The sequence below is a fragment of the Nocardia acididurans genome, assembly GCF_016741815.1.
GTDB classification, from domain to species: Bacteria; Actinomycetota; Actinomycetes; order Mycobacteriales; family Mycobacteriaceae; genus Nocardia; species Nocardia acididurans.
The window spans coordinates 1-55,015 of record NZ_JAERRJ010000024.1; the positions used below are offsets into that span (position 1 = coordinate 1).

At 66.1% G+C, this 55,015-nt stretch carries 57 protein-coding genes and 3 pseudogenes; 24 read left to right on the forward strand and 36 right to left on the reverse strand.

Annotation, left to right across the window (positions count from 1 at the left end; translation table 11 throughout):
* Positions 1–31: 31 nt before the first annotated feature.
* The 17 genes from JK358_RS37305 to JK358_RS37385 all read right to left on the reverse strand — a co-directional run bounded on the left by JK358_RS37305 (position 32) and on the right by JK358_RS37385 (position 17,321).
* On the reverse strand, positions 32–589 hold the full coding sequence (locus JK358_RS37305) for a hypothetical protein (RefSeq protein ID WP_201958210.1): 558 nt from the start codon (positions 587–589) through the stop codon (positions 32–34).
* Between the two features lie 16 nt (positions 590–605).
* The gene (locus JK358_RS37310) at positions 606–1,805 is read right to left on the reverse strand and encodes a peptidoglycan DD-metalloendopeptidase family protein (RefSeq protein ID WP_307817917.1); all 1,200 of its coding nucleotides are present in this window, start codon (positions 1,803–1,805) and stop codon (positions 606–608) included.
* Positions 1,806–1,808: 3 nt separating this feature from the next.
* Complete coding sequence (locus JK358_RS37315; RefSeq protein WP_201958212.1) at positions 1,809–2,117, reverse strand: hypothetical protein; 309 nt, start codon at positions 2,115–2,117, stop codon at positions 1,809–1,811.
* Complete coding sequence (locus JK358_RS37320) at positions 2,114–3,961, reverse strand: putative type IV secretion/conjugal transfer ATPase (protein WP_201958215.1); 1,848 nt, start codon at positions 3,959–3,961, stop codon at positions 2,114–2,116. Before JK358_RS37320 ends, JK358_RS37315 begins: the two co-directional genes overlap by 4 nt.
* Positions 3,958–5,442: an SCO6880 family protein gene (locus tag JK358_RS37325; protein ID WP_201958217.1), complete on the reverse strand. Its 1,485-nt coding sequence runs from the start codon at positions 5,440–5,442 to the stop codon at positions 3,958–3,960. Before JK358_RS37325 ends, JK358_RS37320 begins: the two co-directional genes overlap by 4 nt.
* Positions 5,439–6,974, reverse strand: coding sequence for a TrbL/VirB6 family protein (locus JK358_RS37330; protein ID WP_201958224.1), 1,536 nt, complete (start codon positions 6,972–6,974; stop codon positions 5,439–5,441). The genes JK358_RS37325 and JK358_RS37330 overlap by 4 nt, the downstream gene beginning before the upstream one ends.
* On the reverse strand, positions 6,968–7,792 hold the full coding sequence (locus JK358_RS37335) for a DUF8175 domain-containg protein (RefSeq protein ID WP_201958227.1): 825 nt from the start codon (positions 7,790–7,792) through the stop codon (positions 6,968–6,970). The genes JK358_RS37330 and JK358_RS37335 overlap by 7 nt, the downstream gene beginning before the upstream one ends.
* Entirely contained in the window at positions 7,789–8,415 is a 627-nt protein-coding gene (locus JK358_RS37340) for a DUF8175 domain-containg protein (protein WP_232852558.1), read from the reverse strand. Before JK358_RS37340 ends, JK358_RS37335 begins: the two co-directional genes overlap by 4 nt.
* A gap of 36 nt (positions 8,416–8,451) precedes the next feature.
* Entirely contained in the window at positions 8,452–8,715 is a 264-nt protein-coding gene (locus JK358_RS37345) for a hypothetical protein (RefSeq protein ID WP_201958229.1), read from the reverse strand.
* Positions 8,716–8,729: 14 nt separating this feature from the next.
* The gene (locus tag JK358_RS37350) at positions 8,730–8,999 is read right to left on the reverse strand and encodes a hypothetical protein (protein WP_201958232.1); all 270 of its coding nucleotides are present in this window, start codon (positions 8,997–8,999) and stop codon (positions 8,730–8,732) included.
* 12 nt (positions 9,000–9,011) lie between these two features.
* Positions 9,012–9,725 carry a hypothetical protein gene (locus tag JK358_RS37355; RefSeq protein WP_232852559.1) on the reverse strand — a complete coding sequence of 238 codons (714 nt, stop codon included), beginning with the start codon at positions 9,723–9,725 and terminating at the stop codon, positions 9,012–9,014.
* A 38-nt stretch (positions 9,726–9,763) separates the two neighbouring features.
* Positions 9,764–11,314, reverse strand: a complete 1,551-nt coding sequence (locus tag JK358_RS37360; protein ID WP_201958234.1) for a cutinase family protein — start codon at positions 11,312–11,314, stop codon at positions 9,764–9,766.
* Positions 11,311–12,177 (reverse strand): hypothetical protein, encoded by an 867-nt coding sequence (locus tag JK358_RS37365; RefSeq protein ID WP_201958236.1) that lies wholly within the window; start codon positions 12,175–12,177, stop codon positions 11,311–11,313. Before JK358_RS37365 ends, JK358_RS37360 begins: the two co-directional genes overlap by 4 nt.
* Positions 12,177–12,863, reverse strand: a complete 687-nt coding sequence (locus JK358_RS37370) for a DUF8176 domain-containing protein (protein WP_201958238.1) — start codon at positions 12,861–12,863, stop codon at positions 12,177–12,179. Before JK358_RS37370 ends, JK358_RS37365 begins: the two co-directional genes overlap by 1 nt.
* 35 nt (positions 12,864–12,898) lie before the next feature.
* A complete protein-coding gene (locus tag JK358_RS37375) occupies positions 12,899–14,092 on the reverse strand; it encodes a hypothetical protein (RefSeq protein WP_201958240.1) in 1,194 nt (397 codons plus the stop codon).
* Positions 14,093–15,406: 1,314 nt separating this feature from the next.
* Positions 15,407–16,162, reverse strand: coding sequence for a class I SAM-dependent methyltransferase (locus JK358_RS37380; RefSeq protein WP_201958242.1), 756 nt, complete (start codon positions 16,160–16,162; stop codon positions 15,407–15,409).
* A gap of 43 nt (positions 16,163–16,205) precedes the next feature.
* The gene (locus JK358_RS37385; protein WP_201958244.1) at positions 16,206–17,321 is read right to left on the reverse strand and encodes a hypothetical protein; all 1,116 of its coding nucleotides are present in this window, start codon (positions 17,319–17,321) and stop codon (positions 16,206–16,208) included.
* Positions 17,322–17,471: 150 nt separating this feature from the next.
* On the opposite strand from JK358_RS37385, the gene JK358_RS37390 reads away from it, so the two are divergent.
* The gene (locus JK358_RS37390) at positions 17,472–18,623 is read left to right on the forward strand and encodes a GAF domain-containing protein (protein ID WP_201958246.1); all 1,152 of its coding nucleotides are present in this window, start codon (positions 17,472–17,474) and stop codon (positions 18,621–18,623) included.
* A 16-nt stretch (positions 18,624–18,639) separates the two neighbouring features.
* On the opposite strand, the gene JK358_RS37395 is transcribed toward JK358_RS37390, so the two are convergent.
* Positions 18,640–19,554 carry an alpha/beta fold hydrolase gene (locus tag JK358_RS37395; RefSeq protein ID WP_307817918.1) on the reverse strand — a complete coding sequence of 305 codons (915 nt, stop codon included), beginning with the start codon at positions 19,552–19,554 and terminating at the stop codon, positions 18,640–18,642.
* Between the two features lie 317 nt (positions 19,555–19,871).
* Here JK358_RS37395 and JK358_RS40555 point away from each other — a divergent pair, with 317 nt between their 5' ends.
* Positions 19,872–20,177 (forward strand): transposase, encoded by a 306-nt coding sequence (locus tag JK358_RS40555; RefSeq protein ID WP_201958251.1) that lies wholly within the window; start codon positions 19,872–19,874, stop codon positions 20,175–20,177.
* Positions 20,123–21,085 carry an IS3 family transposase gene (locus tag JK358_RS37405; RefSeq protein WP_307817920.1) on the forward strand — a complete coding sequence of 321 codons (963 nt, stop codon included), beginning with the start codon at positions 20,123–20,125 and terminating at the stop codon, positions 21,083–21,085. The genes JK358_RS40555 and JK358_RS37405 overlap by 55 nt, the downstream gene beginning before the upstream one ends.
* A 322-nt stretch (positions 21,086–21,407) precedes the next feature.
* Here JK358_RS37405 and JK358_RS37410 read toward each other — a convergent pair.
* From JK358_RS37410 to JK358_RS37420, 3 genes and pseudogenes are all read right to left on the reverse strand, one after another.
* A pseudogene (locus tag JK358_RS37410) lies at positions 21,408–22,436 on the reverse strand (gamma-glutamyltransferase); the annotation flags it as partial.
* Positions 22,437–22,496: 60 nt separating this feature from the next.
* Complete coding sequence (locus JK358_RS37415) at positions 22,497–23,063, reverse strand: hypothetical protein (RefSeq protein WP_201958255.1); 567 nt, start codon at positions 23,061–23,063, stop codon at positions 22,497–22,499.
* Positions 23,064–23,085: 22 nt separating this feature from the next.
* Positions 23,086–23,373: a hypothetical protein gene (locus tag JK358_RS37420; protein ID WP_201958257.1), complete on the reverse strand. Its 288-nt coding sequence runs from the start codon at positions 23,371–23,373 to the stop codon at positions 23,086–23,088.
* 405 nt (positions 23,374–23,778) lie between these two features.
* On the opposite strand from JK358_RS37420, the gene JK358_RS37425 reads away from it, so the two are divergent.
* Entirely contained in the window at positions 23,779–24,006 is a 228-nt protein-coding gene (locus tag JK358_RS37425) for a DUF397 domain-containing protein (RefSeq protein WP_201958260.1), read from the forward strand.
* The gene (locus JK358_RS37430) at positions 24,003–24,242 is read left to right on the forward strand and encodes a DUF397 domain-containing protein (RefSeq protein WP_201958262.1); all 240 of its coding nucleotides are present in this window, start codon (positions 24,003–24,005) and stop codon (positions 24,240–24,242) included. Before JK358_RS37425 ends, JK358_RS37430 begins: the two co-directional genes overlap by 4 nt.
* Before the next feature lie 596 nt (positions 24,243–24,838).
* Here JK358_RS37430 and JK358_RS37435 read toward each other — a convergent pair.
* A complete protein-coding gene (locus JK358_RS37435) occupies positions 24,839–26,092 on the reverse strand; it encodes an MFS transporter (RefSeq protein ID WP_201958264.1) in 1,254 nt (417 codons plus the stop codon).
* Between the two features lie 352 nt (positions 26,093–26,444).
* Between JK358_RS37435 and JK358_RS37440 the strand changes: the two genes are divergently transcribed.
* The 7 genes and pseudogenes from JK358_RS37440 to JK358_RS39725 form a co-directional block, all read left to right on the forward strand.
* Positions 26,445–26,723 (forward strand): hypothetical protein, encoded by a 279-nt coding sequence (locus JK358_RS37440; RefSeq protein WP_307817919.1) that lies wholly within the window; start codon positions 26,445–26,447, stop codon positions 26,721–26,723.
* Positions 26,720–27,079 (forward strand): regulator, encoded by a 360-nt coding sequence (locus JK358_RS37445; RefSeq protein WP_201958266.1) that lies wholly within the window; start codon positions 26,720–26,722, stop codon positions 27,077–27,079. Before JK358_RS37440 ends, JK358_RS37445 begins: the two co-directional genes overlap by 4 nt.
* Positions 27,080–27,596: 517 nt before the next feature.
* Positions 27,597–28,523, forward strand: coding sequence for a hypothetical protein (locus JK358_RS37450; RefSeq protein ID WP_201958267.1), 927 nt, complete (start codon positions 27,597–27,599; stop codon positions 28,521–28,523).
* Between the two features lie 495 nt (positions 28,524–29,018).
* Complete coding sequence (locus JK358_RS37455; protein ID WP_201958268.1) at positions 29,019–30,011, forward strand: hypothetical protein; 993 nt, start codon at positions 29,019–29,021, stop codon at positions 30,009–30,011.
* Positions 30,012–30,312: 301 nt separating this feature from the next.
* The gene (locus JK358_RS37460) at positions 30,313–30,651 is read left to right on the forward strand and encodes a hypothetical protein (protein ID WP_201958269.1); all 339 of its coding nucleotides are present in this window, start codon (positions 30,313–30,315) and stop codon (positions 30,649–30,651) included.
* A gap of 55 nt (positions 30,652–30,706) precedes the next feature.
* A complete protein-coding gene (locus JK358_RS37465; RefSeq protein ID WP_201958270.1) occupies positions 30,707–31,261 on the forward strand; it encodes a hypothetical protein in 555 nt (184 codons plus the stop codon).
* Between the two features lie 158 nt (positions 31,262–31,419).
* Positions 31,420–31,689: pseudogene (locus JK358_RS39725) on the forward strand (transposase); the annotation flags it as partial.
* A gap of 16 nt (positions 31,690–31,705) precedes the next feature.
* Here JK358_RS39725 and JK358_RS37475 read toward each other — a convergent pair.
* On the reverse strand, positions 31,706–32,707 hold the full coding sequence (locus JK358_RS37475) for a transposase (protein WP_201958272.1): 1,002 nt from the start codon (positions 32,705–32,707) through the stop codon (positions 31,706–31,708).
* Between the two features lie 367 nt (positions 32,708–33,074).
* On the opposite strand from JK358_RS37475, the gene JK358_RS37480 reads away from it, so the two are divergent.
* Positions 33,075–33,971: an IS3 family transposase gene (locus tag JK358_RS37480; RefSeq protein WP_372440807.1), complete on the forward strand. Its 897-nt coding sequence runs from the start codon at positions 33,075–33,077 to the stop codon at positions 33,969–33,971.
* A 615-nt stretch (positions 33,972–34,586) separates the two neighbouring features.
* A pseudogene (locus JK358_RS39730) lies at positions 34,587–35,099 on the forward strand (DUF397 domain-containing protein).
* Between the two features lie 45 nt (positions 35,100–35,144).
* Here JK358_RS39730 and JK358_RS37495 read toward each other — a convergent pair.
* The 4 genes from JK358_RS37495 to JK358_RS37505 all read right to left on the reverse strand — a co-directional run bounded on the left by JK358_RS37495 (position 35,145) and on the right by JK358_RS37505 (position 37,376).
* On the reverse strand, positions 35,145–35,894 hold the full coding sequence (locus tag JK358_RS37495) for a hypothetical protein (protein ID WP_201958281.1): 750 nt from the start codon (positions 35,892–35,894) through the stop codon (positions 35,145–35,147).
* Positions 35,895–36,034: 140 nt separating this feature from the next.
* The gene (locus tag JK358_RS37500) at positions 36,035–36,862 is read right to left on the reverse strand and encodes a nitrilase-related carbon-nitrogen hydrolase (RefSeq protein ID WP_307817921.1); all 828 of its coding nucleotides are present in this window, start codon (positions 36,860–36,862) and stop codon (positions 36,035–36,037) included.
* Between the two features lie 6 nt (positions 36,863–36,868).
* Complete coding sequence (locus tag JK358_RS39735; protein ID WP_232852561.1) at positions 36,869–37,018, reverse strand: hypothetical protein; 150 nt, start codon at positions 37,016–37,018, stop codon at positions 36,869–36,871.
* A 136-nt stretch (positions 37,019–37,154) separates the two neighbouring features.
* Positions 37,155–37,376, reverse strand: a complete 222-nt coding sequence (locus JK358_RS37505; RefSeq protein WP_201958283.1) for a DUF397 domain-containing protein — start codon at positions 37,374–37,376, stop codon at positions 37,155–37,157.
* 371 nt (positions 37,377–37,747) lie between these two features.
* Between JK358_RS37505 and JK358_RS37510 the strand changes: the two genes are divergently transcribed.
* The 4 genes from JK358_RS37510 to JK358_RS37525 all read left to right on the forward strand — a co-directional run bounded on the left by JK358_RS37510 (position 37,748) and on the right by JK358_RS37525 (position 42,357).
* Positions 37,748–40,426: a Tn3 family transposase gene (locus JK358_RS37510; protein WP_201958284.1), complete on the forward strand. Its 2,679-nt coding sequence runs from the start codon at positions 37,748–37,750 to the stop codon at positions 40,424–40,426.
* Positions 40,427–40,466: 40 nt separating this feature from the next.
* Positions 40,467–41,000, forward strand: coding sequence for a helix-turn-helix domain-containing protein (locus JK358_RS37515; RefSeq protein ID WP_201958286.1), 534 nt, complete (start codon positions 40,467–40,469; stop codon positions 40,998–41,000).
* A 124-nt stretch (positions 41,001–41,124) separates the two neighbouring features.
* The gene (locus JK358_RS37520; protein ID WP_232852562.1) at positions 41,125–42,039 is read left to right on the forward strand and encodes an IS5 family transposase; all 915 of its coding nucleotides are present in this window, start codon (positions 41,125–41,127) and stop codon (positions 42,037–42,039) included.
* Positions 42,040–42,057: 18 nt separating this feature from the next.
* Positions 42,058–42,357 (forward strand): Tn3 family transposase, encoded by a 300-nt coding sequence (locus tag JK358_RS37525; RefSeq protein WP_232852571.1) that lies wholly within the window; start codon positions 42,058–42,060, stop codon positions 42,355–42,357.
* 222 nt (positions 42,358–42,579) lie between these two features.
* Here the strand turns inward: JK358_RS37525 and JK358_RS37530 are convergent, their stop codons facing one another.
* Positions 42,580–43,539 (reverse strand): DUF1152 domain-containing protein, encoded by a 960-nt coding sequence (locus tag JK358_RS37530; RefSeq protein ID WP_201958300.1) that lies wholly within the window; start codon positions 43,537–43,539, stop codon positions 42,580–42,582.
* A gap of 406 nt (positions 43,540–43,945) precedes the next feature.
* Between JK358_RS37530 and JK358_RS37535 the strand changes: the two genes are divergently transcribed.
* Positions 43,946–44,530, forward strand: a complete 585-nt coding sequence (locus tag JK358_RS37535) for a recombinase family protein (RefSeq protein WP_201958301.1) — start codon at positions 43,946–43,948, stop codon at positions 44,528–44,530.
* A gap of 401 nt (positions 44,531–44,931) precedes the next feature.
* Positions 44,932–45,396 carry a transglycosylase SLT domain-containing protein gene (locus tag JK358_RS37540; RefSeq protein ID WP_372440808.1) on the forward strand — a complete coding sequence of 155 codons (465 nt, stop codon included), beginning with the start codon at positions 44,932–44,934 and terminating at the stop codon, positions 45,394–45,396.
* A 100-nt stretch (positions 45,397–45,496) separates the two neighbouring features.
* On the opposite strand, the gene JK358_RS37545 is transcribed toward JK358_RS37540, so the two are convergent.
* Positions 45,497–45,730 carry a hypothetical protein gene (locus JK358_RS37545; protein WP_201958303.1) on the reverse strand — a complete coding sequence of 78 codons (234 nt, stop codon included), beginning with the start codon at positions 45,728–45,730 and terminating at the stop codon, positions 45,497–45,499.
* 662 nt (positions 45,731–46,392) lie between these two features.
* On the opposite strand from JK358_RS37545, the gene JK358_RS37550 reads away from it, so the two are divergent.
* Entirely contained in the window at positions 46,393–46,782 is a 390-nt protein-coding gene (locus tag JK358_RS37550; protein ID WP_201958304.1) for a hypothetical protein, read from the forward strand.
* A 27-nt stretch (positions 46,783–46,809) separates the two neighbouring features.
* On the opposite strand, the gene JK358_RS37555 is transcribed toward JK358_RS37550, so the two are convergent.
* Positions 46,810–47,310, reverse strand: coding sequence for an ankyrin repeat domain-containing protein (locus JK358_RS37555; RefSeq protein WP_201958305.1), 501 nt, complete (start codon positions 47,308–47,310; stop codon positions 46,810–46,812).
* A 373-nt stretch (positions 47,311–47,683) separates the two neighbouring features.
* Here JK358_RS37555 and JK358_RS37560 point away from each other — a divergent pair, with 373 nt between their 5' ends.
* Positions 47,684–47,995, forward strand: coding sequence for a hypothetical protein (locus JK358_RS37560; protein ID WP_201958306.1), 312 nt, complete (start codon positions 47,684–47,686; stop codon positions 47,993–47,995).
* Between the two features lie 449 nt (positions 47,996–48,444).
* Here the strand turns inward: JK358_RS37560 and JK358_RS39740 are convergent, their stop codons facing one another.
* The 6 genes from JK358_RS39740 to JK358_RS37590 form a co-directional block, all read right to left on the reverse strand.
* A complete protein-coding gene (locus JK358_RS39740) occupies positions 48,445–48,816 on the reverse strand; it encodes an alpha/beta hydrolase-fold protein (RefSeq protein ID WP_232852564.1) in 372 nt (123 codons plus the stop codon).
* 413 nt (positions 48,817–49,229) lie between these two features.
* Positions 49,230–51,206 (reverse strand): gamma-glutamyltransferase family protein, encoded by a 1,977-nt coding sequence (locus JK358_RS37570; RefSeq protein WP_201958307.1) that lies wholly within the window; start codon positions 51,204–51,206, stop codon positions 49,230–49,232.
* Between the two features lie 157 nt (positions 51,207–51,363).
* Positions 51,364–51,930: a hypothetical protein gene (locus JK358_RS37575; protein WP_201958308.1), complete on the reverse strand. Its 567-nt coding sequence runs from the start codon at positions 51,928–51,930 to the stop codon at positions 51,364–51,366.
* On the reverse strand, positions 51,930–52,235 hold the full coding sequence (locus JK358_RS37580) for a hypothetical protein (protein WP_201958309.1): 306 nt from the start codon (positions 52,233–52,235) through the stop codon (positions 51,930–51,932). Before JK358_RS37580 ends, JK358_RS37575 begins: the two co-directional genes overlap by 1 nt.
* Positions 52,236–52,273: 38 nt before the next feature.
* The gene (locus JK358_RS37585; protein ID WP_201958310.1) at positions 52,274–52,687 is read right to left on the reverse strand and encodes a hypothetical protein; all 414 of its coding nucleotides are present in this window, start codon (positions 52,685–52,687) and stop codon (positions 52,274–52,276) included.
* Between the two features lie 184 nt (positions 52,688–52,871).
* Positions 52,872–53,183 carry a hypothetical protein gene (locus tag JK358_RS37590; protein WP_201958313.1) on the reverse strand — a complete coding sequence of 104 codons (312 nt, stop codon included), beginning with the start codon at positions 53,181–53,183 and terminating at the stop codon, positions 52,872–52,874.
* A 230-nt stretch (positions 53,184–53,413) separates the two neighbouring features.
* Between JK358_RS37590 and JK358_RS37595 the strand changes: the two genes are divergently transcribed.
* Positions 53,414–53,614, forward strand: coding sequence for a hypothetical protein (locus tag JK358_RS37595; RefSeq protein WP_201958315.1), 201 nt, complete (start codon positions 53,414–53,416; stop codon positions 53,612–53,614).
* A gap of 307 nt (positions 53,615–53,921) precedes the next feature.
* Positions 53,922–54,623 (forward strand): hypothetical protein, encoded by a 702-nt coding sequence (locus tag JK358_RS37600; RefSeq protein ID WP_201958317.1) that lies wholly within the window; start codon positions 53,922–53,924, stop codon positions 54,621–54,623.
* Positions 54,624–55,015 lie beyond the last annotated feature (392 nt).

Here is a 55,015-nt window from a genome sequence, read left to right on the forward strand (position 1 = left end):
GTCCGGCAGCGGGATCGGGCGGTTCGGGTGGTCATCGCGTCACCCGGTAGTCGGTCAGTCGCCACCCGTGCGGGGTGGAGACGGTGGCGGCGGTGATTGTCAGTACCCGGTAGGGGCTGGTGGATTGGTCGGTGTGCTGGACGGTTTGGGTGAGTCGCACGCTCACCGCGCAGGTGCGGGCGTCGCAGTCGCGGGTGCCGGTGGCGGTGGCGGAGGCGACGACGATATCGGCGGCGTCGCGCCACCGCGCCCACTCGGGCAGCGTCCGGACCTCCGGTGCGGGCCCACCGCCGGCGGCCGCGGCCAAGGTGCCGGTCAGCCAGGGCAGCGCGCGTGTGACCGCCGCGCCGGGTGAGGCGTCGGTGACCGGCTGCCAGGTGAACAGCGCGGCGAGCCCGTGTTCGGCCGCCAGTGTCGGGCCCGCACCGTCGGGGACGGGGCCGTGCACGTCGAAGGAGCTGTCGGAGCCGGTGTGCGGGTCGTCCTCGTGCCCGGATCCGCGCAGTGCACCCGACCACAGCAGCGCGGTCACGGCCAGGACCAGCGCGGCCGTACCGAGGATCGCGGCGAGCAGGCGGGTTCGGGTCATAGCGCGAATCTCCTTGTCAGGACAGGGTGTTGGAGTACTGCTGGGCGGTGGCCAAGATGATGTCGGCGTACGGGCGGGTCTGGACGATGTAGTCCTCGTGGTCGACGGGGAACCCGCCATTGCGCAGGACCGCGCCCTCACCGGCGTTGTAGGCGGCCAGATACAGTTCGCGGACATCGCCGTCGTGATGGACGCGCCCCTGCGCGATCCAGCCGTCGACGGTGGCCGCGATGGCACACATGTAGCGGGCTTGGCCGTTGATCGCGTCGGCGTCGTCCCACACGCTGGCCGTGCCGTTGCCGTCGGCGTCGATCACATACGGCTGCCCGTCGGGGGCGAGCGAGGCGGCGGTGCCGGGTAGGAACTGCGCCAGACCCTGCGCACCCGACGGTGAGGTCAGCCCGCGCCGGAAGCCCGATTCCTGTTTGCCCTGGGCAGCCAGCAGCGAGGAGGAGATCTGCGGGCATTGGGTTCCGGCTTTGCGGTAGAGGGGTTCGAGTTCGGCCGGAATTTCCATGCCCGGGGCCAGGTCGTCGACTCCCCCACCGGGCTTGTCGCACTCGCGGGCCGTGTTCGGCGTGGTTGTGGGGGGTGTGGTGGTCGGATTCGCTGCTGCCGCTGCGGGATCGACCGTCGAGGGCGCTTGGCCGGAGTCCGGTGCGGGTTCGGCACCCAGCCACGGGATGGGGTCGATCGCGGTGCCGCCGCCGAGCCGACCGCCGCCGGTCCAGACCTCGAAATGCAGGTGGGGGCCGGACGATTGGCCGTTGGAGCCGACGGCGGCGATCTGCTGGCCTGCGCTGACCTGATCTCCGGTTTCGACGAAGACCTCCGAGGCGTACATGTGCCCGTAGACCGTGGAGGTGGTGTGCCCGCCCTCGTTGTGGTCCACCACGATCCAGATCCCGAAACCGGAAGCGGGTCCGGCTTCGTGGACGGTCCCGGCCATCGCGGCGTAGATCGGCGTCCCCGCGCTCGCGGCGAGGTCGGTGCCCTGGTGAGCGCCACCGCGGGAGCCGAAAACGTCACTGATGGTGTAGGTTCCGGCCGCCAGCGGCCACGTGCGCGCCCCTCCCCCGGCGGCGGCCGCCGCTTTGCCCGCACTGGTGTCCGGGCCGCAGGTGCCGGTGTCGTCGCCGAGCAGGAACACCAGCACCACGGTGGCGGTGAGCATCCACACCGTGGCGAGGGCGGCCAGCACGACGGACCCCTTCACGATTCACGCCCCGCCGGCGCGGTTGTGCAGTGCCTGGGTCAGGTCGAGGTTGAGCGACTGCGCGCATGCCAGTTCGCGTTTGAGGTGTTCGACGAGTGCTTCCAGACGGGGCACGCTGCGCGAGGGTGCGCGGCCGTCGTCGGCCTGGACCCACAGCAGCACGGTGTTGAAGTGCACGCCGATGTCGCGGGCGACCGCTTTCGCGGCGGCGGTGCGTGACATCTGCGCCGGTGCGAGGTGGCGCACTCGGGCGATGGCGGTTTGGCGGATACGGTCGTCGATGCGGCCGTAGCGGCGTTCGGGTGCGCTCATGATGCCAACCTCCCGTCGGCTCCGGCGGGGTCGCCGAAGCTGCTGAAAATCGCGCTGGTGTCGTGGATTCCGGACTCGCGTTCGATGTCGGTGAGTTCCATCAGGAACGGGATCCCGGGCGAGCGATCCTCGCTGACCTTGAGCAGGAACTTGCCGACACCGGCCGCGATCGGTGGGGCCTGTCCGGCGCGGATCGGTTCCCCGGTCAGTGCCTGCGGCGCCGACCAGGAGGTGACCATGGCGGTTTCCTCGCCGGTGAGTTTGACCGTGCCGTCGAGAGCGGCCAGCTCGTCGGCGGGCAACGGGCCCAGAATCTTGGCGCGGGCCCGTTCGAGGAATCCGACAGCGCGGTCCTTGCTGGCACCGAGGGCTTGCAGGTCGCGAATGGAGTGGCTGATCATGATCAACGCGACGCCCAGCGAGCGTTGCAGCCGGGTCAGCTCGTCGACGCGGGCGATCATGAATTCGCCCAAACCCAGGACCTGCCACAGCTCGTCCATGACGACCTGGAAGTAGCGCTGTTTCTCCAGTCCGAGCTCGGCGAGCAGATTCAGCGCCTCGACCGCGCCGAATCCGGCCGACCAGCAGACCAGCATGGCGGCGGCCTTGAGTTTCTTGTCCCCCTTGGGGATATGGGAGACGTCGATACACACCCCCACCGAGTCGACGTCGATCGGAACGGTGGTGGGACCGTTGAACACGGTGCCGAACGGGCCTTGAGTCAGCGCGCGCAGGCTGCGGCGCAGGTCGATGATTGCGGCCTGGTACTGGTCGGGGTTGGCTGCGGCGGCATCGAGCATCAGCTCCGCTCCCCCGGCGGCGATGACCTCGGCCAGGTCGTCCAGGATCGGCGGGGCGTCGATGGTGTGCCCGCGCCCGCCCTCTGTGCTGGGGGTGAACAGGATCCGTAGGGCGGTGGAGATGAGGGTGTCCTCGAAATCGCGGATCCTCTCTCCGCGTACGAGTTCGACCAGGCCGGCCACGAGAGTGGTGTGCCGGGCCCGGATTTCGGCGTCGAGACTGGCTGCGGCCGCTGTGTGCCCGCCCGCGCGCAGTCGGGCCAGTGCGTTGCCCATGACGCCGGGGTCGAGGGGGTTGATCCGGCCGTGGCCGTAGCCCAGGTCGATGACCTGGCCGCCACACATGGCGATGGTGTCGCGGTAGTCGGGTTTGACGTCGGCCAACACCAGCGGGGTGATGCCTTGGGCGATGCCGCCGAGGACGATGCGCCGCACCAGCGACGATTTGCCGAATCCGTTGAGCCCCAACACGAACAGAGAGGGCGCGGTGATGAACCGACCCCGGCTGAACCAGTTCATCGGGTCGAAGCACACCGGCTCACCCGAATCCAAATGCCTGCCCAAGGGGGTGCCGATCACCGGTGCGCCCGCGCCGACGCACCACGGCCACAACCCGGCGACCTGCGCGGTGGTGGCCCGGAATTCCGGATGCCGACCGACCGAGCGCGAGAGGCCACCTCCAGGGCCTTCGACCCCGCGATGGGTCACCCGCACGCGCGCCTTCCCGCTCTTGCTCTTGGCCTGTTTGGTGGCTTTGCCGGTGCGCGGGTCCTGGCCGGTCGCGCGGGCCACCGCGGCGTGACGGCGGGAATCGTCGGTCCACAACCGGAATCGCGCCCACCCCGCCGCGACCACATTGCCCGTGCAGGCGGCCTGTTCGGCGCGGGACCGTTCGGCCTGCGACAGCAACCGGGTACCGAACCCCTGCGAGGACTTTCGCGCCGACTTCGCCTGCGGTGCTGCGCTTTTCGCGGGAACCCTGGACGTGACGGCCGCGGTCTTGCGGCGCGCCGTCTTTGCCAGGTGGCGGCGGGGGCGTTTCATGATTCGCTCACCACCCGGGGTAGGGACGCCATTTGGGGCAGCAGGGCTCCGGCGCCGAGGCAGGCGGAGAATGCGGCGGCCTGGTAGCGGTAGCAGCGCCTGATCCGCAGGCGCGCTTGCGAACTCAGGTCCTTGGTGATCGCCTCGAGCGCGGGCAGGTCCGCGCCGGCCGGTTCGGTCACCGTGATCAGCGCCCCGAACCGGGTCACGCCGTGCCCGCGTGCTTGTTCTTCGCGGGCGGCTTCGGTGGCGCGCACCCGCATGACCGCGGTCGCGGAGCCGACACCGCGCTCGGTCTGCTCGGCGACCAGCGCGTCCTTGTAGTCACCGTCCACGATCTGGGCGGCGTCACCAGCCGAGTGCGGCCGGTACACGATCGCGACGCGCTTGCGGATGAGCTGGTCGGAGGGGGCGAGCAGGCGCTGCAGGACCTTTTCGCGCACCACGCCTTCGGGTGGCAGGTCCATCTCCCACGACACCGACACGACCCCGTCATGGAGCAGGCGATCGTATTTCTCGTCATGGAAGATCGGGCCCGCGTCGTCCCAGGACAGCTCATGGGATTCGCCGTTCTCGGCGACCGCCTCGAGGTCGGCCTCGCTGGCAGGATCCCAGGCACGGCGCAGCAGCGCGATGGCTTCCTCGCCGGTCATCGGCCGGGCCCGCACCCCGGCTTCGGCCAGGGCGGCGGTGATCAGCGGCAGCCGCCGCGCGACTTCCTCGGCCTGCTCGGCGGGGTCCTTGCGGCGGGCGGGTGTGGTGGCTTTGAACGTGACCGACAGCCACGACTCCATGCGCACGGTCTCCACCGGCAGTTGCGCGGCCAGCTGGGCCATCATCACCCGCGCCGGCTCCGGCGCGTCCGCCCGGGTGAGAGCGTTGACCTCGGCCGCGAGGCGATTGCCGGTCTCGGGCAGCGTGTCCACGACCACGGTGAGGGCTTCGACGTCGGGTTTCTCCCCGACGGTGACCAGTAGCCCGCTCCAGGCGGCCACCCACGCGTCGATGCGGTCCTGGTCGACTGCCCGCGCGCCCTGGGGCCAGCAGCGCAGCAACACCGTGTAGGCGTGATGGCCGGGCATGTGGATCATCGCGAACCGGTATCCGGCGGCGTCGGTGGACTCGTACAGCTTCGAGGTCGCCATCAGGCCTGGCAGTTTGCAGGTGCCGAGTCGGCTGAAAATGCCTGCGAGGTAAATGTTTTCGCGTCGCAGCAGGGTGCGCCACCAGTTGGTCATGAGCAATGCCCTTTCGTATCCGGTGCGCCCGCCCCGGCTGTGCGCCAGGGGCGCCAGCACCGCCAGCTCGATCACCACCACCACCGCGGCCGCTTTCAGCCCGACCACCATCACCACCAGCAGCGCGATCACCACGGCCGCGAACGCCGCGATGGACACGGTCCAGCCCATGCCCCACATGCCTTCTCGGCGCGGGCGGGTCCAGCCGCCGTAGGTGCGCTCGTCGACGGTCTGCGCGCTCATCGCGGCACCGCCCCGCGACCGGCGCCGGTCGGGCGGGCGACCGGAGCGGCAGCGGACTCGACCATCGACGCGCCCCCGCGCATCACCGAGCCCGAGGACTGCACCGCCACCGCGGCGGCAGCGCCGACCGGGCCTGCGCCCTTCACCGCGGTCATCGCCCGCCCGGTCGACGCGGTCTTCGCCGACGTCGCACCGGACGCCCCGCGCCCGCCTCCACCGCCGGACGCGCCTGCGCTACTTCCCCCGCGCGGTGCCGGAGGCGGCGGGGCCGGACGCGCCCCGGTGGCCGAATTACCGCCCCCACCACCGCCATTGCCGCCACTGCGGCTGGTGTTGACGCTGGTCGGTCCGCCCCGGACGCCGGTGCCGCGCGAGACCATGGCTGAGGCGGCGGCCCCGAGGACACCGCCGGCCGCGACCGCTCCGGAGATCCCTCCGCCGATATTGGCCAGTGGCGTGACCAGGCGCATCAAGGCGGGCAGGACCAGGGCGGCGCTGCACAGCAGCACCACCCCGACCAGCACCTGCTGTGCCTGCTCGGTCGTGGGAGCCTGCCCGGATTCCACCGTGGCGGTGAAGTCACGACCCGAGCGTCCGGCGGTGGTGAACGCGATCATGTAGATCAGGGCGGCGACGGGCTTGTAGAGCACGAACGCGATCGACCACGCCAACAGCCGATCATGGAAACCGCGCCCGATATGGGTTCCGCTGCTCGCCGCCGCCAGCGGCAGCACGCCGACGACCACGACCAGCAGCGCCTCACGGACCAGCGCGAATACCGCCTGCATGACCGCGCCAAGCAAACCGAGTAGCGCGACGATGAACACCAGACCGGGTGAGAACGCGGTCAGCACGCTGGTGTGCAGCATGGCTTCGGCGACACCGCGGGCGTTGTGGCCGGTGGATTCGTCGATCACCCATTCGGCGAAGCGGTCACCGCCCTGAGTGCCCAGGGTCAGGATGGTCGAGAACATCGCCGAAGCGAAGATCGCCCTGCCCAGGGTGCGGGTGGTTTCGGTGGCCTGTTCGGCCGCGCCGGAGCGGTGCGCCATCGCCAGCCGGATCGCGCACGCGATCAGCGATCCGGTCAGGCAGATGATCTGCAGTTGGAATGTGTAGGAGCGGATTTCGGAGAACAGGTCGGTGCTGGCGATGGTGGTGGGAATGCGCGTCCACCAGGTCAGCGACAGGATCAGCGCGTCACCGAGGCCCTCCAGCAGTGACTCGACGGCCTTGCCGAAGGTGCTCGACCACGCCTTGTTCTGGATCGCGTCCACCGCGTCGGCCGGGTGGGTGACCGCATGGCCGATCTTGCAGGCGGTGCCGAGGACATCACCGAGGCTGGGCAGCCCGGGAATGCCGACACTGTCGAGTGCGTCGTTGGCCTGCTCGCACGCCTCGTGGAAACCGTATGTGCCGCCGCCATTCTCCTCGGGCGCGGCACCTGCGGGTGCGGCCGTGAGGACCACAGCGGTCAGGACGACCGCCAGCCCGGTCAGCAGCGTCCGCAGTAGTCGCACGGGGGTCACCATGTCGACCACCCGCTCAGAGAGTCGATCTCGGATTTGGGCAGTTCCTGATCGGCGGCCAACTGCAACCGCCACTGTCCGTCCCACACCATGACGACCTGGGAGGCCAGCCAGCGTGGTGCGCCGTTGACGGCGCTGGCTTTGGTCGCCAGCCGCAGCACGCACAGATCCCCTGTGGCAGACCAGGAGTCGATCCGGAACGCGTCCGGAGCAACGAGCCACTTCGTGGCCGATTCGGCAGCGAAGTCGGGGATCTTGCCTGCGGCATCGAGGCGGAAGAAGGTGTCGCGGTCCTGTTCGGTCATGACCTGCATGCGCTCGCGCAGCGGCCAATCCCCCGGCCGCGCATACGATTGCCAGGTCACATACACCGCAGCCAACGCTGCACCCTGCGGGGTGTGGGAGTAGCCGGTGGGGATGCCGTCGACGATCGCGGTGGGCCCATCGGAGGTGGAGAACGGCACGCTCGCGCCGTAGACCCGCTGCCAGCCCCCGGTTTCCGGCAGCACCGGCGCGGCGGTCAGCCAGCCCGGATCGGTGGCGGTCAGTGGCGCGCGGGTCTGGGCGAGCGGCTGGCCGGCCGGATTGTTCGGGATGTCGACGCGCCGGCCGAAGGCGTCCACGTCTGGTGCGGCGAACCCTTGCGGGGTCGCTGTATTCGGGGCGGTCACCGAGGTGGACGGTGCGGTCGCGGTGTTCTCGCCGCTGTCGCGGGTGGTGAGCCAGGCGACCAGGGAGCCGATGAGGATCAGTACGAGCAGCGCGATGGCCGCGATCAGTGAGACGCTGCCGCGCCCGTTGTCCGGTTCGGGGGTGGTCATGAGTGTGCCTCCAATGTCACGAGGTCGGCCGGGATGACCGAGATGGCCTCGACTGGAGCTGTATTCGATTCAGACGGGGCGGACAGGTCGAGTCGCCAGTCCCCGCCGACCCACGCCACCGTCTGGTGGAAGGCGGCAAGCGAGTCGTCCGGGTAGCGGGCGTAGACCGTCACGGCCACTCGTTCGGGCTGGTAGGAGGTGATGCGGTAGCCCAGCAGTGTCGGGACCAGGGCGGCGGTGGCCGGGCCGGTGATCGAGATCCGGGCGCGCGCGAGCACCCAGGCGTCCTTGCCGGGCCCGGAGACCACCGACGCGGCCGCAACCGCCGCCCACGATCCGTCCGGGGCCAGCGACAACCGCGTGGAATGCTGGATCGCCGCCAGCGCCGCGCCTTGCGGTGTGTGGCTGTAGCCGGTGGCCGCGGCCGCGATCTTCGCCGGGCCGTCGACGCTGCTGACCGGCAGTTCCACGCCTTGGTAGGGCTCCCACCGCAGTTCGGCCGGAGCACGCTGCGGATCCGGGGCTGCGTCGACGGTGGCGGTGGCGGGTTCGTTGTGGCCGCCGCAGGCCACGGTCAGCATCAGCAGTCCCGCGACGAGCACGGTAGACAGATGGTGGCGCATCTCGGTTCCCTTTCCCGGACACCGCAAGAGTGCGGCTTAGTGCAGGAGCAGCACGGCGTTGGCGATGGTCAACGAGCTGGTGGCCAGCACCGCGGCCGCGAGGGTGCGCAGCAGGCCGTTGTGGGCTTCGGCGTAGGTTTCGACGGTGCTGTGGCGCAGCGCCATGTAGCGGCCGGCCGAGACCAGAAGCCATGCGACGCAGATGAGTTCGGCGGCCCATAGTCCGTAGGACAGCAGCGTGTACAGCGGCGTGGTCACCGTGTCGGGCAGTTGCCGGTAGTCCTGAGCGAGTGTGGTCATGGCCGTCACCGCGCTCAGACTGCGGAGACGACGGTGTTGAGCAGCGTGGTGGAGACTGCGACGATGATGCCGCCGATGATGGAGGCGGCCACCACTTTCGGGGACTCGCACGCGCCACCGGACCATTTCTCGACCGCGAACCGGCCGCCGCCGTAGACGATGCCGCACAAAGCGACCAGGTAGGCCAGCCATTTGCCGTACTGGGCCAGCATCAGCAGACCTTTGGATCCGGGCGGGGCGACCGGGACGAGATCCTCCACGGCCAACACGACTTCGGTGATCATGACGGTGCTCCTTCAAGGTGTCGGGGAATGCGGTCCGCCCAGCAGGGCGGTGATGGCGGCGAGCAGTTGCTCGCCGAGCTCGCGCACGGCTTCGAGCCGGTCGCGGCCTTTGGCCGGGGGGTGATCGCCCGGCGTCCACACCGGCAGTTCGCCGAGCGAGGTCAGATTCGCGGTGCGGTCCCAGCCGAGGCGCCACAGCCCGCCGCCGTCGGGGATCAGGTCGGAGATGACGTTGCGGTAGCGGCGCACCGGGGCGGGCATGGACCCGGGCTGGGCGGCCACGGTGATCAGCCCGAGCAGCAGCACCCGGCCCGGACCTGCTTGCCCGCAGTGGTATTGGCGCAGCAGGTCGTGCGCGCGTTCGAGACCGGGGATGGTTTCGCGGGCGACCAGCACCACGAACGGGCTCTCATCGCCCAGGACGGCGGGCCATTCGCGCTGGCAGTCGCCGGCGGGGGCGAGCTGGTGGGCCAGGGTGGACACTCCCGCACCGCCGTGGCAGCCCAGCAGCCACCACAACGGTGCCCGGGAACCGCTGTGCGAGACCGGCTTACACCACACACCCGCCCGCCGGGCCGGGTCAGGTGCCACGGTCGCGAAAGCGAGCGAGCGTGTGCGTGCGATGCTCAGCCGATCCGATTCGGCGCGTTTGCGGCGGGCCTTGCCTACCGGCACCGCCGGTTCGGTGGCCTGATCGGTGTCGAGAGTGTTGGGTGCCACCATCATGTTCACCTCCCCGAGGTCGGGGTCGTTTCGGTTGGGGGTTATCGGGAGTTGGCGGTTGCGCCGAAGTCGGGCAGGACCGCAGCCGGCGAGGTGGGTGCGCTCGCCTCGGTAGGTGTGCCGTCGTCGGGGATCTGCGCGGTGGCACCGGAATCGGTGGCGGCCGTGCCCGGGGCGGGGGCGAACGCTGCGGCGACGCCACTGATATCGGCCGCGGCGGCGGCGAACCAGTCCGCCACCCACCGCACCGCGGACTTGCCGCTGCCGCTGATCGGGTCGCTCTGGTAGCTGCCGTGGCGCATGATCGCGTCGCTGTATTTCGTCCACGTGCTGGCGTTGAGCAGGTCTTGGTTGTCGCTGATGTTGTTGACCACTTCGGTGAACGCGGACTGGATCAGCTTGGAGGCGGTGGCCGGGGGGATCAGCTCGGGTATCGCCGCGGCCAGCTTGCTGCCGAACACGGCCAGTCCGGCAACGGGATTGGCCAGCCCGGCGGCGGCGATCTCGGTGATGCTGGCGGGCGTGAACACCGTTTTGACCACGGTGGATATCGCGTTGATCGCGATGGTGCCCACTTTCAGCAGGGCTTTGAGCGCGTCGTCGATGTCGAGTTCGGTGCGCGGGTCCGACGCTTCGGCCAGCGTGGCGGAGATGGACTTTTTGCTGTTGAGGCTCAGGCTCGCCAGCGAGGTGCCCTGGATGTTGTCGTTGACGATGCTGGTAGCGGCCTTGATACCGGTCAACGCGAGCGCTTGGGTGATCGAGGCGATGGCTTTGATCGGGTCGTTGCCGATCTCGACCTGGCCAGCGACGTTGGCGACCGTGCGCAGCAACGCCGCGTTATCCGGTGCGTCACAGGACAAGTCGCCCGAGGAGCAGAAGCTTGCGACCCGGCCGGTGAGCGCGCCGTAGCTGGTCGCGATATCGCGCTCAGGCCCGATGCCGCTGCCCGGCGCGGCCGCGGTGGTGACCGCGTCGATCACCGACACCGCGGTACCGGAGGTGCCCGGGACCGCATCCGGGGTGGTGTCGGAGGTGCCGGGGAACACCGAAGCCGACCGTCCGCGGGTCGGGTCGCCGAACAGCGCGACCGCCGCGACCCGGTCCGCGGGAATGGCGGTGGATCCGGCGCCGATCTTCTGCGCCAGCATCGAGACCGCGTGCGCCCCTTGCGAATACCCCGCCAACGCCAGATAGGTGGAGGCACAGCCGGAGATGATCTGCTCGGCTTTGCTGGTCAGCGCCGCCAGGCCGTCGGTGATGGAGGTTTGGTAGGCGGTGGTGTCGGTGGAGGGCCCCATTCCGCCGAACGAGGCTTCATACGGGATGTATTCGCGCGCGACCGAGACCTTGGCGGCGTCGGCCGAGGCTTGGAACGGTATGAAGATCTCCGAGAGCATGCCGGTGTCGGTGGTCGGTGCGGCATCGACGGAGGACTGCCCGGTGCCCTGCACGCCGAGGGCGTACACCGCCGGGCACCCGCCGCCCGGTTCGGCAGAGGCCAGCGACGCGGTCGCGGTGAGCAGCGAGGTGGACACCACGGCCGCCGACGCGATCGTGGTGGCGCGCGACGGGATTCGTTTCGTGGTCATTGCAGTCCTCCGAGCGTGGTGCGGTATGCCTGACGGGTGGATTCGGACAATCGGCCCCAGTCGAGGCGGGCACGGCTTGCCAGGTGGGGGTCATAGGGGATGTCCACGACCGCCCGCACCGCGCTGCCGAGGTGGGTGCGGACGTGTTCGACCGCGCCGCAACCGAATCCGCCCGGCAGTTGGTAGGTGACCGCGATGACGACTTCTCGGATCAACCACTCGCCGTAGTGTTCGCACAGCCACACCAGCGAGTCGTTGAGCGCGTTGAGCGAATCCGCGCGTGCCGCGGCCACGAGCACCAAACCCACGCGGGGGTCGTCGATCAGCGACGCGACATCGCGGGAGGCGACCTGCCCGCCACCGTCGAAGATCGGCAGCATGCCGGCGGTTTCCAGATGGCGGCGCACCGACAGGAACGACTGCCCACGTGGCAACGGGGCGGAATCACGGGCCAGGATCCGCACACCGGTGGAGCTGCGTCCAGAGCACGCGGTAACTGCGGTGGGACGATCCGGATGCGGAGTGCGCAGCCAGGTCTGCAGCGTGGACACCGGCACCTGTACGTCCGCGCCCCGACGGCCCAGGTCTCCGCCCCACGCGGTCGCGTCGACTGCGACGGCTGCGACCGTGCGCCCGGATCGGGTGGTGGCGGCGGCCGCGAGTCCGAGAGCGACGGTGGTCGTACCCGCGCCGCCGGTGGATCCGAGCACGAGGGACGCCGGGATGCCGAGCCGCCGTAGTGATTTCGTCCGTTTGCCGCCCGGAACGGCGTCGGCCGGTATACCTGCCGGTGCCGGGGCCAGCAGCGCCAGCGCGTGGGATGCCGTGTGCTCGGGCAGGGCGGGAACCTTCAAGCGGGGCATCACAGCTCACCTCCTGCGGTGATGGCGGTGATGACCAGTTGCCCGGCCGGGGCGGCGGTGGTTACCGTCTGCTGCCACTGCGCCGTCGACCCATCGGGGTGCTTCTCCTCGATTTGGACATCGAAGCGGCCCGCTCCCAGGGTGGTGATGGTGACGCAGTGCCGGGTGCCCGCCGGCACCGCGGCCACCGCCGCCCGCGCGGCGTCCGCGTCTGCGGCATGCGCATCAGCCGACAGCACCGAGCGGGCAGCGTCGGCGTTGCGGGCCACATACCATTGCCATTGCTGGAACAAGATCAGCTCCGGGCCCGAAACCCCCGGGGTGCCAGGCGCTTTGCCCTGGCCCGATCCGACCACGACCGAGCCGCTGCGCGAGTCGGCGCACCACGGCGAGGGCGAGGGGGCAGCGGCTTCGGAGACGGTGGGCGCGGCTGCGGCCGGGGAGTCGTTGCGGCCGCCCGCGAGCAGCACCACCGCCGCCGTGCCCGCGACCGCGGCAGTGGCGATCCTGGCGATTCTCGCCGCTCGCCGGCGTGCGGAGGCGGCGTCGATGCGCTCACGCATTCCCGCTTTGATCGCGGCCATCGGGTCGTCGTCGACGAACTCGGCCTCGAATTCGGTGGTGCCGTCGTCGATCTCGGTATCACCGGCCTGGTCGGGTAGCCAGCCGCGCCACGACTCGTTCATCCTCGGCTCCTCTCCACTGCTGGGCGATCGAGCGCTCAGAACCCGGCCTGGACCGCGCCGAGCGCGTCGTTGACCGCCGGAGCGAAACCCGCCAGCGGCCCGAGCTGCTCCGGGGCCACCGGCGGCACCGCAGCCAACGCGTCACGCAGCGAATCGACCGGGGCAGCCAAGCCCGGATCGGCGACCACGACCTGCTCGGCGACGTGCACCACCTGCTCCGCGGCTTGCTCGACCACCTCGACAGCCGCCTGCACCGGCGCCACCCACTCCACCGGCACCGGTGCGGAAACGGGGGCGGGGGCGGCCTCTTCGACGATCGGCATCGGTTCGGGAATCGGTTGCGCGGCAGGGGCATCCATCAACGGCGGAACCTCCGCCGGCAGGGCGACGTCACGATCGGCCGAGCCGATCACCGCGCCGGTGCCCGCTCCGGCCAGCCCGCCCGCGATCCCGCCGGCGGTGGCGAAGGTCAACCCTCCGGACACGCCGCCGACCGCACACCCGATCGCACCACCGATCAACGCGCCCGGCACGGCCATCGCTCCGGCGGTGGGGATGCCGCCGATCAGGCCACCGGCGACCGCACCCACGAGCGCACCGACCCCGCAACCACCGACCGCGCCGACCGGCGCCGCCACCAGCGCGGCGACCGGCGCGCCGATCACGGCACCGCCGACCGCCCCCGCGGCGAGCCGATCGGATTCGTTGCGTGGCAACCCGAGTCCGTCACCGGCCGCGGCCACGTTCCATTCGGCCAGATCGACATATGCCTGGATCTTGTCGCGGGTGCGGACGTCGATCGGGTCGGGCAGCACGATCGTGCCGTTGCCCAGACGCAGGGTGTGCGGATCCACCGGCACCGCCACCGGTTGCTCCGCCGCCGGCTCGGATTCGTCGGCGACCGGCGCGGGCCCGGAATCCTCGACCACCCGGGGCTGGTACTGGCGCTGCGGCTGGACCTGCTGCTGCGGGCGGGGCCGCCACTGCGGCACGGGCATCACCGTCTCGGGTTCGGGCACCCAATCGGCCAGCGTCGCGGTCGAGGGGCCAGGATCGGCGACCACCGGCGCCGCCGGCTGCGGGACATAGCTCGCGCCCGGCTGCCCCGCGCCCGGTGCGGCCATCCCGGGCTGGCCAGGTGCGGCATCGGCCACCCCGGCGGCCACCGCGATCAACGCGGGCCAGGCGGCCACGGTCAGTAACGCTTTGCGACCAAACCTCGTGCTCATCGCATTTCCCTTTCTGAGAGGGCCGCGCAAGGCCGCGACCGGACCGATCGAAGAAGTTCGTCTTCGCGGGCGGACAGGTGCCGGGCTCCGTAGGCCCACAGCAGCTGCGCCACCCAGCCGTCCTCGGCCGCCACCAGCCACCACCGCATCGGCGCGCTCATCGCCGGCCCCTACGGTGCGGTGGCGACATTGCTGGTGGCGCATCACATTTGCCCGCTGACCGCACCTGCGCCGGGGTCACGACGACCACTAGAAAGGCCCGCAGCCACGACACCGCGTCCACTACGGCGAGAGCGACCACCCGGCACAGCACCGCGCGCCGGTGGTGCATCGGAATTCGCGTGGCGGCCCGCACCGGTGCCGAGGTTTCACCGATGCGGACCGACCAACGCCCCCGTACCCGCGAGCAGTCAGCGAGCCGGGTGACCAGCACGCGCCGTAACGACGCGAACAACATCAGAGCAAGCCGGTGGCGCCGAGCGGCCAGGGCGGGAGCGGTGCGCCCCCGCCCGGCCGTCGTGGGCACCAGTGGTGCCCGGACCCCGCACCACACACGCACCCGCCCGGTCCACGGCAACGCCTCTGCGGGAACGGGGTGTGTAGTACGGGGAGCTTGGACGCGCTGCCGCGCAAAGGGTTTCACCGCCGGTGCGGTCCCCTGTGAGGCCGGGGAAAGGAAGGACCCGGCCTCACAGGGCCGTGTAGACGCCGCAGTGTCGGCGTGAGAATCGAGGTGGTGACGCGCGCGGGGCATGCCGTAGCGGTCCAGCGCGGCCGCAGTGGTCAGGCATTCCATGCACGCGGCGCCGGCCCGCATGGACTCACGATCGAGAAGGTCGTCCAATTGCCGTGTCAGCACCGCGATTTCGGCATCACGCGCCGCCAACCGGGTCCGCAATCGCAGGACCACGGGCGATAACGGGGTGTGCCGGGCGCGGGGGGACCGGGATGCGGGCGGGCAGGAATGGGCAGTCATGGCAGCTCCTTCGGGGCTGTACGCCCATGGGCAGCTGCTGGCGAAAGAATGTCCGATCGACGAGAAACCGGTGAGGGTCAGCGGAATCGGATGCCGCGACTGCGCCGAAGGCGCAACGGTGAGATGAAGGAATGCGCGGCGAAGAGGTCTTCGATCACGCCATCAGGGCTGCCATCACAGTCCCCGGAGGGGGCACTTCGACAACTCTCCAACTAGCTGAGATGTTGCTGTCGTGCTGAGTGCTCAGCGTAGGCCCAGAATGTGACCCGCGCAACACTCAAGGTGAAAATGGGCTTCCACGCTGGGGATTCTCGATACACCGCCACGTGTCTCGGTGGTCAACGCCGTGGAGTGCACTGCAGCAGCAGGAACAGTGGGCGCGTGAAATTCTCGCTCCACCACGGGTTTTGCTGACGTTGCGTTGCCGAGGGATGCGGCTCGGATAGGCCGGTGATGGCGAATCCAGCGGCCAGGACCATGCCGACGTAGTGCTCGAGGGAGTAGAAACTTTGCACCGAGGCCGCCGGCGAGACCCGTCCCGCGACGGTGAACGGCTGCTCGACGGTACGCACCCCGAAATACGCGTCGAGCGAGAAGTCCCCGGTGGCGCCGCGTTCGGCGCGCGCGGCGTAGAAGCAGGGGTGCATCCCCAGCAGAATCGCCCGCCCGGTGGGGCGTAACACCCGCGCGAATTCGCTGAAGCGCTGCGCAGGGCTGGTGATGCCGTTGGGCAGCCGGTTGGCCACCACCAAGTCCACGCTGTCATCCGGCAGCGGCAATGCGGCGACGTCGGCGTGATGGAAGCTCACCACCTCCGGGCGGTGCCCGGGGTGAGCGCGGGCGGCGTCGACGAATTCGGCGCAGGTGTCCACGCCGTGGACATGGCGTGCTCCTCGCGCGGCCAGCTCGCGCGCGAGGTAGCCCTCCCCGCAGCCGGCGTCGAGGATGTCGAGCCCGGCAGGGTCGCCGATCGCCGCGTACAGGGCCGGGTCGGTGAGTTCGCGCTGATAGGGGTCCAGGCCCTCACGGATGACCCCGATCCAGAATTCCGCGTTGCGGGTGTATGCGTCGGTGACACGCTCATCGCCCAGCACAGCCTGCTCCCCTTCACCCGGTGGATATCGGCGTCTTCGCTTGCTACTGCACAGTTTTGAGCAACCGCGCCCCGGCCTCACGGGTATGCGGCTCGTCGATCCCGGCCTCGAGCCGCCCGGCGAGGGCGTGTCCGAGTTCGGTGCGTGCGCCGCCGAAGCTCGCATCATGAGCCAGCAGCACCGGGATGGCGGTGGTCAAAAGATAGTGCAGGTAGGCGTCATTGAGCGAGACCACGTCGCCGATCACCTCGGTCGCGGTGCGCCGCAACCCGTCTCGGGTGCTGGTGGTCATCTGCGCGGTCAGCGGGATATCGGTGCAGAAACTGGCCAGCGACCACAGTTCGTTGCGAGCCAGCAGCGCACTCGCGGCCACCTGCCGCGCATAGGATTCGGCGGCATCGTGATCCCCGGCGCCCAGCAGCACACCGATCACACCACTGCGGTAGGCGAACGCCGCACACCGATCCCCCGCCGGCGACCCCCCGTCACCGGGAATCGTCCCGGTCAGCCGCGTCAGCTTGTGGACCAGGATGCCGTAGCCGACCGTGGCCGCCATCGAGTTGCCACGCGTATCCACCAGATCCAGCAGCTGGGTCGCCCGCCCCGCCAGCAGATCCGGGTCCGCCAGCACCCCGCCGGGGGTGAACACCGCGTCCAGGGCGGCGCTGGGGCCCGCGCTCCAGCACCGCGACAGCGCCGCCACGGTGTCGCGGGCGTCCAGGCGTGCCACCGCGGCCGCGGCTTCCAGGACCGTGGCCAGGTATTGCGGGGACTGCCCGGCCCGCACCAGCTCCACCACCCGCGCGCCGTGGACTTCGAGGCCGGATTCGGTGCATTGGTGCACAGCGGTTTCCAGGCGGGCGGCGTGACTGCGGCAGGCCACATACCGGGCCAGGCCGGGGACCGCGGTGATCAGCCGTTGCAGCGTCGCCCCCGACACCTTGTCCAACCAGGCCGGATCCGACCACAACCGCCCCAAGGTGCTGGTGGGGATTTTGGCGAAGACCGCGAGATCGGCCAGGGACACCAGATCCGCTTCGGCCAGCACCTGCAACGGCAACGCCCGCGCCAGGCCCGACGTCGTGACCTGCGGGGACGGTGTCGTGAGGCCGTGCGCTGCGTCTTCTGGACGCAGACCGCTCGGTATCCTCGGTTCCATAGCACGATGCTATGACCTTGCGCAAGGTTTGTCCCACAGACGGGAACACCCTGGCACGCTGCGTCGGTCCGGGTCACGATCCGAACCAGACAAAACAAACCAGGTAACCAGACCGGACAGTCGGCCGATCTTGCCTTCGAGGAGGTCACCATGCGTTCTGTCAGCACACGACGAAACGACGGACCCGCCGACGACGACCACAACATCCCTACCGACACCGGCATCAGCCGCTGGCACTGGGCCGTCTTCGAAACCCTCGCAGGACCCGACCACGCGTCCCTGATCCTTGACGGCGACAGCCCCAGAAACTTCTCCCGCCCCAACCGCGCCTCTCTGGCCCGCTACGCCGCCGCCGCACACATGATCGACCCGCTCCTCCACGAGGTCACCGCCAGCCGCGAAACCAAGAGCAAATACTTCCCCGTATGCCGCGACGAACGAATGCAGAACCTCATCGCCGTGCCCATGTTCGGCCCCAGCGGCGCCATCCACGCCGTAGCCATGTGGCTCGGCGACATCAATGAACCCCTACCGCGCATGCCGATCATCGGCGCGGCCGAATGGACCGCCTCCGGTCTGGTCAGCGCCAGCCCCGCCGCGATGTTCCTGCTGCGCACCGCCCACGGCGACGCGCTCACCAACCACACCATCCCGGAAATGCTCGCCGCGCTCGACAGCCTCGACGACCGTGCCGGCTTCCTGGAAATGTTCAACCTCACCAATCTCGGCAGGCCCGCCGACCAGTGGTCCGGAATCGCTTCCACCACCGACGAATCCGGCCAACCCCACAAAATCCACCTCGCCCTGCGCGCGGTCCTGGTCAACGGCGAACGTGTCGTCCGCGCCGTCATCGCCGATGTCTCGGGCATCCCCACCGCCGACCGCCCCGACCTCACCCTGGCCGCGGTCCGCCACATGCCCGTCCCACCCGGCCAAGCACTCGCCCTGTGCGACCTCAAAACCGGATTCGTCCACGAATGGATGTGCCCGGTCGGCAGCCCGCTGAGCAGCTTCCGCCACCACAACCCGATCTTCGACGACGACTCCAAGCTCCAAGTCGTCAACGCCTGCTTTTCCCTGGCCGCCGGCGTCGCCGACACCGCCACGATCCGCGCCCGGATGCGGTTTTCCGCCGACGAGGAATGGATCGAACTCGACGCCTGCTGGACCAGGATCTGCGGCGGCGAACGGCCCCAGGCCCTGATCACCATCCGGCCGCTGTCCCCCATCCCCACCCCGGTCGTCCGCAGCTGCCGCGCCTGCCAGGAACTGGCCGACCACACCATCCACCTCCGTCCCTGACAGGCCCTAGGCGACCTCAGTCCCGCAGCACGCCACCGCTGTTGCGGGATTGGTCTTGCCGACTGCCCCGCAGCGACGCCAACACCGCCGCCGCGTGGTCGACGAACAGAAGATGCCCCACGCCCTCGACGATTTCGAGTTCGGCGTTCGGCAGAGCCGCGGCCAGCCGCCGCGCATCCCCCGCGGGCACGTTCGCGTCGCTGTCGCCGTGCCACGACACCGTCGGTGTAGAGACCTCGTACAGCTCGAATCCCCACGGGCGCACCAGAACCCGCTGCAGATCCGCCGCCACACCCCGGCTGCCCGCCTCGAAACACACGCGAATGTTGTCCCCGATGTTGGCCAGCAGCTGATCATCGCGGGCAATACGTGCCTGATCCGCCGGCGACATTTGCTTGATCAGCGCCGCCAGCCCCTGCGGAGTCCGCACCACCTGCGCCATCCGCGCCGCTGCCGGGCGCGCCAGGAACGGCAACTTCCGCAGGATCATCAACCCACCGGCCCGCTTCCCCTTCCCTGGTACGGGCTTGTCCCCGTCCACCACCGGCGCGAACGCACTGACCAGCACCACCTGCGACACCCGATCGGGCATGCGATACGCGGCAGCCAACGCGTACGGACCACCACCCGAGGCACCGAGCACCGCGAACTCGTCCAAGCCCATCTGGTCGGCCACCGCCTCGACTGTGCCCATCCAATCCACGACCTGGCGGCACGGCGTCATCTCCGATACCCCCATCCCGGGACGGTCCACCGCGATCAGCCGTAACCCGGCGGCGGCCGCAGCCGCATGCGCGAAGCGAACAGCTTCCACGTGGCAACCCGGTGCGCCGTGGAATGCCAGCACGGGATAACCAGTCAGATCTCCGCACTCCATCCCACCTACCACCACCCCTTGCGCAACCATCGACCATGGCATCGGAGAAGTCATGCCCGAACCCTATGGTCTAGCGAACATCTAGCGTCCCGAACCGCCGGGCAGATTTCCAACCTGCCCGCTTTACCCGGTTCAATACCCCGCGTTCAGGCATTCCGCGGCGCGACCGATCTCGCCCAGATCCCCCACCCTGCCCGAAATCGGTGGCGCGCAACAGCTGAGTGTCCACCTCGAAGACGCCAGGGCGAGCACCACACCGATCTTCGTCAAACCAGCCGACGGCCGCAAAGGTTTCGCCGGCGCCGTTTGAGGTTCCCCCGCTTTCTCGGAGGGCTCTGACTGTGGTCCGATAGGGCCGGAAGGAGTCATTCGTGGCAGCACCAAAGAAGTACCCAGATGAGTTGAAGGCGCGGGCCGTGCGGCTGTATCGGGAGTCCGATCCCAAGCCTGCGATCCGCAAGCTCGCCGCCCAGCTCGGGGTGCATCACGAGGCGTTGCGGAACTGGATCCGCCAAGCCGAGGCCGATGCCGGCGAACGCGCCGACAGGCCGAGCACCGACATGCTCGCCGAGAACCGCGCGTTGAAGAAACGAGTCGCGGAGTTGGAGCGGGTCAACGAGATATTGCGTTCTGCGAGTGCGTATTTCGCCTCGGAGCTCGGCCCGACCCGGCGGTGATCATGCGGTTCATTCAACAGAACAGCCAGCACCCGGTCGAGCTCCTGCTACGGGTCCTGGGCATCGCGTCCTCGACCTATTACGACTGGAAGAAACGCGCCGTGCAGCCCTCGGATCGTCACGTCGAAGACGAGAGGCTGCTGGCCGAGATCATCGACATTCACACCAGTTCCGGCGGCACCTATGGGTCGCCGAGAGTGCATGCGATGTTGCGGCGCAGAGAGATTCGCGTCGGCCGTAAGCGTGTGGAGCGGTTGATGCGGGCCTCGCAGTTGCAGGGCGCGTTCCTGCGCAAGAAGTGGAGACTCGGCTCGACGCGGCAGGATCCACGGGCCCGGCCCGCGCCGGATCTGGTCGAACGCAACTTCACCGCCGCCGAACCGAACCGGTTGTGGGTGGCCGATGCCACCCGCATCCCGTGTGGTCAGGGTGCGTTCTGGCTGGCGGCGGTGCGGGATGCGTTCTCGAATCGGATCGTCGGGTGGAAGACCTCCGACCGCTGCGACACCGAGTTGGTGCTCGGCGCGATGGAATACGCGGTCTGGAGCCGCGAGGTCCGCGACGGGCAACTGATTCACCACAGCGACCGCGGCTCGACCTACACGGCCATCCGGTTCGCAAACAGGTTGGCCGACAACGGAATCGCCCAATCGATGGGGTCGGTCGGCGACAGTTACGACAACGCGTTGATGGAGAACTTCTTCTCCACTCTCAAGACCGAGCTGGTCTACCGACGGACCTGGCGCACCCGCGACGAGGCCGAGAACGCGCTGTTCGCCTACATCGACGGCTGGTACAAACCCCCAGCGCATCCAGAAGAAGCTCGGCTGGCGATCACCGGACGAGTTCGAAGCCGGTTACCATCAACGAGTTCCAGCCGGAACCAGATAATCCGCTCTCCGGATTAGCGGGGGAACCTCAAACCGTGCCAGATCCAGTATTGAGCTGGAAGCGACACGGTGTCCAAAACCGCGTCCGTGACGGTGGTGGGCACCGGCACGCACGAGCGCATTCGAGGCCGCCTGCAGCACCAGCCCTCACCTGTATCTCGGAGTCGGCTGGTTATCGACGGAGCCAGAACAGCTGTGGATCCATCCCGGCGGCGGTGCTACCCGATTCTCGCGCGGCGCCGAGGGGGTTTGGTCCCGGTCCGCGGTGGTGAGCGACTTGCCCGCCGAAGTCCAGCGATGGCGAGACGGTCGGGCCGGGCCGAGATGACGTGAAACCCGGCTAACGGTGCGGATCGCCGAGGACCGTGCCCTCGCGGCGTGGGTCCGCGCCTCCGATCCAGCCACGACTGTCGCGGGAAATCGGGGAGGTCCCACTGATCTGTGGCGTGATCGAGACTTGATGGCCCTGCTGCCGCAGCGCCCGCAGCAGAGGGTCGTGGTCGCCGTTGTCCCGAGTGTCGATCGCCGGGTTCTCGCCACCGACGTTGGTGGTGGTGGAGTTGCTCGCGCCGAAAGCGATCAGTGAGATCGCCTGCTGCGGGTCGAGGTTCCAATCCAGCATGGCGACAAGGGTTTTCACAACGAACTGGATGATGAGCGACCCGCCCGGCGAGCCGGCCACCAGACGGAGCGCGGCGCGCGCACCCTCGGGGTGCGGTCGAAGACGAGGGTGGGGGCCATCGAGCTGCGCGGGCGTTTGCCGGCGGCGATGCTGTTGGCGATCGGTGCGCCGTCGGCGGCGAGCTGTTCGGTGCCGAAGTCGGTGAGCTGATTGTTGAGAATTAATCCGTTGACGAGGCGAAATGAACCGAGGCCGGATTCGGTGCTGGTCGTCATGGACGCGGCGTTGCCGTACCGGTCGGCTGTGGATATGTGGCTGGTGCCGTGCTCGCGAGGTTGCGCGCCGGTGCCGAGCGCGGGGGGCCGAAGTCGCCGGGTTGCGCGGTGCCCATGCTGCGGTGCGGGTCGATGAGTACCGCACGCCGCGTCAGGTAGCCGGGGTCCAGCAACGCGTGCGGCGAGTTGCCGGGCAGCGGAACGAAAACCGTGTCCGCGATGTACTTGTCGCGATCGGCGTAGGCCAGTCGCTCGGCCTCGGCGATCAGGTGTACCGCCTGTGCGGTGGGTGTTCCGCCGTTGCGGGCGGCATCGGTGTCACCGCGGGTGCCGGTCGGCCCTATCGCGCTCAGATCGAGTTCGACAGAATACCCAGTGGCGCCGCGACGGTCATGCCCCCGGAGGAGGGCGCCGGCATGCCGCAGATCTCGTAGTTCCGGTAGGGCGTGCACACCACCTCGCGTTTCACCGCTCGGTCAACTGCAACGCTAGCGGGCATACCCACCGCACAGCCCGGTGGTAACGGCGAGTTTCAAACGAGGCGGCGATCCGGGACAAACCTGTCCAGCCATCCAGGCGATGGGACGGGATCCGACCATGACCTATCCAGTTGAGTTCTCTCGTCCACCGCCCGCAGACTCACCATCAGTGAGTTGACCTGAGCGGTGAGGACTTGCCGCACTACTTCCAGCTCGAGTACGTAGCCCTGACCTAGTTCTGCTGCCAGCCGCGAATCCGGCTTCGCTGAACGAACGATTCCACGACTATCGATGAACAGGCCAAGGTCCTTCGCCACGGTATCGATCTCTCTGAGCTTGCCCACCCGATTCTCGATCCAGCCGAGCGCCGAGGAGAAATCGACGGCGGTTCGCGACAGGAGGTGACGGGCCCGATGCAGCGTTCCCGCCTGCCGGGCGAGTGCCATCCGCAGCTCCCAGCCAGCCGTACTGTCGAAGAACTCCGGAACATCGTTGATGAGTTCGCCCAGAAACCATTGCCGATCACCCAAATCGGCAATGGCGGCTTCGATATCATCCAGCACCCGACGAGCTGAATCGAACTTCCACTCCAACACAACATGGACACCGATATCCGTCATCAGCGCTACCCGCTCTTGTGTCTCATACGTCAGCGATCCGTCGCGCCCCGGATCTATCGGCCGATTCGTACTCGCTCACCGCACTTTCCAGGATCTCCACGACGCGAAGGAGCTCGTAAGCGGTCCCGCTCACCAGGTTCTCCACCTTCAGCAGCGTGAAGTCTGCGTGAACCACAAAACGCGACCCTCTCATCTCGACAAGGGCCGAATCTACGGAGTCCCGGCCGAGCTCGGCGCTCTTGCGCACTTCGCCAGAGGTCGCCCGCAAGGCATGGGCCAACTGTCGTAAACGGGCCGGGCTCACTTCCATACGGTCCGCGCCTCTCATCCCGCGCCAGCTGTCGAAATTACAATGCACTGTTTCCAACGAGGGGAAGAAGGGACTGCTGCACGGGAGTTTCGGATTAACGGTGGATCCGGTCTCGGTGTGGGTTAGTTCCCGGTCGGGTGGATCCGGCCTTCGAAAGTGATGGCGAAGGCTTCCACCGCATCGCCCATCGTGCCCGGCCTTGTCCGGTCGGGTCCAGAGAACTAGTCACCAAATACAAGCATTTCAACGCCGACCAGCGATGCCCCGCGTACATGGGCGCACCAGGAAGTTGATCTTCTACCCAGTGCAGGGAACTCGTCTACAGCTCAACGTGTTTCGGACTCGATACGGTGGGCCACCTGCATGCAGCAGTGGTCGCATCCGACAGTCTAGGAGCTTGGTCCCATGGCTTTCCTGCCCCCCGAAATCACCGTGAATCACCACACCGACACACTCACCTGGCGGCGCGCGAAGTGCGAAGCGGGGCACTGCGTCGAAGTCGCCGTCGCTCCTGAAAGTCAAGTGGCCGTGCGCGATTCGAAGTCGCCTGAGACCGGGATGCTCATGTTCACCGCCACGCAATGGACCGAGTTCCTCGGCGGTGTCGGGCGCGGAGAGTTCGATCCGGCATGACATCGGGTCGTCCGCCGGGTACCGAGCAGATCCAGTGGCAACGGGCTTCGACAGCCGGCGAGGATACCGCTTCGGTGGAGGTGGCCATGCTCGGTGACGGCTTGGTCGCGATGCGGGATTCTCGTTCGCCCCAGACGTTGTCGCTGGTCTTCAACCGGGCAGAGTGGACCGCGTTCCTCGCGGGTGTGCGAGAAGGGGAGTTCGCGGACCTCGAGACGACAGTGCGCGAATCATGATGTTCTGTCCGGATCGACAACGCGGGCACTGAACCCATCCCGGTTCCATTGACGCCGTCGACGGCCGCGAGGACATCGCCCGGCCGCAGCAGCACTCGACTGATACCTCTTACCTTCCAAGGAATTCATATGATCAACGATGTCAAAAGGCGGCGGTCGGCTGTCCGCCGCGTGATTCTCGCCGTAGCTCTCGCGGGTTCGGCGGTGGCGGTACCGTCCCTCATTTCGGCCCCGGCTACGGCGTCGACCTGTGCTGTGAAGCCCGCCGACAGTGATATCCGCGGTTTCATCGGTCCCGGTCGCAATCCTGTCCACGGTCAAGGCGGGGGCGCGGCGAACTAGACCGGGGTCCTGGAACCAGAGGAGCTCTCGACCGGTCGGTGGGTGTGAACACCACTTCGTGGATGCCGCCCAGTTCCGGTGAGAGGCGAAGGCGGGTCCGTTGGCTTCACCAGATTCCACCACCTCCTCGGAGGTGCGACAAGGAAGGTTGAGCCGACGGGCCCCTCCGCTGTGTCTTGGTGCTGGTGCAGGACTGGCCGCCTATCCGGACCGGCGGTGCCGTGATCAGCGTGCGGCGCGTTTTCCTCTGAACCTTACTGGTGGCAATCGGGCCGTTGCGTTCGTCGAGTGGTGAGGCGACGAACACTGGGGGCGCACGACGCGAGCGAGGTGGAGATCAGCACGAGTCCCGCTCCGCTGATCAGGGTTACTGCGGTACCCAGGTGGACGGCAAGTGGCCCGGCCGATATCACGCCCAATGGGATACCCGCGTGGGAACCGAGTGTGTCGTAGGAGTAGACCCGTGCCAGCCGCTCGTTGGGAATGTGAGTCTGCAGCGCGACATCCCAGGCGATGGTGAATTGCTCGACGGCGATTCCGCAGAGGAACATCGCCACAACGAGAACGACGAGGTCGGCCGGCCCTGCCAGGGCGAGCATCGGGAGAGCCCGAAGAAGACAGACAGCGACGCCGACACGCAATCCATGGCGTGGTCTGATTCGGACGGCGATGATCCCTCCCGCGAGGGCGCCCGCAGCGTAGACCGCGACGAGCAGGCCCCAGACCGCGCCGCCGAAGGCGTCCCGGGCGATCGGGGGGCCCAGAACCTGCATTGTCCCCGCGACGACCGCGTTGGTGACGAAGAGTTGTGCGACAACCACCCCAGCCCACGCGTGTGACGCGAATTCCGTCCATCCCTCACGTAGTCCAGCGAGAACTGTGCTGTCAGTACCACTCCTGCCTGAGTGAGCGGGATGTTCGAGAGCCCCGAAGCAGCCGCCGGCGAGCAGGAAGACCGCCGCGTTGAGGCCGATACCCCATTCGGGTCCAGCGGCGCTCACGATCACGCCCGCGGCGGCGGCTCCGCCGAGTGTTCCGATATTGACGCCGAGGCGGAGGAGCGCGTTGGCTTGCTGGAAAACAGCGGCTGGGACGATCTGGGGCACCAGAGCGGCCGCGGCGGGTAGGGCCGCGGTGGCGAGCATCCCGTTGAGGGCGCTCAGTAAGGCCAGGATCGAGGTACCAGCCCAGTCGGCGAGCACACAGACTGTCAAAGCCGCGTGGACCGCTCCGGCACCGAGATTGGTTCCCAGCAGGACCAGCCTGCGTGGCAGCCGGTCGGCGACGACACCGCCGAGCAGAACCGTCAGCACACTGGCGGCTGCGCGTGCGCCCATCACCACGGCAACGTCGGCAACCGATCGTGTGAGTTCGAAGATTGTCAGCGACAGCACGATCGGGGCCATGGTGTTCGCGCCCTGCAACGCGGCCCGTCCGCCAGCTAGAGCTCGGAAGGCGCTGAGGCGCCACAGATTCGCGAATTCCGTGTTTCCGTCCAGCCTGATCAACTATGCCCCGGCCACCAGCGTCGATGTCGTACCCAAGTCTGTTGGACCGTAGTGCCGGAGCGGCTGAGCTGGTGCCCCCGGCGGCGGGAAGATGATCCTTGTGCCGACCGGTCACCCGCTTTGTGCGCTATGGGCAGACCCGCCTGAAATGGGTGGGTTGTGTGGATCATGCTGCTGATTGGGCGGTGGTGGGGCATGCGCTGGCCACGCGGCGGCCCTGGCATGTCCCCGAACGGGTTTTATAGGTGCCTTGGTCGAGGCCGGCGTACTAGCGAGACGGCTGGCCTGTCTGACAGTGTGATCCGGGCATTTACATTCGCCGACTCGGCGTATTCGCTTGTATGCTCTAGGAGTGGGTTATCACTTTCGCGACGTCGACGAGGCCGAATACCTGCACGACGTCACGAAAGCTGAGGTGATGCAAGCACTCGCGTATCCGCGCCGATGGCCCCAGCGGATCGAATCCAAGCTCGACGCGCGCGTGCTGCAGATCTTCAGCCGCACGACGGAGAGTCGTGCCGTCGCGGTGGTGGTGATCCAGGTAGATCACTGGGATTGGCTGATCTACGCCGTTCGGCCACTCAAGGTGGACGAAAGCGCCGAATACACCGTATGGGAGGCACAGCAATGAGCATCGAACGCCGAATCGAGGAACTGACCGCGCAGGCCGCCGACGCTGGGCTGATGGACGACTTCCTGGCAGGAAAGCTGGTCCGCAGCACCGACCAGACCGACGTGTCCGGCCTGCCCGTGCCTGATGCCGCCGAGGTGGAATCGGCCGGTGCCATGGTGCCGACCACGGTCCGGTTCTCGCCTGCACAGAAAGAGAAGCTGGCTGCTTTGGCGAAGGCGCGGGGCACCGACGTGTCCAGCCTGGTGCGGGAATGGGTCGATCATCAGCTCGAGGCCTTCGAGCACCCCGAGCGTCAGCTGATCACCGTCGACGAGGCCATCCAGGCACTGCGGAACCTGCCACACTCCGCCTGACCAGCGGAACCGATCACCAGGGACCGCCATTGGAGGTGCGGAAGTCCGTGCGCGCACGCGCCGCTGCGGCGGATAGAGCGTGGCGGCTGACCGGCTGCGACTTGGCCGGGTGCGGACTCGCGGTCGTCTGAAGGCTCCTGATGCGTTGCCCGCGCTGCCCTGGCCAGTAGTCGAAGCTCGGATTCTCCTGGGTAGCCGCGGCTGCGCGCTCTTCCTGGTGCTGGTGAGGTCTCGAATCGGATGATGGCCCTAGACTGCACACGTCCGCTGTGGCAGCCACAGCGGTGTGGTGGGAGCTCCAGGGTTGCCTGATCGGCCTCGTGACGTTTCAGAGCATCGACCGTTGTGCCCTATGCGGGGCATCGTGACGCCGGGCTCGGGGCCTGCCCAACACGGACGTGCTGCCGCCCGGGTCGGTCTTGTCCTGCTCAGAGGTTGGGGTCCAGTGCGTTCTCGGTTGACTGTTCGTGCGATAGCGGACCAGATTGTCGAACTCGGACTCGCTGATGCGGAGGCGGTGACCGCAAAACTGGGCCCGGCGGATCTGGACTGTCCGTTGAATGAGTTCGGCGCCACCGAGTCGCTGGCTGTCCTGCTCGTACTCGATTACATGAAGGTTCGCTACAGCACGGAATACAAGACGTTCCGCCGTGCGTGTGAGAACGACGCGGTGGTGTACCGATATGAGCTCGAGCTCATCGCGGCCTGCGGCCGCGGGCTGTTCGCCATCACGGAGGTGGAGTTGGCCGGCACGATCGACGGTGTTCATATTCTGCGGTTTCGCTGTAATGGGGAACCGCATGAGTGGTCGATCGTGCATGGTCCGGACGAGAGTTTCGATGCCCAAGAGACATTCTTCGAATCGGTAGGTGACCTTATCCCGACCGGATCGTCGTCGCGATGGTGCACGGTGCATCCTGGCGATCCGGATGTCACCGGCGAAGCGTACTTCGGCGACCCGGCGGTGCTGAATGCGCTCGGCGCGCCGTTCGGCCTGCTGTTCGAGCCGATGCGGACAGACCCCTGCGTCGCCGATGTCGAGCTTCTGCGGAATTGGCTGTGTACGCGGCGAGCGGAGTTCGCGAACTGGACCGCGACATACGGCGAGGGGATCACCTGGGACTACTCTCCGGAGTCGCTCGAAGCATTGGGCTACCTCGTCCTGCGCCGCGTTCCGACGATCGATGCCCTGGCGGATCCAGCGAACACGGAGTTCGTCGAGGGTGCGAGCTGGTATGTCGGCGAGGCGTTGTGCCGGGTCAGGGGCGGTCGATGGGTCTATCGGGAGGGTGATTCCGAGGTCAATCCTTATGACGGCTATCCATTCGTGGAACAGGACGGGCCCGGCTCGGCGAGCGCGGTGCCCTTTCGCCAGCTGCGAATCCTGATCAAGCGTGGTGATCCGGGTCATCTGCGTACGCGATACGACGATTTCTCGGCATAGCCGACAACCGTGCTCGGCATCCCCTGACCCTACAGCTCCAAAGCAGGCGCAAAGGCGCCGCCGATCGAGTGCCGCTGGGTAGAAGGCCAGTGCACCTGGATCGGTGAACGTCGTCAGCCGCGGCGATCGACCCGTACGATCCCTGCTGCAGTCGTCCTCGCTTGCGAACTCCATGGACCTCTCATTGATGGACCTGCAAAGGGCCCAGTCAGATCAGGTGACAACAGTGTCACCTACCGCTGCAGCAGCCCCGAGCTTTCGTGAATGGCTAGTCTTCGTGAGCCCGGCTGTCGACACGCACATGATCGCGATCATCGTCCGTTTCTTGTCGTTCCAGAGTGTCACTTCGACCGTGGGGGGTCCTGGTGAGGTTCGGCGCAGGTGGTGGCGACCTAACCCGAGGTGCCGAAATGAGGTAGGGGATGGGTGATCGGGTTGGCGACGTGGTTGTCGATTTCCGAATGACGTTGTGCGCCTTGGTGGCATAGTTGATTGATGGTGGGCGACACCACACATCGGGCAACGGTGGCGATGCCGGAAGCGCGGCGGATCGATACCACTCCGCCTGTCCGGATTTCTGCGGCTGACATCCCGACGCAGGGACATGCATGGCCTTCCCAGATGCTGCGGTGCGCGCATTGTGAGGCGAAAGTGCAGGCGATCGATTCGACGCCCAAGGAGCGGACACGGCCGCGCCGTCCGTACTTTCGTCGGACGCCGCGTCGCGGCGGGGGAAATCGGCACGCGGCCGAATGCTTGTACAACGTCGCGGAGCGGATACGAGTGATCCGGGCCGAGAGCGACGATTCATTGCGACGCGATCGGAGTAGGAACGGGCGTCCCAGATACCGGTTGGTGCTGCCGGAGGCGTTCGGCCCCGCCGAACTCATCGCACGCGGTAGCCGTGGTGAGCAGGTAGTGGCGGAGCGGCTCACCACCGTCTTGAACACGGCGGCGAAGATCGCTGCGTTGTTGGAGGACTACGCCGAGCGAGACGCTGACATCGATATGGAATGGAGCGCCGAGTGCGGCGGAGAGCGAGTGGAATGGCTGAACTTTCTGTATGTGCCCCAACGAATTTGGGTGTTGCACAGACGCCTCGAGCGAGAGGGCCCGGCTCTGGGACATCCGACTGCGGTGGTCTTCCGTGCAACCGAGTGTGAGTCGTCGACATCGAGTACGGGCGTGTCGAGGTCCTGTGCCGGCACATATGCGTTGCCGCCGGAGCCTGGCTCACCCGAAGTCGAGCGTTTGGCGGTGGTGGGCGAGCACGAGCTGATCGAACGCGTATTCGCGCAGGGGACGAGCAGGTTCTATATCGGGTATGGCATGTGGTTTCGCGAACGTGGTGGGCCGGTTGGGCCGACACGGCTGCGGCTGCACATCTACAGTGCCGCGCAGGTCGCCGACATCTCGGACGAAGTGGGAGATCGGCCGTTGTCGCGGTGGCGTCAGTGGCGGCGGCTGCGGGATCTGCCAGGAGAGTAGCCCGATGCTGTGGTGTGCCGACAGAGGGTGACGACGCGATTGCCGTCCCGCGCGACGACCGGATCAGCACCAGGTACCGCTATGTGCGAGTGGGGGTCCGGGTTGTTGCTGACGTTTCAGCGGCAGTCGGCTGGTCATGGGGACGGTTGATGGCGGCAGATCGCAGCTATAAGGGTGGTGCTGCTCCAAGTCTTCCCGCAGCCAGGAAGCCGGTACCGTCCCGACCATAGTGGTTGGGACGGTACCGGTGCGATCGCCACCGCGTCCTGTCGCTGGAGCATTGACCTGAAGCGAGCATCGGATGAATCCACCGGCAGAGCATGATGTGGGAGTTGGTGGGAGGATCTTCGCTGTTTCAGCGGACGAGGTGAGGATGCTGGCCTACAAGGTGGTGCGCTACGCCGACTCCATCGAGTGCGCTCTCGATATCCCCGCGGACTGGGAGATCGCGTTGCACATTCAGCTCTCGGGGTCGGAGGTTGGCAAGGATGTCGAGCGATACCTCACGGAATTGACACGACATCTGGGGGTTGCGTCGCAGAAGCTCCGTCGACTTGCCCTCGACCTTATTGCCTTTGCGGACGTGGTCGTGCAGGTCGACAACATGGCGGCTGCGGCGATCAGAGGTACACAGGAATGAGCGCTCGTTCGTTCGAGGCAGAGAGCATCTCGTGTTGCTGCGAGTGGAGGAACCGATGAAACCGACACCGGCTGCGATCCTGGCGTGGGACCTCCACGAAGCCCGAAAGTATCTCGAAGCCGCACAGCAGGCGGCGGAGGTCATCGATACTGTTGCTCAGTTTGTGGCGTCCGGGTTCGCGGAAACCGACGGCTTCCTCGAAAGTGAGACTGGTGATGCACTCAGGCGACGAGCACAGGAGTGGATCGCAGACAACAACTCCCGGCACCTGCGGGAGGCAGCGTTCTACGGCGCCAGGCTGGAAGGTTTCGATGCGGCTGTCCAGATCGTTCAGGTCGTGCATCGAGCGGCTCAGGACTACAACCGTGCACACGGCTTCACCGGGCCGCAACTTTTCATCGGAGAAGACGGAGTTGTCACCTCCGACCCGCCGGCCAGCGATTCGTTCATCTACCGGCACCTGATCTACAGCCCCGCGCAGCGTGCGATCAACGATCTCAACGAGACGCTTGCACCCGCACTGACCACCATCCTCGACGAGGAGCGCCTGTCGGAGGCCAGGCGGACATCGGCTGAGGCACACTCCGGTACCGGCACGGTGAGGTCCTGACCCGACACCACGGTACCTCGTGCCTTGAGCAATCTGCTTGTCTCTGCGGTTGCGTGCGGGCGAGGCGGCGGGACCCGTGGCCCGTCCCCAGTGAATGAGACCACTCGGTATTAGAGTCCTGTTGGCCCTGATCAGGGCTGGAAGGGACACTGAGTGACATGGCAGGACGCAAGCGACATTCCGCGGAGGAGATCGTGCGGAAGCTGAGCCGTGCCGATGAGCTGATCGCGGCGGGCAAGACCGGGGAGGAAGCCGCCGCGGAGCTGGGGGTGTCGGCGGCCACGATGTACAACTGGCGCCGCCAGTACGGCGGTGTGGACACCGATGCCGCCAAGGAGCTCAAGGAGCTGCACGAGCAGAATGCCCGGTTGAAGCGGTTGCTGGCCGATGCCGAGCTGGAGAAGGACGCGCTGCGGGAGATCGCCAAGGACGCTCCTATAGATGTCAAGCCGACGATCCAGGCCCGCGGAAGTCGGTTCGGTGGGCTCGGAACACTTCGCGTGCGAGATATCGCTTGAGGCAGCGGATGATCTCCGGTTTGGTCTTGCCCTCGGTCGTGCGGCGGGCGACGTAGTCTCGGGTGCGTTGGTCGTAACGCAGACGCACGATCACCGCAGTATGCAGGGCCTGGTTGGCCTGTCGGTCACCGCCGCGATGGAGCCGATGTCGAACGGTCTTGCCGGAGGACGCGGGAATGGGGGCGACCCCGCACAGGTGCGCGAAGGCGGCCTTGCCGATCAGCCGCGCAGGGTTGTCGCCGATCGAAATCACCAGTGCCGCAGCGGTATCGGGACCGAGCGCGAACACTCCCAAAGTGTTCGGAGCGACCTGCTCGAGCAGCTGATGCAGGTGTCGTTCGAGTTGGTCGGCTTGGTCCTTCGCCTCCCGAAACCGAGCAGCGAGCGAGCGCAGCGCCAGTTTGGTCGCTTGCACCGGATCTGCGAGGCGCCCGGCGTCGGGCCGAAACGCTGCGCAGGTGGCCACCAGTTGAGCGCGGGACAGGCCGCGCAGCTGGCTGCGCAGAATTTCCGGGCTGGTCGTGATCAACCCGCGCAACGCGTTGAGCGCGGCGGTGGTGGCCTTGACCGCGTTGTTTCGCGCCACGCGCAGCGCGCGGACAGCTTCGGTCGCGCCGTTGCGCAGTTTCGGTGCGGTAACGCCGGATTTGTCGAGGAGCCGACGGGCCGCGGCGTAGGCGTCGATGGTGTCGGTCTTACCGTGGGAGCGGCGCAGCCTGCGATTCGGGCGCGCCACCTCGGCGACATCGTGGCCGCGCTCATGCAGGTAGCGGGCGAGCTCGACCCCGTAGGATCCGGTGCCTTCGACACCGATCCGCGCGACCCGGCCGAACGAGGTGATCCATTGCTCGATGGCGACGTGGTGGGTGTCGGCATGGGTGTCGACACCGACATAGACCATCGGGAGCGCGACGAGGGAGGAAGTCATCGGGACAGGTGCTGCCTTTCGCTGGGATCGGCAGGTGCTGCGCGTGGTGCGGTAGGTCGGACAGGCCGGTCAGGGGCCGGCGGTGCGACAGGCCCTATCAGGTCACGACCGTGGATGCGCAAGACCTGGGTGGGATTTCGGGGATGCACGCACCGCGCCGGCCCGAGCCAGGGTCGACGGGTCCCGCGAAGGACACCACCAGGGGGCAGGAAACTTCGGAGTCACACCCGAGTCCGGGCTGACGCGGTGAGCGAGTTGCCATCATGCTCGGCGCACCGCACCGGCCAGGACGCAGGCCGACGGGTCCTTCGAAAGACACTCTGTTGGTCAGGAAAATTCTGGGTCAGACCCTCGCCGAGCCGGTGCGATGCGCGGGTTTCATCATGACTGGAAAATTCTGAGCCCAGCGGCCAAGCGCCGCGCCGTGGACATGCTCAAACAGGTCAAGAGCATGTCGGAACGGTTGGCGTGCAAGGTTGTTGGGCTTCACCGGTCGACCTATCGGCGGCTGCCGACCGCGCAAACCCCGCACGATCCCGACGCCGGTTTGCGGGCCTGGCTGCGTTCCTATTCGACGAAACATCCAGGGCACGGGTTTCGCCGGGCGTGGGCGGCGTTGCGGTTCGACGAGGGCAGCGAGGTGAACAAGAAGAAGGTGCACCGACTCTGGCGCGAGGAGGGCTTGCAGGTGCGCGAGAATTCCCCGCGCAAGCGGGCCGGGTGTTCGTCGGTGCCGCCGGTCGACGCGGACGCGCCGAAGGTGGTGTGGGCGTTGGATTTCCAGTTCGACTCCACCGTCGACGGCCGCGCGGTGAAGATCGCGTCGATGATCGACGAGCACACCCGTGAATCGCTGCTGCACCTGGTGGAACGGTCGATCACCGCCGAGAAACTCGTCACCGAGCTCGAGAAGGTGTTCACCGCCCGCGGCGGCCCGCCGAAAGTGCTGCGGATGGACAACGGCCCAGTGATGATTTCCCATGCGTTGCAACAGTTTTGCGCTGACCGGGTCGGGATCTCCTACATTCCGCCCGGGACGCCGTGGAACAACGGATTCATCGAATCGTTCAACCGCAGGTTGCGGACCGAATGCCTCAACCGCAACCACTGGACCAGCCTGCTCGAAGCTCGGGTCGTGATCGGCGACTTCAAGACTGAGCACAACCATCGGCATCGGCATTCGGCGCTGGGCTATCTCACCCCGGCCGAGTACGCTGCCCGCTGCGGCCACCTCCACCACCCGGTGACCTGCGACATTAACTGAAACTGGATCGAATACCACCCGGGCTCAAAGACCGGGTGGTCCCGTCATCGGGGACCGGTCACCCGGGTATGACCATCGATAATGTGACCCGGTCTGTGCGGTGTTCGGGATGGGGTTCGTTGTCGCGAATGCATCCGCGGCACAGGCGGATCCATGCCGGGCGTTCCGCACCCCGAGACCGTGGACACAGTAGCCGGTATCTCTGGACGACTACTTCCTGGTTCCCACGCGGCCTCGGCTTCAACCCGGAAGCGGGCGCGGATGTCAGGGAGGTGGCGGGCTCCGCGCACTACTCGACCAGCCGCGATCGGGTGTTCCATCGACTGGGAACAACACCTTATGTGTTCTTGTCGAGAACCATCGATCCTGGGTGATGCTTGGCATCAACCTAGGAGATGGAAGTGGATCTGCTGCCAATCTCGCTGGCTGACTTACTGATGCTCTTGTGGCACAAGGCGAGCCGCTGTGAAGCTGGCCATTGTGTGGAGATGGCCCGAGTGTCGGATGGCCGTGCTGCTGCCGGCGAGTTCGATGTCTCGTGGCAAAAGAATTATTTCGGTGTAGGAGTTACACGATGGACTTTTCTACATACCTTTGGTCGAGTTGCTGAAGCTGTTGTGGCACAAAGCCGGTGGCTGCGAATCCGGAGCTTGTGTCGAGGTGGCCCGTGTGCCTGACGGCCGTGTTGCTGTGCGGGATTCGAAGAACCCGCTGGGTGGGGCGCTGGTGTTCACGCCCCAGCAGTGGGACGAATTCCTCGCCGGCGCAGCCAGGGGCGAATTCGATCCCTCATGACTTGCTGTTCTATCTGGAGGATTGTTTGCGATGCGGAACTCCGGTGCCCCAGAGATGCCGCCGCTGGTGTTCACCGAGGAAGAATGGACGGCATTCCTGGAGGGCGCACGGAACGGTGAGTTCGCGAGATCCAGGAAGGACCCTAGGCAGACAGAGGTCCGGTGTCGTCTATGTGGCAGGCACCCTGAACCGGGGGCACGGATGCGCTGCCAACGTAGTCCTGGGTCCGCCGCTACGGACGGTGCGGGATCCGGCTCGCCGCGTCCGATAAGGCCAGCCGATGCTCGTGTTGTGCGTACGGCGGCGGGTTCGCCCCTGACCCCACGCCATTGATGTAGCTGCGGCACACTCCTGTCGCAGCGGTTCGAAGGGGTAACCTCAGACCGTGGTGTTCGTTATGGGCGAATGTCGGCGAGGTAGACGGATCGTTCGGTTTGTGTATTTGATGAACCATTGTGTCACTGCGCTAATGGCTGCCATCAGTGAGAGAAAGCCTGCTGTCAGCGCAGGTGCGGTAAGGCCCGCGCTCTTCCAACTACCCCTACGCGCTCCGGGAGCGGGGTAGTTTCCGTTGCCCATCAACTCCCGGAGGATCAATCCGACCTGCGTGCCTATCTGGTTGTACTGCGGCGTGACCATCGCTCGCAGTTCCCCGTTCTTGCTGTTGATGTACAGGATGCACGCCACGACGCATAGCGCTGTGGCCACCGAAGAACCGGCTGCAACCGCCCCCAGCGTTCGTGTTCTCACACGGAGGTTGATCAGCACGGTGATGATGGTGACGGCTCCGGCAATGCTTGCGAGGATGCCCCAGACACCAGAAACAGCGGCGTGGGGCGGTGCGGTCGACCAGATGTTTATTCGGGAGTAGCTGATGTTGGAAGTACCGAAGGCGTTGACATCGATGGTGCCGTCATTGCCGTAGGCGACCAGCCATGGGCGGAACAGCAGTATCAATACGATCGCGCTCGCCGCGACCACCCCGACAGAGACCCAGTCGGCGTCGAGACCTCTTATCCGCGCCGTGGCGACGACCAAACGACGCCGAGAATGCTCGACATGGAGTGCGAGGGTCTTCATCGGCCAGCCTTGACGCCGGCGCGCCTGCCATGGAGTTGGCTGCACCATGACCTCAGCGTAGAAGCTGATCAAGGGATTGGACCGGCCGGTTGTTCCCACGCATGACAGGTGCCGTGCTCGCGGTCGTGCCCGGGACCTCGCCCCGCACATCCACGAGGAGCAGTGACCGGTCTGTGAGCTGTCACGGCCTAAGCCTGCGCGGGAACCGGATGCCTCTCGGAATCGATGGCGGGATGGGCGGAGAGCAATGCATGGGGTCTCTCGTCCACGGTGAGTGCGAAGATGTCAGGTCGTGAGTAGTGTCCGACGGGATCGAAATCGAACCGGCCGCGGGCGATCTGGCCGAGATCCACTGTGGCGGTGAGTATTCCGGTTCCGTCACGGAGCGGGCCGGCGAGTATCTCCCCGAGCGGAGAGATGATGGTGCTTCCTCCGCCGATCAGTACCGGTCCGGAAGTGTCTCGCTGCATTGCCTGGATGTCGGCGGGCAGATCCTCACGGAGCAGGTACTGATTGGCACTGAGGACGAAACAGCGTCCTTCAAGCGCAATGTGGCGCATCGTCGCCTGCCAGCCGTCGCGGTCGTCGACGGTGGGAGCACACCAGATGTCGACGCCTTTGGCGTACATCGCTGTGCGGAACAGTGGCATGTAGTTCTCCCAGCCGATGGCGCTGGAGAGTCGCGCGGTCCCGGTGTCGACTACGGGCATGGTCGATCCGTCTCCGCAGCCCCAGATGATCCGTTCGGCCGCGGTGGGCATGAGTTTGCGGTGCTTTCCCGCGTAGCCGTGGGGGCCGAAGAAGACCGCGGTGCAGTACAGGGTGCTGGCGCTGCGTTCGATCACGCCGATCACCACGTGGCAGCCAAACTCGACGGTCAGCGCCGCCAACTGCTCGGTCTCTGGTCCGGGGACCTCGATCGCGGAGGCGAAATACCGCCGGAACAACTCGCGGCCTGCGTTCGTGCGTCGCCCGACGGTCACACCGAATTCGAGGCCTTTGGGGTATCCGCCGATGAAGGCCTAGGGCAGCACAATGATGTCGGCGCCCTGGTCGGCGGCCGCGCGGATCCAGGTGTGCGCGGCGCGCAGGTTCGCGGCGGTGTCGAACAGGTCCGCGCCTGCTTGCACTACTGCGGCGGTGAGGGATTCGCGGCGTGGACGTACGGTCACAGGTGGCCCCGACAGGGTGTCGAGGGTTGGTTGGCGGCGTGCATGCGGAGTGCCTTTCCGGGGCGGTCCGAGCGGTCCGGCCCTGAGTTCGAGGCCGTGGGGGGCACCGCGTGGTCAGTGCCGGTCCGGTGGTTGCTTACAGGTCGAAGTCGCCGCGCGAGATTCCGGACAGGAACGAGTCCCATTGGCCGGGGGAGAACGCGAGGACGGGCCCGCTGCGGTCTTTGGAATCGCGGACAGCGACAAGGGAATTGGGGGCGTGCGCCACTTCGACGCAGTTGCCGTCCGGGGCGGATTCGGATGCCTTGTGCCAGATCAGCTTCAAGAGTTCTTCGATGGTGAAGGGAAGGAAGTCCATCGCGTGCTCCTTCTGTGTGCCTGACATGCGTGGATCAGGCGCGTCGAACGTGATGAACCATCCTAGGCGCGAGCGCGCGAAGGAACCTTCTCCCCGATGAGAAGCCCTCTCTTGCAGCTTTGTTCGCGTGTGGGGCTCGGTCGCGGCTGACGAGGACGTTCCCGTCCACCAACAGGAGCCGGTACCGAAATCCGTTGCCTGCGATCCCGCGGCCGTCATGGTGCTCGTTCGGCGCCGATGTAGGGGTGCCGGTAAGGATCGTGTCACCAGCCGCAAGTCGGGGGGAAGTCGAGTGCAGGGCCCGGTGAAGGTAATGTCGTCTACCGCAATTGTCCTGTGTCGGTGGTGATCTCGGTGTAGCTTGCGCGGCTGTGGCACGTGCGGTGGACCAGGACGAGCTGATCGACGCGTGGACGATCGTCGGGGACGAGCCGAAGTTGATCGGCGGCAAGCGGGGTGCGACTCGTTTGGGGTTCGCGATCCTGCTCCGGTTCTATACCGAGCGGGGTCGGTTCCCAAGGGGGCGGGCCGAGATCCCGGACGAGGCGATCGAATATATGGCTCGGCAGGTCGGTGTGGAACGCACGGAGATCGCGTTCTACGACTGGTCGGGTCGCACGATCGAATACCACCGCGCACAGATCCGTCAGGCACTCGGGTTCCGGGAGTGCGGCGTGGCCGACGCTGACGCGTTGACGTGGTGGTTGGTCGATGAGGTGACCCAGGTCGAGCGCAGTGGTGAGCGGGTGCGAGAGCATCTGCTGGCCGAGATCCGTCGCCGGAAGCTCGAGCCACCGACAGCGGGCAGAATCGATCGGATCGTCGCTGCGGGTTTGAGCCGCGGCGAGGACCTTCTCTTCGACCGGGTTTTGTCGCGGTTGTCGACCGAGGTGGTGGCGAAGCTGGTGGCCTTGGTTGCCCCTGCCGGTGACGAGGACGGCGAGCTGGACGGCGGCGCGGTGTTGGCGTCGATCCGGTCGGATCCGGGCAATGTCAGCCTGAACACGATGCTGACCGAGATCGCCAAGCTGGAGGCGGTCCGGGAGATCGGGGTACCCGACGAGGTGTTCGCCGAGATCGGGCCGAAGATCGTGAAGAGCTGGCGGGCCCGGGCTGCGGTCGAGTCGCCGAGCCACCTGCGCGAGCATCCGCTGCGGGTGAAGCTGACGCTTCTGGCGGCCCTGTTGCACTGCAGATGCCGGGAGATCACCGACACTCTGGTCGAGCTGCTGAACTCGACGGTGCACCGGATCAACGCACGCGCGGAGGTGCGGGTGACCAACGAGCTGATCAAGGAGTTCAAAAGAGTCACCGGCAAGGAAAACCTGCTGTTCAGGGTGGCCGAGGCCACGGTGGATGCGGGAGACCAGCTGGTGCGCGATACCGTGTTCCCGGTCGCGTCGCAGACGGTGCTTCGGGATCTGGTGGCGGAGTTCAAATCGTCGGGGCCGACGTATCAACGCACAGTGAAAGCGACCCTGCGGTCGTCATACACGAACCACTACCGAGCCGGGCTGATCAGGCTATTGAGCGTGCTCGAGTTCGGTAGCAACAACACCACGCATCGGCCAGTACTCGACGCATTGGCGCTGATCGGCAGGTATGCGGGCGCGAACCTTCGCTACTACCCGGTCGACGAGCATCTGCCGACCCATCGCGGCATATCCGGGGACTGGACCGAGCTGGTGTACCAAGCCGACAAGGACGGGCGGCGGCGAGTGGTGCGGATGGTGTACGAGATCTGCACGTTCCAGGCGTTACGGGATCAGTTGCGGTGCAAGGAGATCTGGGTGGTCGGTGCGGACAAGTGGCGCAACCCGGCCCAGGACCTGCCGACCGATTTCGACGAACGCCGCGTCGAGCACTACGGCAAGCTGCGCAAACCGCTGGATCCGACCGAATTCATCGATGGGATGCGTGAGGAGATGCGCGCCGAGCTGGAAGCGTTGCACGCGGCCCTGCCGAAGGCGAGCTGGCTGGAGATCGCTGAACGCAAGCAGGGTGCGATCAAGCTGGCACCGTTGCCTCCGGCGGCCGAGCCGCGTAACCTGCGCAAGCTGAAATCCCAGGTCCAGACCCGGTGGGGTGTGGTGCCGTTGATCGACATGGTGAAGGAAGCGGTATTGCGCACCGGCTGCCTGCGCGGGATCACCTCGGTCGCTGACCGCGGTTCCATGCCCGAAGAGGTTCTTGCGCAGCGGCTTCTGCTGGCGATCTACGCCTATGGCACGAACACTGGGATCAAGTCGGTGTCCGGCGGCACCGGGCACAGCGAGGACGAAATCCGCTACGCGCGCCGTCGCTACCTCAATGCTGAAGCTGCCCGCAAGATTGCCGTTGAGATCGCCAACGCGACGTTCTCCGCGCGGCGGTCGAGGATCTGGGGCGAATCCTCGACCGCGATCGCGTCGGACTCCACGCATTTCGGGGCCTACGACCAGAACATCTTCACCGAGCATCACTCCCGCTACGGTCGCCGCGGTGTGCTGATCTATTGGAGCGTGGAGCGCAACGGTTCGGTCGTGGTGCACTCGCAGCTGCTCAACTGCTCGGCCTCGGAGGTCCACGCGATGGTCGACGGCGCGATCCACCACGGCACCGAGATGGCTGTGGAATCCAGCTATGTCGACACCCACGGCCAGTCCGAGATCGGGTTCGGAGTCACCAAATTGCTGGGGTTCGATCTGCTGCCCCGGATCAAGCGAATCAACAAGGTGAAGCTGTACCGGCCGGCTGCCGGGGAGCCGGACATGTGGCCTGGCCTGCGACCGGCCATGACCCGGCCGATCAACTGGGCGAAGATCGCCGAGCAGTACGACCAGATGGTGAAGTACGCGACCGCGATCCGGACCGGTACCGCCTCCACCGAGGCGATCCTGCGACGGTTCATGAAGGCCAACTCCGCGCACCCGACTTATCAGGCGATGATCGAACTCGGCCGCGCGCAGAAGACCGTTTTCCTGGCCCGCTACCTGCGTTCTCGGGAGCTTCAGCGGGAGATCAACAGTGGCCTGAGTGCCTGTGAACAAACTGCTCACATCGGCTCTTAACGCTCTGATCTGGGGAATCTGTTGGGGCACTGTTGTTGTGGTGGCTGGCGGCTTATGGTCGGAGCGGGGCGGAGTCGACGTGGAGGCGGCGATGGTGTCCTGGCGCGAGGAGCTCGCTCGCCGCGAGGCCGCGGCGGCGGAACAGGTCGAGAAGCTGCGGCAGCAGATCGCGGAGCTGACCGAGCAACTGGAGGTCGCCGAGCAGCTGTTGTCGCGGCTGGCGATCACTCGGGAAACGATGGCCGAGATCCTCATCGATGCCGACGAGCCGGCATCGATGTCGAATTCCCGGTCGCCGATCGGAGCGACGCTGGTTCCGCAGCGGATGCCCGGGATGGACGCGGCGACAGCGCTGCCGGACGACTACGGCGAGATCATGGCGGTGCTGGCCGAAGCCGACCACGGGTTGCGGGCCGGGCAGGTCGCCGCCGAGCTCGGAATACCGGCGATCGACCGATCGAAGGTCGAAGGATTGCGGTCGAAGCTCAAACGTCTGGTCGCGCGGGACTGGCTGGATCAGGAGCCCGCCGGAGTCTTCACGATCGCCAACGACTCTGGCGTAGTGGGTGATTGACGGTTCACGACCGGCTTATCCAGCGGTTTCACCGCCGAGGCGTATGTTGACCACTCGCAGCGGGGCGGGACCTGGTGGTAGCACCAACAATCACCACAACCGTTGCACCCCACGAGATCCCGCCATGTCGTTCTACTCTCCAACTCTCATCGTTGGCACCCCTACGACCGAAAATCGGTGCGCCTGCGCGGCGTGTGTCTTCGGGCGCGCCACCCGTCACCCGGCACGCGCCCGCCACTACACCTCCGACACCACCGACGCTCAATGGGAGGTGCTCGCGCCGCTGCTGCCCTGGCCGGTCTGGCTCGACGGAGCCGGCGGCCGTCCCGAGGAATACTGCCGCCGCACCGTGATCGACGCCCTCTTCTACCTGGCCGACAACGGCGCGAAATGGCGCAACCTGCCCGCCGACTTCCCGCCCTGGCGCACTATTTACGGCCTGTTCTCGCGCTGGTGGTCGGGCGGTGAGATCACCGCCGTCCACAACGATCTGCGCGACGCGCTGCGCCTGGCCGCCGGTCGTGACTTCGATCCGACCGCGGCGATCATCGATTCGCAAACCCTGCGCGCCGCCGAGACCGTCGGCCGTCCCAGCCGCGGCTGGGACGCCGGAAAGAAGATCAACGGCCGTAAACGCCACATCGTCGTCGACACGCTCGGGCTGTTGCTGATCGTGCACGTCACCGCCGCCAGCGTTCAAGACCGCGACGGCGCCCGCACCGCCCTGACCCGATTGCGGGAGCTGTTCACCGCGATCGTGCTGGTCTGGGCCGACGGCGCCTACAGCGGTCATCTCGTCGGCTGGGCACGCGAGAAACTCGCTCTCACCTTGGAAATCGTGCGCCGCTCCGAGGCGATGACCGGGTTCGTCGTGCTGCCACGCCGCTGGCTGGTGGAGCGCTCTCTGGCTTGGATCTGCCTGCGCCGCAGATGCATTCGCGACTACGAACGCCTACCCGAACACCACGAAGCCTGGGTCACCTGGTCCATGGTCATGCTCATGTCCCGCCGCCTCGCCCGCACCCAACCACTGAAATGAGCAGTTTGTTCACAGGCACTGAACGTGGTCGAGGCATGGAACGGCGCGAACTCGATCATCTTCTACGGCAAGAACTCCGAGATCGCGTCGAACCGCCGCGACGAGCAGGAGATGAGTGTGCTGTGCCTGCGGATCTGCCAGGCCGCCTTGGTTTATGTGAACGTATTGATGATCCAGGACATCCTCGACGACCCGGACTGCCCCGTCGAACTGACCTCTGAGGACGAACGCGGGCTGACCCCGCTGTTCTGGTCCCACGTGCTCCCCTACGGCGAGGTGAAGCTGAACATGAACAGCCGCCTGGCGCTCGGCGGATAGAGCTCACGGTGTGCCGACTTCGGTCTCTAATCCCACGGTTTCGAGACCGAAGGCTCTCCTGCGCAGTGCAACTGGAAACGCTGTCGATGTTCGAAGTCTCGTTCAGCGATGTTCGGAGTTGTCATCAGCAACGGTGCTTGCGCAGGCGGCGTCTGGTTGTACCGGTGTTCGTATCGGCGGGTTTTGACGTCGCTTACGGGTGTGTCACGGGCGTCGGTTTGATCAGACAGGGATGGTGCGCCGCGGCCGCAGGGGGGTGTGGTCGCGGAATGCCTCGATCGCGGCGGCGACTTCGAAGGGTGTCGTGGCGTGCGCGATGTCGTGTCGGTAAAGGACGCGGTTGGCGACCGCGTCGAGGTCGAATCCCCAGACCATCGACATGAGGGGGTTAATGAACAGTTCGGCGCCTTTTGCACGGGTGCGTGCCAGAGAGTGGTGGTCGCCGAACTCGCCACGGGCGGCGTCGGTGGTGGAGGCGCAGAGGATGCTTTCCCGGCCGGGGGTGCGTTGTTGGACCCAGTCGACTGCATCCAGCCAGGCATCGACGGCTGGGATGCCGGGGATGAGCGCGAACAACCCGTGGTAGGCGCCGAGTTTGGTGAGGGCGGCGACGTTTTCCAGAAAGTGGGCATGACAGACACCGTGGTAGGTGTCGTTGCCGAACCCGACGCAGGTGGCAAGTTTGACCGGTAGGTCGAGAGCGTGGGCGGCCAGCAGGCTGGTGACGTCTTCGACCGGAGTTCCGAGACCGGCTTCGTCGCCGGTCATGAGCAGATCGGTGCCCCCGTCGACCAGCACCACCGCGTCCAGGCGCAGCTCACGGGCCAGCCATGCATACGCTGCTCGAATGTCGGCGGGCCCGCCTTTGCGGATGAGGAACACGCGGTCGGGGTAGCCGTGGTCTCGTAACCAGACCGCGAGATGTTTCTCAGGGAAGTAGCCGGGTGGGCCACTGGTGTCGGCGTGGGCTTCGAACAGTCCCGGCGCGACCAGCTGCGCGGTGGTGCGGTGGACCGGGGTGAAGGTGAGGTTGGCCAGGAACACCGTTTTGTGTCGCTCCTGGAGGGCGAACGCGATGGGTAGACCGCTGAGCAGGTCGTGCCCGCCACCGGCACCAGCGATCAGGATCCGTTCGCAGTCGCGCAGCCGGTGCAGGACAGGTGTGTCGAACAGGGTGGACATCTGTCCCAGTATTCAGCACGCCTCATCTCCGATGCGGTGCTTGACTTCCCTGTGCGGGCAGCCAGCGAGTCTGGAACAGCACGGTGAATACCTGGCCTTCGACGCAACGCCCCCTCGATACCGGGCTGGCAGTCGAAAGGCTCGATAGTGCAAACAAAACGCTGCCCAAGGGTCGGCTCACACGCAATAACATCCGCAACGTCCGCTCATGCCTGCGGTCCGCAGTGGTAGCCGCTGATCGCGTCGTGAGCTTGGGGCGAAAACGTTCGTTTCTGTTCCACCAGGACCCGCCCGTTCGTTCTCGCGAATCCGCAGCTCACGCGAGGACACGAATGGGCCACAACCCGTGTGCGAAATCTACGGGACAGAACTCGCCGTGTCGGCCCTTTGTGGGACAGTTCCGCCCATGGGCCGCTTCGGATACGCACGGGTATCGACCCGGGGCCAGAAAGACGATTCCCAGCTCGACGCGCTCAATGCTGCAGGGTGCGAACGGATCTGGGTCGACAAGGCATCCGGCAGACTCGCCCGCCGCCCGGAATGGGACAAATGCTTCGAGCACCTGCGCCGCGGCGACGAACTGGTGATCACCCGCCTGTCGCGGCCGTTCCGCTCGGTCCGCCACATGACCGAACTCGCCGCCCAACTCGACGAACGCGGCATCGACCTCATCGTGCTCAAACAAGGCATCGACACCACCACCCCGGCCGGACGGTTCCTGTTCCACGTCATCGCCGCCATGGACGAAATGACCGCCGACCTGATCAGCGAAGGCACCCTCGAAGGCCTCGAATCCGCCCGCGCCCGCGGCCGCACCGGCGGCCGGCCTCCCGCCCTGACCGAACTCCAGGTGAGTAAGGCACGCGAGATGTACGAAGAACGTGACGGGCGAGGCAAGCGGAAGTACACACTCACCCAAATAGCCGAGACCTTCAACGTCTCCCGCAAGACGATCTACCGCCACCTCGACGCTGGCAACCCCACCAGCTGACCAGCGATTACGGCATCCTCACCCACCTACGCTCGGCTTTCACCCCGACTTGCGGCTGGTGACACGATCCTTACCGGCACCCCATGTATATATTTCGAAGGTTCCCATCGGCGGGAAATAGCAGAACCGTATGTAGCATTCGGTCATCTCGCATCTGGAATTCATGTCCGCGAGTCGACATGGGTTACATTCTCGGAAGAAGACGTATCGATCGCTTTCTTCCGATAACTCCATCCATGGATCGACGAATGTGGAGGAACATCATGCGATCCAAACTCAGGACGAATTCGAAACGAACCGATCACCGGTCGAAACGGGCGACTGGAAACGGAATTGCGCTATTGTCGATAGTTGTCGTTGCGGCAGCATTCTGCATACCAGGTTCGGAGTCGAGTCCGAGAATGCCCGTTCAGGGCCTGTCCACTACGCTGTCGGCGAATGCGGTGGCGGGGCCGGCGGCGCGCGATGTGGCGTTTGACCTCGTCGGCCACGAAATGGTGATGCTGGCAGGTGATCCGAACCTGCTGATCAGTCGTCACCGCTACACAGATGATGTGAACGGGTGGATTCTGGAATCGCTCGAGGTGATGCGGGATCATGGAATACCCGGTTCTTACGAAGGAATTCATCGCACGATTATGCGCGAGTCCAGCGGTGATCGGTTCGCGATCAACCTGTGGGACAGCAATGCTGCGCAGGGCATTCCATCCAAGGGGTTAATGCAGGTTATCGACCCGACGTTCGCGGCCTACCACGTCGACGGCACGTCCTGGGACATCTACGATCCCGTCGCCAACATCGTCGCGGCGTGCAACTACGCTGCGGATCGTTACGGCTCGATCGACAACGTGTTCTCGGCCTATTGAGGTGGGACGCCGATCAGGATGGCCCCGCTGTCTGCCATGAATCGTGTCGGCCCCAGCCGGTGTCCGTTATCGGCTGGGGCCGACATGATGTCACCACCGTCTACAATCGCGGACGGACACCACTACCAGCAAACGCGCCGCTGCTCGAGCCGCTGCTGGGCTGGTGGCCGCCACCGTTGATACCGCCGGTGCTGGGATCCCCTGAGGAGCTCGACGAACCGGTCACCGGATCGTGGCCGACGATCTCGCTCGTAGCAGAGGCCGAGGCCGCGCCGGCGATAGCGATGGCGGCGCTTGCCATACAACCGAATCCGAATACATAGAGCTTGTTCATCAGGTGGGTCTCCTTGACAGTTCTTCCTGGAGCGACGAGTGACTCGTCGGCGGGAACCGTACAAGCCCCAGACCCGCTTCCCACGACAGGGAAGTGCTGCGCGGTTGCAATGCGGCGAACCCTGTCCGCGGCAGCGCGATTTGGTGATTCTTCCGGATCCGCGCCCGGCGCTCTCATCGGTGGGGACACTGTCGGCGTCCCAAGCACCGTTCTCGTAGAAGAATCAGCGGTTCAGGAGTCCAGGTTTCCGAACCCGGTCGACTGACTAATCAGTGATAGGTGAGTGTTCACCATGTGGAGATCTCGAAAGAGCTTGGTTGCCTTGATAGTTCGTGGCGTCATGGCGACGACGTTCACGGCGGCACTCTCGTTCGGTGTGGCGGTTGTTCAGCCGGACACGAGTGTCGGTGCCGCCGACCGCACAGTGGCCGGCGGGCCGGGTGGCTGCTGCCCATAACCGCAGTTGGTCGGATGGCGACCACTGTGAATGCACGCTTCGTGCGTGCAGGCGGTATGACGTAGAACCGATCGAAGGGGTGGGACCGATGCGACTGAGTCGAAGTGGGGCGGGGTGGGGACCTCACACCCTGGCTGTCACGGTCGCGTTCGGTGCCTGCGTTGTTCTCGGTGGCTGCTCAGCGGGTGAGGTACCGGTCGAATCGATGATTGCGCTCACCGAGCGCTGGTTGGCGACCGATGCGCGCTCGCCGGGCGGGGGGTTCGAGATCTCGGTCCGGCCGGGGCGGACACCGCCGATCGCGAACATGACCCGGGCGCGGGATCCGATGCCGATGACCGCGTTCGTCTCCATCGTCGAAACAACTTCAGGGGAGGAGGTTTTCGATGCGGGGGCCTACAGCACCAGTCCGCACTTCCCGTTGAAGGTGGGGTGGCGTTCGGGTACCGCCGACGAGTTGTGGGTCTGCGCCGGCGCCAACCCCGCCCTGCGGATCGCGCGTACCGCGGCCGGCACGTGGGCTCGCGCGGAGGTCACTGCGGATCTGCCTGCGCAGGTGCGTGGCTGGCTGGCGTCACGGCCCGTCCACAAATGAGGCATTCGCTCGAATGAGCAGTCCGGTTCAGACGAAGCCCTGCGATATCACCCGGTAGCCGGTGGTCGTGACGTGGTGCTCTCGCCCGGATCCGCCGTTGACCCTCGACCAGCTTTCGACGAGCAGTTCGGTGTGCCCGGTCGTCGTCTGCAACACGATGTCGAACCCCCCGTACATGCCAGGGACCGGGCACCACATCTGCGGTTGCGGGGATTCGAGTTCTGTCAGCGGCTCGAGTTGCGGGAGCCGGAGACGGGCTCGCCGCACGAGGTGGTGCGCGCGTCCGACAATGACCGCATGCAGGATGTGGTCGAGTTGGGCCAGGTCGGCGGCGGGGAAGTGGTGGTGGGTTAGGGGGGTCAATAGTTCGTATAGATGCCGGTGTCCTCGCTGGGCGGCCAGCTCGAGGGGGGTGTCGCCGTTGGTGTCGCGCAGTGATCGCCAGGCGCCCAGCTGGATCAGGTGTTGTACGACATCGGCGGGGGCGCCGTGGGATGCCGCATGGTGTAGGGGGGTCGAGCAAGGCATTGCTCCGATGCGGTGGCCGTTGACGTCATCGACTGCTGTTGTTTGCCCGCTGCGATGCCCGATGAGCGCGATTACTGTGTGCCACTGGGCGGTTCTGGCTGCTTCGTCGATCGCGTCCCAGTGCGCGAGATGATCGTGATTGTACGATTCTCGGTTCTGCGCTCCCCACCACTGAATTGTCATCGCCCAAGGTTATTCCTGTAGCGCTTTTTCTCCGCAGTGAGAACAGTTGTGTTCATTTCATCGCAGTTTGCCTCGGCTACGGTGCGCGAGAACCTTCCATTGTTGGGAATGGCGCAAACTTCAGGCATCCATCAATAATCGATTCGGAACGGCCGATCGCCAGCCGCGTCAATCACCAACGGAGCTTGAGATGAAGAACAACCCGAACAGTCGAAGCCTGGTACGTCAGGTCCTGATCACCGCCGCATTGGCGTGCTCGGCGACCGTGCTGCCGGCCACCGCGATCGCGGTGCCACCTGCAATATTGCATCTGCAGTCCAGCGCTCCGGGTTCGAGTTCCGCATCCGATGGGGATACGGGTGGAGCGCTGAACCGCGAGCAGACACCCGGGCGCGACCTGCGGGTGGGGCCGCAGAACGGCAGTTTCAACGGCAACAGCGCGGGCTCCGACCAAAGCGGTTTTCCTGGAATGGGTTTGACCGGTGATTTCAACGGCAATTAGTCAGACAACCAGCGAAGCGGTTCAAAAATAGACTGCATCTTTGCCAGGGCGAAATCCCGTCGGGGGTGGCCCTGGCAAGATGTTGTCTCAGCTTTGCGTGGTCGCGGAATCGCATTCGTACTGTGCCTTCGAAATGAAGGGAGCCCTGCGGTCGACCGCGATGATGCAGATTCCTTCGACGAGAGGTTATGGCGAGAGGCTACCCATCGGCGGTTTGACCGAGTTCCCCTTCAAGAGAAGCATTTGACCTCTGACCGGACTTCGCCGGAGCGCCGATCATGGTTACGAGAATCCGATTGTGCTGTCGGACTGGATATTTGATGCCTACGTGGCCGGAGTCGTTAGTCAGTTTCCGGAAGCCAACCCGTGGGCGATCACTGGCCAAGAACGCTCCAGTTCCTCGGCCCAATACGGCCAGGAAGGACGCAGATTGGCTGACCCGGGAATTCTCAGTTGCGCGAGCCGGTCCACGAGGGCCGCGGCACAGGCATACGCGCCCCCTCGAGGGGACCACCTTGAGTGATGCACTCGGGCAGGCCAGATGGCCCGAGTGTATCGGCCTCGCCGGGGATGCCGCTTCCCGAAGATAGGTAGACGCTGGTGCCGCGTAGTTCCTCGGCGTGACGGATGACATCGCGGGCGAGCCAATCCGGGTGGTGGGGAGGGCCGAACATGTTGTCGGGGTTGCCGTTGTAGCTGTGGACGATCGCGCGGGCCACACCGTGTCCGGGTCCGACGGTGGAGCAGCCGCTGTGGGCGGCGACCGCCTGATAGAAGCCCGGGTTGCGGACGGCCGGCATCATCGCGGCTCCGCCGCCCATCGATACCCCCTCGACGGCTTTTGCCTGCCCGATCCTTGGAATCGTGCGTCGATCAGTGGAGGCAGTTCTCGGGTGAGGAAGGTTTCCCGTTTGTTGGTGCCCAGGGCAGGGTCGTGGTGCTGCCAGTCGGTGTAGAAGTTGGCCGGCTCCCGTGGTCAGCACAACGTTGGCGTTCTTGTCGGCGAAGGACTCATCGCCCGGCCGTGGCCGACCCACTCGAGACATGGAACTCCTGCCGCTCGCACACTGCCCATCGGCGCACCGGCTCATCCGAATCTAGTAGTTCGACCGGTTGCTCATCGAGTGGACCACGGGTGTGCGCTGCCAGACCAGCTCGAACTGGGGGCTCGACCGCGCCGCCGATTCGGCGGCGCGCGAGCTGGTCGGGCGCGAGTTGTGCCACTGCCAGTTCGTCAGCGAGGGATGTCGCCGAGCACGGCGCCTTCGCGGCGAGGGTCGGCGCCGCCGATCCAGCCGTGTTGGTCACGCATGATGGCGGATGCTCCACTGCTTTGAGGAGTGAGCGCGAGCTGATGGCCTGCCTGTCGTAGTTGCCGGATCAGGGGATCGTGGGCACCGTTGTCGCGGGTGTTGATGGCAGGGGCTTCGCCTCCGATGTTGGTGGTGTGGGAGTTGCCAGCACCGAAGGTGACCAGGGAGACGGCTTGCTGGGGGTTCAGTCCCCAATCGAGCAGGGCGACAAGCGTTTTCACGACGTACTGGATGATGACCGACCCGCCGGGTGACCCGGTGACTGCCCGGAGTTGGTCACGTCGGAATCCATCGCCGTCGGCGACGCGATCGAAGACCAGGGTGGGGGCCATCGAGCTGCGGGGGCGTTTGCCGGGTTCGATGCGGTTGGCGATGGGTGCGCCGGTGGAGTCGGCTGGTTCGGGGGCGAAGTCGGTGAGTTGGTTGTTGAGGAGGAAGCCGTTGACGAAATGGAAGGATCCGAAGGCGGATTCGACGCTGCTGGTCATGGATGCGGCATTGCCGTACTTGTCGACGATGGAGATGTGGGTGGTGCCATGTTCGGGCAGTTGTGGCCCGGTACCGAGGGGGGAGGGTCCGAAGTCGCCGGGCGGTGCGGTGCCCAGGCTGTGGTGCGGGTTGATGAGCTGGGCGCGTTGGGCCAGGTAGCGGGGGTCGAGCAGGGTGTGCGGTGAATTCCCTGGCAGGGGAACGTATTCGGGGTCTGCGAGGTATTTGTCGCGGTCAGCGTAGGCGAGGCGTTCGGCTTCGGAGATGAGATGGATCGCCTCCGCGGTAGGGGTGCCGCCATTGCGCGCGGAATCGGTATCGCCTTGGGTGCCTGTGGGTTGCAGGGCGGCCAGGTCGAACTGCGACAGGATGCCCAGGGTGGCCGCGACGGTGGTGCCGCCCGAGGACGGGGCGGGCATGCCGCAGATCTCGTGGGTGCGGTAGGGCACGCACAAGACCTCGCGTTTCTTGGCTTGATAGGAGTTCAGGTCCGTGGTCGAGAGCAGCCCTGGGGTGCGGCCGCTGCTGTTCGTGGCGACGGCGTCGACGATGTCGGCGGCGTTGGCGCCGGTGTAGAAGGCATCCGCGCCGGCGGCGGCGATGGCGTTGAGGGTTTTGGCCAGGGCCGGGTTGGTCAGCAGGGTGCCGACAGGTTTGGCGGTGCCGTCGTCTTGGAGGAAGTAGCCGCGCGCGTCGTCGTCGCGTGCGAGGTCGGTGGCGGAGGCGCTGATCTGGGCGGCGAGGCGCGCGCTGATGGGGAAGCCTCGATCGGCGAGGTCGATGGCGGGGTGAAACAGATCCCACCAGTCTTGTCGCCCGTGGTCGCGGTGGGCGAGTTCGAGCAGGCGCAGGACGCCCGGTACGCCGACGGATCGGCCGCTGGCGCGGGTGTTCGGTTGTGGTGTGGTGTGGTCGGTGTCGCTGGTCCAGCGCAGGTAGTTCTGGGTCGCGGCGGAAGGCGCGGTTTCGCGGCCGTCGTAGGCGTCGATGGTGCCGGTCGACTTGTCGTAGTAGAGCAGGAATGCGCCGCCTCCGATGCCGGAGGCTTGTGGTTCGACCAGTCCGAGGACGGTTTGGGCCACGATCAGCGCGTCTGCGGCGGTGCCGCCGGCGGACAGTACGCGACAGGCCTGCTCTGTGGCGAGAGGATTGGCGGTGGAGACCGCGAAGGATTTGGTGCGGACCGGGGTCATTCCGGTGCGGTAGCCGGTGGCGATCTCGGGTCGTTGGCTCAGATCGGGTGCTGTCGGCTCGGGGCCGAGGTCGGCCTCCGATACCGGGTAGCCGTTGGATCCTGTTGTGCACAGCGGGTATTGGAGGTCGTTGTCGGTCGAGCACCCGGTGGTGAGTGTTGTCAGGAGCAGCGCGACGACACTCGCGCTCCTCACCTGCCGTCGTGAGAATCGCATGGTCGGCTCAGCTCTGCCTTTCAGTAGCGGACGTGCGTGCCTTGTTCGGTTGACGGTTGCATGTCGAGGCGATTATGGAAGCGGCGGCCCGGTTGAGGTCTTGGTCGTGTTCCCATGTGTGACAAGGCATTCGGCGTGATCGCGAACTCCGGGTCGATTACGACGGATGGACGGCGCGGCGAACACGAGCCCATTCGGTGCTGAGCAGGTCGGTGGTTTCCGCATCGAGCCGGCCGATCGCCTTCAGACAGTCCTGGGCAATGATGGTGGCTTTGCTGCGGAAGGCCTCGATGTCGGCGAGGACCTTGTCGGTGGGGGTGCGAGAGTGTTCGGGCTCGAACTGGACCGCGACGCGTTTGTCGAATCCGTGCGGGTATTCCACACGGCCGTCGTCGGTCAATCGCAGATTGAGCCGGTCGATTTCGTGGCTGAGCGCGCGGAGGTGGTGCACACTGGTCCGGATCTCATGGAACTTCCCCCGAAGAACGGTCGCGATCTTGCGTAGGACGTCGACCAGAACATGCAGGGAGGTGTTCTGGGTGTCGATCATGTCGCGGAAGGTCTTGCCGCGGTCGGTGTCGAAATAGTCGATGGACTGGGCGGTCAGCAACGTGGTTGCGCTGATGTGTCGTTCCACCGCGGAGGAGACCCGGATTATCTCGCTGATGAGACTGTCGAGTGCGTCGGTGTTCCAAGAGAGAACGACAGGGACCGTCAGCGGCATCATCGCCCCTGGTGACTGACTGCGGAGTCGTTCGGGTCCACGGGGATTGGGTCGTGGCAGGGCAGGCTGATCCGGTGGCCGATCGTACACAGCGCGGTCGCGATCGATGCGATCAGCTGGTCGACCTGCGTGAGGATGCCGGTCTGAGTAGGTGGGTTGCCGGTGAGGGCGCACACGATCCGTGAGCCTTTCAACGCGGTGTCGAGTTCGCGGGCGGGCTCGGTGAGCGAGATCGCAGCCAACGTGGTGGCCTTGGCCCGGACCGCGTGTGCCAGGGCGCTCACGTCGACCGGTTGAACGTCCATGAGCTCGGCCTCCGTCGGCTACTTTCGGTCGATCGGTATCAGCGGCCATCGGTGAATCGGCCGGCGGGAATGAAGATTTCGTGCCCGGTCTCGAAAACTATTCGCGCGCCGTCCAGTGTCCAGGTGACAGTGCGGATGGTTGGTCGGTCGGTTCCGGTCATAGCGATCTCGACCGAATGTCCGGACGACAGCGAAGGGTCGCGGCCGGCGTGGATTCGATACGGGAGGTCGCGGCGAAGTATCCAGGTGCGCACCTGGAGTAGGCCGATGTAGTGGACGGATCGGTCGTCGTAGGTGACAGTGGCGGGCTGGGTGAACTTCTGCACGATGCTCGTTTGACGCAACTGGGCGTCGCCGGCTGCGAGCGCGATCGTCAGCAGGACGGCGACCAAGCCGTAGCCGAGTGTGGGGGTCCGCAGCCGGATCCGGGAGAAGAAGCGCCGGTTTCTCATATCTGGCAACCTTTTCGAGAGAAGGAACCGGTCCCTCGCATTGTTTCGTTCCTATACCGTTGTCGCAGGCCAGTGTGGGCCTTGGGACCGCATTTCCGCACTCGTTGTTCCTATCGGTGGGAACTCTTGGCTCGGTGGCGCCATTTCGGGAAATGTGGGTCGCGTGGTCGCTCGGTGGGGCAGGTTATCCGTAGACGCGATGCGCGGTGCGGGGTGGGGCGCCGTCGGTATCGATCCTGCGCAGGATCGAGGAGGCTATCTGGATGAACAGGCCCGTATCGACGTCGGGAGTGAGCCCTTCGCAGCGGCCGACGCGCGCTGTAAGGGTCATATCCCCGAGAGGTTGCCCTTCGGGAGTGGACGGACACACGGACTGTTCACGTAGATCGAGCACGACGAATCCGGCGCGGGATTGTCCGCCACGGTCGGATTCCCACCGATACACCACAATGTTGGTGCTGTGTCGGGTCATCCAAATTCCGATCGAGTACGCCACGACGCCGGTCCTCCTCGACCTCGCACGATAGTCGAGGATCGCGTCGGCTTCCCAGGTCAGGGAGGCGCGCACAGTAGTTGGTGTCATAACCGACTGGTCGCAGGAGAGTCGCGCGTTACCGTGCGGAGGGATCGTGCCCATGATGGTCGAGCCGGTTGAATTACACCGCTTGGCGACTGCGCTGCGATCGGCGTCGCAGGAAGTGAATAAACCGATCGGCCCGGAAACGGATGTCTGTTGTCGAGGAGATGCGATCCTCGAGCCTGGCGATGAATGCGGACTTCGCTCTGCTCAAGATCGAGAACGCGCTCAACGACATATCTTATAAACTGCTGAACTATGCGGATCTCGCTGACAACGCAGCCACCGGCTTCGCAACAGTGGAAGTTTCTGCCGCCCGCCGGATCGAGCGCGAAGTGCCCACCGCATGAGATCGCGCTAGGGTAGGGCTCACGGTCGGTGAGGCGCTGGAATGGCGATTCGATTCCGCGCGCGTTGTTGAACGATATCCAGGACGCGATCCGGGACCTGGTGATCGACAGCGGGAGTGGCCGCAGCCCGTAACCGATGCGCGCATGGCGTTCGGCTGAGTATGTCGTTCAGGAGTTCAGCAGGCGGTGCAGGACGCTGATCATGTCTGTGACGAAGGTTCGACGGGCCGCCTCGGGGAGTCGATCTGGGCGACGAATCGACAGACAGACAGGCAACGGAAGCCGACGTCACCTGGTCTGGATCAGGTTGCAGGACAGTGGTTTTACCTGTTCCTACTGCCGGGAAGGGGCTCGTGGTCGGTTAACGTTTGCTGCTTCGACCATCGCGGGCGGAGGACAGGGTATGGCGGATCGCTTTCGCACGATCGTCGACATCGACGCAGGGTTCGCCGAGGCATCGGCTTTGGCCGAGACGGTGCTCGACTGGCTCGTTGCGACGCAGGTCGTGGAATCCGAGCCGACCGATCGGGTGTATTTTTCCGATTCGGGGTACCCGCCCGGGACCGCCGCGTCACGGGTGGTCGAGTGGGCCGCTGATACGATCGCGCCGTACAGCATGGTGACCAATGGTCTGGTGATCCATACTGGCCGTGAGGTCTTCGGGTACTACCGGGAGGACGGTTTCCCGGACGCGGCGATCTGTCCGGCCTGCCACACGATGACGCCGCGGGCGGACTCGGAAGCCGGATCCGCGAGTGAATTCTGGAAGCTGTTCGAGGTCGATGGCCTGGCCGGGTGGTTCGCCGGTGATGACGCTGCGGGTGTGCCGTGCCCGGCGTGCGGGGAGCGCATTCGCTTGGTCGAATGGCGATGGGCCGGTCACGCTCTCGCGTTCGGATGCCTGGGGTTCACGTTCTGGAACTGGCCCCCTTTGCGTCCGGAATTCCTGGCAGAGTTCGCCGAGCGCTTGGACGGTCACCGCACCATCGTCGTCGCGGGCGTGTTCTGATCCCGGGGCGGTGACACGTGCACGAAAATCTTGTTTGCGACTCGCGCGCACGCAGTGTGGGCCTTTCCGAGATCGCGAACTGCTCACCGCTGCTTGAGGATTGACGATGTCGCTGGTACCGGACTCGACAGCGGTTCGATGATGCTTCCCATCGGTGGCGGTAGGTGCCGGTGACGCTGCCGAACGGCCATGCAGACTCACTCCACGATAGCCAGCCTTGTGCACTTCCAACCCCGCAGCGTGGACAGGCACCTTGACGATCGGATCGACCATGAATGCAGCGGATGAGGGAATGCAGGCTTCGGGGAGAAGCCTGTGTCGGCGGCGGAGACTTGTCGTGGGCATCACCGGCGCGACCGGCGCCGTTCTGGGTGTGCGGATGCTCGAAGCGT

Coding starts and splice junctions, on each gene's coding strand:
- JK358_RS37305 (WP_201958210.1), bottom strand. CDS start 589: ATGACCCGAACCCGCCTGCTCGCCGCGATCCTCGGTACGGCCGCGCTG.
- JK358_RS37315 (WP_201958212.1), bottom strand. CDS start 2,117: ATGAGCGCACCCGAACGCCGCTACGGCCGCATCGACGACCGTATCCGC.
- JK358_RS37320 (WP_201958215.1), bottom strand. CDS start 3,961: ATGAAACGCCCCCGCCGCCACCTGGCAAAGACGGCGCGCCGCAAGACC.
- JK358_RS37325 (WP_201958217.1), bottom strand. CDS start 5,442: ATGAGCGCGCAGACCGTCGACGAGCGCACCTACGGCGGCTGGACCCGC.
- JK358_RS37330 (WP_201958224.1), bottom strand. CDS start 6,974: ATGGTGACCCCCGTGCGACTACTGCGGACGCTGCTGACCGGGCTGGCG.
- JK358_RS37335 (WP_201958227.1), bottom strand. CDS start 7,792: ATGACCACCCCCGAACCGGACAACGGGCGCGGCAGCGTCTCACTGATC.
- JK358_RS37340 (WP_232852558.1), bottom strand. CDS start 8,415: ATGCGCCACCATCTGTCTACCGTGCTCGTCGCGGGACTGCTGATGCTG.
- JK358_RS37345 (WP_201958229.1), bottom strand. CDS start 8,715: ATGACCACACTCGCTCAGGACTACCGGCAACTGCCCGACACGGTGACC.
- JK358_RS37350 (WP_201958232.1), bottom strand. CDS start 8,999: ATGATCACCGAAGTCGTGTTGGCCGTGGAGGATCTCGTCCCGGTCGCC.
- JK358_RS37355 (WP_232852559.1), bottom strand. CDS start 9,725: ATGATGGTGGCACCCAACACTCTCGACACCGATCAGGCCACCGAACCG.
- JK358_RS37360 (WP_201958234.1), bottom strand. CDS start 11,314: ATGACCACGAAACGAATCCCGTCGCGCGCCACCACGATCGCGTCGGCG.
- JK358_RS37365 (WP_201958236.1), bottom strand. CDS start 12,177: ATGCCCCGCTTGAAGGTTCCCGCCCTGCCCGAGCACACGGCATCCCAC.
- JK358_RS37370 (WP_201958238.1), bottom strand. CDS start 12,863: ATGAACGAGTCGTGGCGCGGCTGGCTACCCGACCAGGCCGGTGATACC.
- JK358_RS37375 (WP_201958240.1), bottom strand. CDS start 14,092: ATGAGCACGAGGTTTGGTCGCAAAGCGTTACTGACCGTGGCCGCCTGG.
- JK358_RS37385 (WP_201958244.1), bottom strand. CDS start 17,321: ATGGAACCGAGGATACCGAGCGGTCTGCGTCCAGAAGACGCAGCGCAC.
- JK358_RS37390 (WP_201958246.1), top strand. CDS start 17,472: ATGCGTTCTGTCAGCACACGACGAAACGACGGACCCGCCGACGACGAC.
- JK358_RS37395 (WP_307817918.1), bottom strand. CDS start 19,554: ATGACTTCTCCGATGCCATGGTCGATGGTTGCGCAAGGGGTGGTGGTA.
- JK358_RS37415 (WP_201958255.1), bottom strand. CDS start 23,063: ATGACGGATATCGGTGTCCATGTTGTGTTGGAGTGGAAGTTCGATTCA.
- JK358_RS37420 (WP_201958257.1), bottom strand. CDS start 23,373: ATGGAAGTGAGCCCGGCCCGTTTACGACAGTTGGCCCATGCCTTGCGG.
- JK358_RS37425 (WP_201958260.1), top strand. CDS start 23,779: ATGGCTTTCCTGCCCCCCGAAATCACCGTGAATCACCACACCGACACA.
- JK358_RS37430 (WP_201958262.1), top strand. CDS start 24,003: ATGACATCGGGTCGTCCGCCGGGTACCGAGCAGATCCAGTGGCAACGG.
- JK358_RS37445 (WP_201958266.1), top strand. CDS start 26,720: ATGAGCATCGAACGCCGAATCGAGGAACTGACCGCGCAGGCCGCCGAC.
- JK358_RS37455 (WP_201958268.1), top strand. CDS start 29,019: ATGGTGGGCGACACCACACATCGGGCAACGGTGGCGATGCCGGAAGCG.
- JK358_RS37460 (WP_201958269.1), top strand. CDS start 30,313: ATGAATCCACCGGCAGAGCATGATGTGGGAGTTGGTGGGAGGATCTTC.
- JK358_RS37465 (WP_201958270.1), top strand. CDS start 30,707: ATGAAACCGACACCGGCTGCGATCCTGGCGTGGGACCTCCACGAAGCC.
- JK358_RS37475 (WP_201958272.1), bottom strand. CDS start 32,707: ATGACTTCCTCCCTCGTCGCGCTCCCGATGGTCTATGTCGGTGTCGAC.
- JK358_RS37480 (WP_372440807.1), top strand. CDS start 33,075: ATGCGCGGGTTTCATCATGACTGGAAAATTCTGAGCCCAGCGGCCAAG.
- JK358_RS37495 (WP_201958281.1), bottom strand. CDS start 35,894: ATGGTGCAGCCAACTCCATGGCAGGCGCGCCGGCGTCAAGGCTGGCCG.
- JK358_RS37505 (WP_201958283.1), bottom strand. CDS start 37,376: ATGGACTTCCTTCCCTTCACCATCGAAGAACTCTTGAAGCTGATCTGG.
- JK358_RS37520 (WP_232852562.1), top strand. CDS start 41,125: ATGTCGTTCTACTCTCCAACTCTCATCGTTGGCACCCCTACGACCGAA.
- JK358_RS37530 (WP_201958300.1), bottom strand. CDS start 43,539: ATGTCCACCCTGTTCGACACACCTGTCCTGCACCGGCTGCGCGACTGC.
- JK358_RS37535 (WP_201958301.1), top strand. CDS start 43,946: ATGGGCCGCTTCGGATACGCACGGGTATCGACCCGGGGCCAGAAAGAC.
- JK358_RS37540 (WP_372440808.1), top strand. CDS start 44,932: ATGCCCGTTCAGGGCCTGTCCACTACGCTGTCGGCGAATGCGGTGGCG.
- JK358_RS37545 (WP_201958303.1), bottom strand. CDS start 45,730: ATGAACAAGCTCTATGTATTCGGATTCGGTTGTATGGCAAGCGCCGCC.
- JK358_RS37550 (WP_201958304.1), top strand. CDS start 46,393: ATGATTGCGCTCACCGAGCGCTGGTTGGCGACCGATGCGCGCTCGCCG.
- JK358_RS37555 (WP_201958305.1), bottom strand. CDS start 47,310: ATGCCTTGCTCGACCCCCCTACACCATGCGGCATCCCACGGCGCCCCC.
- JK358_RS37560 (WP_201958306.1), top strand. CDS start 47,684: ATGAAGAACAACCCGAACAGTCGAAGCCTGGTACGTCAGGTCCTGATC.
- JK358_RS39740 (WP_232852564.1), bottom strand. CDS start 48,816: ATGGGCGGCGGAGCCGCGATGATGCCGGCCGTCCGCAACCCGGGCTTC.
- JK358_RS37570 (WP_201958307.1), bottom strand. CDS start 51,206: ATGCGATTCTCACGACGGCAGGTGAGGAGCGCGAGTGTCGTCGCGCTG.
- JK358_RS37575 (WP_201958308.1), bottom strand. CDS start 51,930: ATGCCGCTGACGGTCCCTGTCGTTCTCTCTTGGAACACCGACGCACTC.
- JK358_RS37580 (WP_201958309.1), bottom strand. CDS start 52,235: ATGGACGTTCAACCGGTCGACGTGAGCGCCCTGGCACACGCGGTCCGG.
- JK358_RS37585 (WP_201958310.1), bottom strand. CDS start 52,687: ATGAGAAACCGGCGCTTCTTCTCCCGGATCCGGCTGCGGACCCCCACA.
- JK358_RS37595 (WP_201958315.1), top strand. CDS start 53,414: ATGTCTGTTGTCGAGGAGATGCGATCCTCGAGCCTGGCGATGAATGCG.